The sequence below is a fragment of the Actinomadura sp. NPDC000600 genome (genome assembly GCF_040492135.1).
Taxonomy (GTDB): domain Bacteria; phylum Actinomycetota; class Actinomycetes; order Streptosporangiales; family Streptosporangiaceae; genus Spirillospora.
In genome coordinates this window covers 112,120-167,200 of the sequence record NZ_JBEUPD010000010.1, presented here as the reverse complement: position 1 = coordinate 167,200, position 55,081 = coordinate 112,120, and the positions used below count along the sequence as shown (strand labels likewise).

Below are 55,081 nucleotides of genomic sequence, written 5' to 3'. Positions count from 1 at the left end.
ACTTCTGGCCCCTCCGAGTGCTTGACGGACGGCTCCCCCGACACCGCCGGGCCCGGCGTGGCGGTGACGGCCTTCATGACCGCCTTGCGCTCCTTGTCGACGCGGGCGAGGAGTTTCGGCACGTCGGCGACGTCCAGCGCCTCGCCGACGACGCGCGCCTTCGCCTCGTACGGGTAGGAGCCGGGGTTGTCGAGGGCGGCGCGCATCCAGTGCCGCCACAGTTTGCTCGTCACGGTGCAACGCAGAACCAGCGAACGGTTGGCCGGGACCGGTCCCGACCCGGTGCAGGTCCCGAGCGGCTCGCCCTTCGACGAGATCGCCGCCCGCAGCGCCGCGCGCGCGCCGTCCGGCACCGTCGCGGGCTCGGTGAGCGTGGCGGGCATGCTCACCGTGCAGCCGCTGGTGTTCTGGTCGCAGTTGCTGAACGTCAGCGTCCCCGGCGTGAAGCGCAGGCCGGGATCGGACGCCCCGCCGAGCCTGGCCACGCGCGGGCGCAGCTCGGCGAACAGCGTGGCCGGGGCCGCGACGGGCGCGGCGGTGAAGCGCGGCCCCGCCTGCCCGCTCGGCCGCACCGCCAGTAGCCGGTAGGGGGCGGCCGCTGTGAGCACGTACTCCGCGTCGGACGTCTTCACCCTGAAGGCGCGGACGCCGTTCACGTCCTCCGTGGGCGGCTTCGCGGGAGCCTTGGCCAGCGCTTTCGCGATCGCCTTGGGCCCGAGGACGTCCGGGACGTCGAAGCCGGGCACCGACGCGGGCGCCTTGGACCAGCGCCCCGCGTAGTACTCCGGATGCGCGACGCCGCTCGCGTAGGTCTGCCAGAACGACGTCCCTGCCTTGAGGTAGGTGACGCCGCCGACCGCGACGACCTCCGCCGTCAGCACGCCCCCGGTGAGCGTGCCGGTCGCCGCCCCCGCGGGCGTCACGCGCAGGTGCGCCTGGACGGGCTGCCCGTTGACCGTCACGGTGCCGTCGTAGCGCAGGCCCGTCCCGGAGGTGAGGTCGCGGCCCGCCGCGATCGTCCACGCGGGAGGCGCGGCCGACACGGTCGGCTTCGGCTTCTTCTTCGCGGACTCCTCGCCTCCGGTGAGCGCCACGGCCGTCACCGCGCCGACGACGACCACGGCGGCCGCCGCCCCGGCGACGACCACCACTCGCCGCCCCCGAGGCTTGCGCTTCTGGCCAGGCCGGGGAGAGCCCGGCGGGACGGGGCCGCCCTGCGGGAACGCCGCGCCCGGAAAGCCCGAGTCAGGCGGGACGGGGCCGCCCGCACCGGGCGGCGGACCGAAGCCCGGACCGGAGGGCGCCGCGGGCGGGGAGGGGGACGCCGCGCCGGGCTGCATCACGGGGACCATGGGGACCACGCCGGGCGGGAGGGCGGAGTCCGCGCCGGGCGGGACGAGGGTGGGCGTGCCGTGCGGGTCGGTCGGGGTCGCGCCCGGGTCCGAACCGGAGGGAGCCGCGGGGGCCGGCGCCGCCTGTGGCCCCGTGCCCGGATCCGTGGTGGAGGCCGCGCCCGGCGGGGCCTGGCCGCCGGCGACGCGGACGTCTCCGGGGTGGGGCCCCTCCTGGACGGGGCCGCCCTGGTGGGGGCGGGCGTCCGGGCGGGGGGCGGCCGTCCCGGGACCGTCCGGGGACGGGGGTCGGGAAGAGGCCGTCGGTGACGGCTCGTCCTTGTCAACGCTCACTCGGGGCTCACTCTGCTCACTTCCGGGGCCCGGTTTCGGCCCGACCGTCAGACACAAAGCAAGGGGTAGGAGGCGTCCCCCGCTGGGCACCGACGGGCTCGGGAACGTTCCGGGGGATGGGGGCGGCCGCCGGGCCCTGGAGGGGCCGTCCACAAAGAGCATAAGGGTGCCCGGCGGCGCCTCCCCCCGGAAGAGGAGGGCGCCGCCGGGCACCCTTGCGGCCGCGGCTCAGCGCGCGATGCGCCTCACCTGCGGCGTCATTCGCTGTCGAGGCCGTTCTGCAGGGCGGACACCTCGGCCGAGGTGGCGCCGATCACCTTGTACTCGGCGTGCTTGAAGAAGGTGCCGCCGGTGGCCTTGGCCCAGCTCGTCCACGCGCTGCTGACGACCCGGCAGCTCGCCCACTGGGCGAGGGTGCTCGTGATCGTGATGCGGGTGGTGCAGTTGCCGAGGTCGCGGCCGGTCAGCGTGCCGGCCGTGAGCCGGAACCGGACGTCGATGGAGACGGGCTTCTCCGCGTCGTACGGCGGCCGGATCTTGGCCTCGACCGTGCAGCCCGAGTTGCCGTTGCAGCCGCCCTTCTTCCACTCGTCGACCGTGGGCCGGGCCGAGCCGTTGAAGGAGTCCTTCAGCTCGCCCATGCTCGTGCGCATGTCCGAGATGATGGACGAGGCGTCGCTGGAGTCCTTCGGGGTGACGTCGACCGCCACGCGCGGCGTGGTCGCCTCGTAGCGCAGCAGCTTCGCGTCGTCCTCGTCGGTGATGTAGAGGGTGGAGGAGAAGGTGCTGAACTTGAGGGCCTTCTTGCCCATCCACGTCGTCTCGATCGGCTTGACCCGCGACAGCCGGGCCGAGCGGATCTTGCTCGCCAGCGCCGTCGGGGACAGCTGCTCCTTGAAGTCGAGGTCGAGCTCGTCCGCGCTCAGGCGGCCCCACTGCTCACCCGAGGTGAGGTAGTACGGGTCGTCGGTGGAGGAGATCTGCCGCGTCCAGTACGACTTGTCGCCCTTCACGAACAGCTTGCCGTCGGCCGACAGCACGGTGACCTGGTCGCTGTTCCAGGTGACGGGCCCCATCGCGCGGCCGCCCTTGGTGACGTTCAGCTCGCCGCGCAGCGTCTCGCTGCCCCCGAACGTGCCCTTCAGCGCGACCGCGCGGGCGGAGTCCATGTCGGAGGCGGCCGCGGTCAGCTTCTCCTCGGGGGACTTGCCGCCGCCCTTGGCCACCACGAACACCACGATCGCGATGATCACCAGCAGGGCGACGCCGCCGCCGACGAGGCCGATCACCAGGCCGCCGCCACCGCCGCGCCTCGGCGGCGGCATCGGGGGGCCCATCGGGGCGCCGGGGGGCGGCGGGAAGAAGGGAGGCGGGGTTCCGGGACCACCGAAGCCGCCGGGCGGCGGAGCCCCGCCCGGGCCGCCAGGCCCGCCGGGACCGGGCCCGCCCGGGCCCGCTGGCGGCGGCGGAGGCGGCCAGGAGGCCCCGCCCGGGGATTCCCAGCCCGGGGGAGGAGGGGGGTTGCTCATCCGGTCACGTCCTTCCAGGTCAAACTGACCCATGCGAACCTAGTGTGCAGCAAGACCATGACATTGTGATCCCCCTGGTGTGGAGGTACGACGTCACATAGCTCGATGCTGCTCCGCGAGATACTGGCTGCTCCGCGAGATACTTGATGTGACGCACGCGAGGAGGATCTGGTGCATAACTATTTCGACACATATGTCGTCGTGGTCGTGCTGCTCCTCGTGGGCGCCGGGATCGTCGGGGGAGCGCTCGCGGCGAACCGGCTGCTGCGTCCCCATCGTCCCACGGTCGAGAAGCTGACCACGTACGAGTGCGGCGTCGATCCGGTCGGTGAGGGCTGGGCCCACTCCTACGTGCGCTATTACGTCTTCGGCTACCTGTACGTGGTGTTCGCGGTGGACGCGGTCTTCCTGTTCCCCTGGGCGACCGTCTTCTCGGACCCCGGCTACGGCGCGACGACGCTCGGCGAGATGTTCGTCTTCCTGGCGTTCCTCGCCACGGGGCTCGCATACGCGGGCAAGAAGGGCGTCCTGTCCTGGGTCTGACCGCCGGGCGCTGTAACAATGGCGGTGTGGGCACCATCGATCTACCCCCGCCGAGCGTCGGGCCGCTGTCGCGGCTCGCGCCCAAGCCGATCAGGTTCGTGCTCAACTGGGGCCGCCGCTACTCGCTCTGGGTGTTCAACTTCGGGCTGGCCTGCTGCGCCATCGAGTTCATCGCGACGTCGATGAGCCGGCACGACTTCATCCGGCTCGGCGTCATCCCGTTCGCCCCCGGCCCGCGGCAGGCCGACCTGATGGTCGTCTCCGGGACCGTCAGCGACAAGATGGCCCCGGCCGTGCGCCGCCTCTACGAGCAGATGCCCGAACCCAAGTACGTCATCTCCTTCGGCGCCTGCTCCAACTGCGGCGGCCCGTACTGGGACTCCTACTGCGTGACCAAGGGCGTCGACCAGATCATCCCCGTGGACGTCTACGTGCCCGGCTGCCCGCCCCGCCCGGAGGCGCTGCTGCACGGCATCGTCCACCTCCAGGAGAAGATCGCGGCCGAGTCGCTCGGCGACCGCTACGGCGGGGACGGCGCCGACCGCGAGCCCGTGGCCCCGCCGCCCGCGCCGCGCCCGCTCACGGCGACCGTCCTGCGCCGCCCGCTCCAGCCGCCGCCCCCGCCCGACCAGCACGAGACCTTCGAGCACTGGAACAGCGCACCGGAGGAGGGGGCGGAGGACGAGGCGGTGCAGCCGGAAGCGGTGGGGCACGAGGCCGCGGAGAACGAGACGCTGCCCGTCCCGCATCTGGGCGAGGTCGAACCTCCGGCCGAGCCGGAGCCGCAGGCGCCGGCCGCCCGGCCGACGGACACGACCCAGCCCGTCCGGCACCTCGACGATGCCGAGGCCCCGGGGAGGCCCGAGCCCCAGGCGCCGCCCGTCGAACCGACCGACGTCACCCAGCCGGTCGGACATCTCGGCGATGCGGAGCCGCCCGCGGAACCCGAGCCGGAGGCCGTCGGGCCGGCCGACGTCACGCAGCCCGTCCGGAACCTGGGCGAGACCGAGACCGAGCCCGAGCCCGAGACGCCGCCCGTCCTGCCGACGGACACGACGCAGCCCGTCCACATGCCCGAGGACGAGCACGCCACCGCGCCCGAGGGCGGGGGCGTGAACCCGGAGCACGATCCTTCGATCATCCCCGGCCTGGTCGACGACGAGCACGACGACCAGATCGGACGTGACCGATGAGCTCCGAATCCCTCGCGGCGGAACTCATGGACGCCTGGACGGCCCGCTTCGGCGACGAGATCACCAGCGAGGAGACGCACGGCGGCCTGGCCGTCGGGGTGCCGCCCGAGCACTGGATCGACGCGCTCACATTCGCGCGCGACGAGCTGTCCTGCGGGTTCTTCGACTGGCTGACCGGCGTGGACGAGATGGAGGACGGCTTCGCGGTCGTCGTCCACGTCTACTCGCTGGAGCGCCGCCACCATCTGCTGATCCGCACGCGCGTCTCCAAGCGCGCGCCCGTGCTGGCGACCGCGACGGGCGTCTACCGGGGCGCCGCGTGGCACGAGCGGGAGACGTCGGAGATGTTCGGCATCCTCTTCGAGGGCCACCCGAACCTCGTCCCGCTGCTGCTGCCGGAGGGCTTCGAGGGCCATCCGCTCCGCAAGGACTTCGTGCTCGCCGCCCGCGTCGCCAAGCCGTGGCCGGGTGCGAAGGAACCGGGCGAGTCGGGGCACGGCGCGCCGAGCCGCCGCCGCGTCCGCCCGCCCGGCGTCCCGGAGGGCTGGGGTCCGAATGCTTGAGGTCGTGGTCAAGCTGGTGCTGGTCGCGGGCGCGTTCGCGGTGCTCCCGCTGCTGGTGGGGCAGGCCGAGCACAAGGTGATGGCGCACATGCAGGGCCGCCTCGGCCCGATGTACGCGGGCGGCTTCCACGGCTGGGCGCAGCTCGTCGCCGACGGGGTCAAGTTCGCGCAGAAGGAGGACGTGGTCCCGCGCGACGCCGACCGGTGGGTGTTCAAGCTGGCGCCGGGCGTCGCGATCGTGCCGTACCTGCTCGTGCTGCTCGTGGTCCCGGTCGGGCCGGGCGGGCAGGTCGCGCTCGACCTCGGTCCCGGGGTGTTCTTCGCCCTCGCCGTGATGGGCGTCGGCGTGATCGGCGCGATCATGGCGGGCTGGGCGAGCGCGAACAAGTACTCGCTGCTCGGCGGGATGCGGGTCGCCGCGCAGCTGATGTCCTACGAGCTGCCGATGGTGTTCGCGGCGTCGTCGGTGGCGATGGTGGCGGGGACGCTGTCGCTGCAGGGCGTCGTGGAGGAGTGGCGCTGGTGGTGGCTGCCGTGGCAGGCGGTCGGCGGCGTGGTGTTCTTCGTCGCGGGCCTGGCGGAGCTGCGGCGGCCGCCGTTCGACATGCCGGTGGCCGACTCGGAGATCATCTTCGGCCCGTACACGGAGTACGGCGGGCTGCGGTTCGCGCTGTTCATCCTGGCCGAGTACGCCGGGATCGTCGTGCTGTGCGCGCTGACGACCGTGCTGTTCCTCGGCGGCTGGAAGGGCCCGTTCCTGAACACCGAGCTGGGCTGGCTCTGGACGCTGCTGAAGGCCGGCGTGCTGGCGTTCTGCGTGATCTGGCTGCGGGTCAGCTACCCGCGCATGCGCGAGGACCAGTTGCAGAAGCTCGCTTGGGCGTGGCTCGTCCCGCTGTCGCTCGCCCAGCTCGCGCTGACCGGCGTCCTCAAGGTCGCCCTCTGAGCGCCGTCGGCCCCGGTGGCCCTGGCAGCCCTCGCAGCCTCGTCGGCCCCGGCGTCACCTGAGGAAGATCGTGAAGTCGGCCATCAGCGGGAGGACGTCCGGCGGGACGTCGGCGTCGACGGCCATCTCCTCGGCCGAGACGAACCCGCCCGTCTGCTCGCGGCGGCGGACGATCCGGTCTGCGATCTCCGGGGTCGCGCCGGGCAGCGCCTCGATGATCTCGCGGGACGCGTGGTTGACGTCCACGAGGCCGCCGTCGTCGTAGGTGCGCGGCATGTCCGGGCGGCCGATGCGCAGCTCGCGGGCGAGCGCCGGGTCCTCGGCGGCGAGTGCGCGGGCCTCCTCCCGCAGCGACCGGCGGTACTTGGCGACCTCGACCGCGTGCTCGTTGAGCCGGTGGCGGGGGACCTCCCGGGGGAAGACGGACGTCCGGAGGGCGATCGCGTGCCCCGTACCGGCGATCCACAGCAGGATCGCCGCGAACACGCCGAGTGCGGTGAGGAACAGCTGGCCGGACTGGAGCATCATCAGTACGGCGGCCGACCCGGCGCCGTACCCGGCGGCGGTGACCGCGAGCCCCGGCGACCGACGCCGGACGGCCGCGTACAGGAACGAGACCGGCGTCCCGTAGCCGAGAGTGAGGAAGGGCACGCAGGCCCAAACGAAACCTCGGGCCGTCTCCGGGGTCGGTGCCGGAATTGGCGGCGGATAGGGCGGCTGCGGAGGCACCGGCGGCCCGGGGTACGGGGGACTCCAGCCGGGTGGGGTGCGCGGCTTCTGCCGAGGCCGCGGCGGGTGCCGGTGCGCGGGACGGGCGCGGTCGGACGCCGGACCGGGGCGGTGACCGGGCTCCGGGTCGTGCGGGCGGTCCGCGTGATGACTCACATGCCCTCCCCGGCCGCAAACCAGCTCATCAGCACACGACCTATACCTCGTTGGACGAACGCGGAACCCGCCGCGTTCCCCCCGCGCCGATCGTGCGCAATCATGGGGCGCGTGGGACGGCTACCAGGAGGCGGGCTGGCCAAGGGGCTGGCGGTCACGTTGCGGACGATGACGCGGCGGTCCATAACGCGCCAGTACCCCGAAGTGCAACCGGACCTGCCGCCGCGCAGCAGGGGCGTCATCGCGCTGTTCGAGGAGAACTGCACGGTGTGCATGCTCTGCGCCCGCGAGTGCCCCGACTGGTGCATCTACATCGATTCGCACAAGGAGACGCTCCCGGCCGAGGGCGGCGGGCGTCCCCGGACGCGCAACGTCCTCGACCGGTTCGCGATCGACTTCGCGCTGTGCATGTACTGCGGCATCTGCATCGAGGTGTGCCCGTTCGACGCGCTGTTCTGGTCGCCGGAGTTCGAGTACGCCGAGTACGACATCGCCGAGCTGACCCACGAGAAGGAGCGCCTGCGGGAGTGGATGTGGACCGTCCCGCCGCCGCAGGCCCACGACCCGGCCGCCGAGCCGCCGAAGGAAGTGGCCGCGGCGGAGAAGGCCGCCGCGCGGGCCGCCCGCCGGCCCCCGCCCGGGGCGCGCGCATGAGCGGCCAGGAGATCGTGTTCGCGCTGCTCGGCGTGGTGGCGGTCGGGTCCGCGGTCCTCGTGGTGACGACGCGGCAACTCGTTCACGCGGCGCTGTGGCTGGTGGTGTCGTTCGGCGCGCTCGCCGGCGGCTACCTCGTCCTCACCGCGGAGTTCGTCGCCTGGGTGCAGGTCCTCATCTACGTCGGCGCCATCGTGGTGCTGCTGCTGTTCGGGATCATGCTGACGCGCGCGCCGATCGGGGAGTCCGCCGACCTCGACTCCGGGAACCGGTGGGCCGCGCTGGCCGTCGCCGCCGGCACCGCCGCCGTCCTGGTCGCGGTGATGGTCATGGGGTTCGGCGACGCGCGGATGCCGCTGCGCGCGGGCGGCGGATCGGCGGACGAGCTCGGCGGCGCGGTGTTCCGGACGTGGGTGCTGCCGTTCGAGGTCCTGTCGGTGCTGCTGCTGGCCTCACTGGTCGGCGCGATCGTCCTCTCGCGGTCGGACATCCGGGCCCGTCCCGCCGCCGGCGGGAAGCCCCGCGCGAAGCGGAAGGCGAAGCCCGGCGCGGAATCCGGGGCGGAATCCGGCGCGAAGCCCGGTGCGGAGCCCGCGGCGACGCCGGACGGGAAGGGCGGCGCCTGATGCATCTCGCCTACCCGACGGTCGTCGCCGCCCTGCTGTTCTCCGTCGGCGTGTACGGGGTGCTGGCGCGCCGCAACGCGATCCTCGTCCTGATGTCGGTCGAGCTGATGCTGAACGCGGTGAACCTCAACCTCGTCACGTTCGACGTCTGGTACCGCGACCGCCTGCACGGCGGCCAGGTCCTCACGCTGTTCACCATCGTGATCGCCGCGGCCGAGGTCGGGCTCGGCCTCGCGATCGTGCTGCTGGTGTTCCGCAACCGCCAGATGATCGACGTAGACCGGCTGCGCACCCTCTCCGAGAACCCCGAGGAGCCCGCGGATTCCGCGAGCCCTGCGCCGGCCCGACGCGGAGCCGCCGGAGGCGCGGTCGCCGGACGAGGGGACGAACCCGGACCGCAACCCGAGCGCGAGGAGGCGTCGCCGTGATCTGGCTCGCGTCGCTCGTCGCGCTGCTGCCCTTCCTCGCCGCCTTCGCCGGGATGCTGTTCGGCCCGTCCCTGACCCGGGTGCTGCGCGGCACCCCCGCGGGCTCGCCGCTGCGCAACGGCCCGGCGCTGATCGCCTGCGCGCCGGTCGCGGTGTCGCTCGTCCTGTCGGCGATCGTCGCGTTCGTCGTCTGGCGGGACCCGGGCGAGCGCACCGGCGCGCTCGCGCTGGTCGACACCGGCTCGGTGCCGATCAGCGTCGGGCTCCAGGTGGACGGCCTCGCCGCGGTCGTCGGGCTCATGGTCTGCTGCGTGGCGCTGGCCGTCCAGGTGTACTCGGTCGCGTACATGTCGGGGGACCGGCGGTACTCGTCCTACGCCGCGTTCATCTCGCTGTTCACGTCCGCGATGCTGCTGGTCGTCTACTCCGGCGACCTCCTCGTCCTGTACGTCGGCTGGGAGGTCATGGGCATCTGCTCGTACTTCCTGATCGGCCACCACTGGGAGGACCGGGCCAACTCGCGGGCGGCGGTCAAGGCGTTCCTCGTCACGCGGCTCGGCGACGTCGGCTTCCTCATCGGCGTGATCGTCCTCGGCGTGGGCGCCGGGACGTTCCAGATCGACCGGATCGTCCGGACGGCGGGCGAACTCCCGCAGACGACGGCGACGGCGGCCGCGCTGCTGCTGCTCGCCGGGGTCGCGGGCAAGAGCGCCCAGTTCCCGCTGCACACCTGGCTCCCCGACGCGATGGCGGGCCCCACGCCGATCAGCGCCCTCATCCATGCGGCGACGATGGTCGCGGCCGGGATCTACGTCGTGGCGCGCCTGTACGGGGTGTTCCTCGTGGCCCCGTCCGCGCTCGCCGTGCTGGGCGTCATCGCCGTGGTCTCCATGGTCGGCTCGGCGTGCGCGGCCCTCGCGCAGGACGACCTGAAGCGCGTCCTGGCGTACTCGACCATCAGCCAACTCGCCGTCATGGCCGCCGGGCTCGCGGTGGGCGCGCGGTCGGCGGCGGTCTTCCACCTGCTGACGCACGCGGCGTTCAAGGCGCTGCTGTTCCTCGCCGCCGGCTGCGTGATCGTGACCGCCGGGTCGAACCTGCTCGCCCAGTACGGCGGGCTCCGGCGCGGCATGCCCCTCACGTTCTGGTCGATGACCGTGGGTTTCGCCGCCCTCGCGGGCGTCCCGCCGTTCAGCGGATGGTTCAGCAAGGACGCCGTCATCGAGGCCGCCCAGCACGCGGCCCTGCACGGCGGCGAGATCGAGACGGCCGGCTGGTTCTCCTACGCGCCCCTCTCACAGGCCCCTGGCGCAGGGCCCAACTCGATCAGTGTGTCGGGCGGGATCGCGTGGCTGGTCTACCTGGGGTTGCTCGTCACGGTCGTCCTGACGGCCGCCTATGCGATGCGCGCGTGGTTGATGACGTTCTTCGGTGAACGTCGCGGACCGTACGAGGTGCGCGACCCGTCGCGCTTCATGTCGTGGACCGTGGCGGCGCTGGCCGTCCCCGCCGCGATTCTCGGGTTCTTCGGGCTCGGGGCGTCGGAGCTGCGTCCCCAGTTCGGGGCCTCGGTGCTCAGCATCCTGCTCCTCGCCGCCGGCGCCGGAGGCGCGTTCCTCGTGTGGAACCGCGACCCGGCTCTGGACCCCGCGCGGGCGCTCGGCCCGGTCCGCACCGTCTTCGCGCGGGCCTTCTTCGTGGACGAGCTCTACACGGCGGTCATCGTCCGGCCCGTCCAGACGCTGGCGCGGCACGTCGTCATCTTCGACCAGAGACGCGTGGACGGGGCCGTCGTCGGCACCGGAAGGGCCACGAGCAGGCTCGGCGGCCTGGTCAGGTTCGTCCAGAACGGAAACCCCCAGACCTACCTCACCGGCCTGCTCGCCGGTGTCGCCGTCATCGCGGCCGCGGTGGTGATCTTCCAGTGATCTTCGTGCTGATGATGGCGATCCCGCTGCTCGGGGCGCTCGCCATGCTCGTCCCGGCGGACCGCTTCCTGCGCACCGGATTCGCCGTCCGCGCGTTCGGGACGGCCGTGTCCGCCGCGACCCTCCTCGTCGCGGTGTCGGCGGCGACGGCGTTCGACTTCGGCGACACGTCCCGCATGCAGCTGGAGGTCGACCGGCCGTGGGCGCCCGCCATCGGCCTGCGGTTCCACCTCGGCGTGGACGGGATCTCCCTGCCGCTCGTCGTGCTGACCGCCCTGCTGACGTTCCTGTGCTTCCTCTACACGCTGCGGCACCCGCCGGAAGGCGGCCGGATCCGGCTGCTGACCGCGCTGCTGCTCGTCCTGGAGGTCGGGATGCTCGGCACGTTCGTCGCGCTCGACCTCGTGCTGTTCTTCGTCTTCTTCGAGACCGTCCTCGTCCCCATGTACGTGGTGATCATGCTGTGGGGCGGGACGGGACGCCGCGCCGCCGCCACCAAGTTCATCCTCTACACGCTGCTCGGCTCCGGGCTCCTGCTCGCCGGGATGCTGCTCGTCGGCGCCGAGGCCGGCACGCTCGACATGACCGACCTGGCCGCCCGGCACGGGTCCGGCCTGTCGCACGGCCTCCAGGTCACCGCGTTCGCCCTGATGGGGATCGGGTTCGCGGTCAAGGCGCCGATGTGGCCGCTGCACACCTGGCTGCCGGACGCGCACACCGAGGCCCCGACGGTCGGGTCCGTCCTGCTGGCCGGCGTGCTGCTGAAGATGGGCACCTACGGCCTGGTCCGCGTCGCGCTGCCGCTCGCCCCGGACGGCGCGCAGGTCTGGGCGCCGTGGCTCGGTCTCCTCGCCGTCATCGGGATCGTCTACGGCGCCCTCGCCTGCCTCGCCCAGCGCGACCTCAAACGGATGATCGCCTACTCGTCCGTCGGGCACATGGGGTTCGTCCTGCTCGGCATCGCGACCCTCACCCCCGTCGGCGTCAACGCCGCCCTGTTCGGCAACATCGCGCACGGCCTCATCACCGGCCTGCTGTTCTTCCTCGCGGGCTCGGTCAAGGAGCGCTGGGGCACCGGCGACATGAACGCCATCGGCGGCGGCATGCTCAGCACGTCCCCGCGGCTGGCCTCGATCCTGACCTTCGCGTCCGTCGCGTCCCTCGGGCTGCCCGGGCTGGCCGGGTTCTGGGGCGAGGTGCTCGCGCTGATCGGCGCGTACCGCCCGCACGCATCCCTGCCCCGCGAGACGTTCGTGACGTTCATGGCCGTCGCCGCGCTCGGCACGGTCCTGACCGCCGCCTACTTCCTGCGGATGCTCGCCAAGCTCACCCACGGGCCGTCCGACGGCGTCGCCGTGCCGCGCGGTCCGGTCGCGCCGGTCTCCCTCCAGGAGTACGCCGCCTGGGTGCCGCTGATCGCGCTGACGCTGCTGGTCGGCCTCTGGCCGAAGACCCTGCTGGACGTGACCACGGGTCCGGTCCGCGCGCTGTTCGGAGGCGGCTGATGATCCAGAGCATCGACTACGCGGCGATCGCGCCGCCGCTGGTCCTCGCCGTCGCCGCGATCGGGCTGCTGCTCGCCGACGCCTTCGACGCGCCCCGCCGCGTCCTGACCCTGCTGTCCGGCGGGTCCCTCGCCGCAGCGCTGGCCGCCGTGGTCGCGCTGGCCGCCGGGGACCGCCGCGCCACCTTCTGCCTGCCGGACGGCCTGCGCTCCGGCGGCCCCGCCTCCTGCTCCTACGTCGCGGACGACTTCACCCTGCTCTTCCAGGGGATCATCCTCGGCGCCGCCGCGATCGTCGTGCTGCTGTCCCTCCAGGAGATCACCGACTCGAAGATCCCGGTCGGGGAGTACCACTTCCTCCTCCTCTCGGCCGTCATAGGAGCCCTCTCCCTGGTCGCCGCCCGCGACCTCGTCCTCCTGCTCGTCGCGCTGGAGACCCTCTCCCTCCCGGTGTTCGCGCTGGCCGCGCTGCGCCGCTACGACGGGACGGCGTCCGAGGCCGCGCTCAAGCTCTTCCTCGTCTCCGTCGTCTCCACCGCGGTCATGCTGTTCGGGATCAGCCTCGTGTACGGCGCGACCGGCGCCATGCACCTGGACCGGATCGCCCCCGCCCTGTCCCGGCTGCCCGCCGACCTCGACCCCGTCGCCGGGCTCGGCTCGGTGCTCGTCCTCGCCGGGTTCGCGTTCAAGGTCGCCGCCGTCCCGTTCCACTTCTGGGCCCCGGACGTCTACCAGGGCTCCCCGCTGCCCGTCGCCGCCTTCCTCGCCGTGGTGTCCAAGGCCGCCGGGTTCGCCGGGCTCGCGATCGTCCTCGCCCTGGGCCTGCCCGCCTACGGCCACGTGTGGGGGCCCGTCATCGCCGTCCTCGCAGCGCTCACCATGACGCTCGGGAACCTCGCCGCGCTCCGCCAGCGGACCGCGATCCGCCTGCTCGCCTGGTCGTCCGTCGCCCAGTCCGGCTACATGCTCGCCCCGCTCGCGGTCGGCTCGCACCGCCTCCCCGAGGCCGTCGCCGCCACCACCGCCTACGTCGCCCTCTACGCCGTCATGAACATCGGCGCGTTCGCCGTCGTGATCGGCTTCTCCCGCCGCGGCACCGCCACCGGACGCCGGGACACCCTCGACGACTACCGCGGCCTCGCCCGCCGCAGCCCCGCCGTCGCCACCGCCCTCGCCTTCTTCCTCATCTGCCTCGCCGGCCTGCCCCCCGGCGTCATGGGGCTGTTCGCGAAGGTCGTGGTGTTCCGCGCCACCCTCGCCGGCGGCGTCACCTGGCTCGCCGTCGTCATGGCGATCAACACGGTGATCGGGCTGTACTACTACCTCGCCTGGGCGGTCCGCCTGTTCACCCCGTCCGCCACCGGCGAGGACTACGACGCCGCCCCCGGCCCCGCCGTCCGCGTCGCGATCACCGCCGCGGCGGCCGGCGCCGTCGTGCTGTCGGTCGCGCCGCAGATCGTCCTGCAGACGGTCGGACAGGCCACGTAACCCGTCCACGTTTGGGAACGTTCGCCCTGGTCAAACCGTTGATGTTCATGGCAGGACCGACGGGGAGGCGACGCAGGTGCGGTTCAACGGCGTCAAGACGGCAGCACTGATCGCCGCACTGTCGGCGTTGATGCTGGTCGCCGGCTGGACGTTCGGCGGCAGCACCGGCCTGGCGATCGCGCTGGTCATAGCCCTCGGAACCAACGGCGTCGCGTACTTCTTCAGCGACCGCATCGCGCTGCGCTCGATGCTGGCCCACCCGGTCGGCGAGGTCGAGGCGCCGATGCTCTACCGGCTCGTCCGGGAGCTGTCGACCTCCGCCCGCCAGCCCATGCCGCGCCTGTACGTCTCGGAGACCCGCCAGCCCAACGCCTTCGCCACCGGCCGCAACCCGCGCAACGCCGCCGTCTGCTGCACCCGCGGCATCCTCCAGATGCTGGACGAGCGGGAACTGCGCGCCGTCCTCGGACACGAGCTGTCCCACGTCTACAACCGGGACATCCTCATCTCCTCCGTGGCCGCCGCCATCGCCACGGTCATCACGTACCTGTCCCACCTGGCGATCTTCCTGCCGATCGGGCGCTCCGAGGACGACGACGGCCCCGGCATCCTGGGCGCGCTCCTGATGCTCGTCCTCGGCCCGGTCGCCGCCGCCGTCGTCCAGATGGCGATCAGCCGCACCCGCGAGTACTCCGCCGACGCCGCCGGCGCCCGCCTCACCGGCGACCCGCTGGCCCTCGCCTCGGCCCTCCGCAAGATCGACGCGGGCACCCGCGCCCTGCCGCTCCCGCAGGACCCCGAGCTCGCCACCACCAGCTCCCTGATGATCGCCAACCCCTTCCAGGGCGCCGGCATCGGCAAGCTCTTCTCCACCCACCCCCCGACCGCCGACCGCATCGCCCGCCTGGAACGCATGGCCGGCCGCCGCTGATTCGACCGAACCACTCGGGACGCGGCCGCGTCATAAGACACAAGAGCGCGCCGGCCACTTCTGCGGGGGATGGGGCCGGCGCGCTCCCCTTCGTCCTACCGGTAGTTCACGAACTGCAGGGCGACATCCAGTTCCTTGCCCTTCAACAGGGAGATGACCTGCTGGAGGTCGTCCCTCTTCTTCGAGGTGACCCGCAGCTCGTCCCCCTGGACCTGGGCCTTCACGCCCTTCGGCCCCTCTTCCCGGATGATCTTCCCGATCTTCTTGGCGTCCTCCTGGGCGATGCCCTCCTTCAGCCCCACGCCCAGCTTGTACACCTTGCCGGACAGCTTCGGCTCACCCGGATCGATCGCCTTCAGCGAGATCCCCCGCTTGACGAGCTTGTCCTTCAGCACGTCCAACACGGCGTTCGCCCGCTCCTCGGTGTTCGCCTGGATCTCGATCGTCTCCCCGGACCACTTGATCCCCGCGTCCACGTTCCGGAAGTCGAACCGGTTCGCCACCTCCTTGGCGGCCTGGTTCAACGCGTTGTCGACCTCCTGCCGGTCGAGCTTCGACACGATGTCAAACGACGAGTCGGCCATCGCCCACACATCCCCTCAGCAGCATCATTGATCCACAGAGCGTATCGACTCCCCACCCCCGCACGCCCCGCCTCGATGTCACACCCACCCCGATGGTCCGCTATCCTTTCCAGCGAAACACCACGGCGGGTTGCCCGAGTGGCCAATGGGAGCGGACTGTAAATCCGTCGGCTTAGCCTACGCAGGTTCGAACCCTGCACCCGCCACACCTCACAGAACAGCCCCTGACCAGGCGTAACCCGGTCGGGGGCTGTTCTCGTAGTGTCTGGCTGTCTCTGATCGTTAACGGCCTTCTACGGGTGGCTGTGCCGAATACGTGCCGAAGTTCTAAGGGCTCTTTGGCCTGGTCGCCTCACTGATTCGACGCATGGCGTCCTCCTGCTGCCCGGCCCCTCGGCCACCTGAGCCGGAGGCACACGAGCGCCCAGCCATGTCGAGTCGGCCGCATGCCCCAGGGCGTACGGAGTCTCAGCGAGCGGCGAGCCAGCCTGACATCGCCAAGCGCAGCGGCTCTTTGCCTTGAGCTAGACCTAAGGCACGCCCGGCCAGTGAGGTGAACTGCCTGGTCCGGCGTCGGCGAGCGCTCGCCAGTGGCATCCCTGTCCGGCTCAACGCCAGTTGATTTCCGCTCGACATCGCCGATGGAACGGTCCTGGAGGAGGACGGCCCGGTGATCGTCGGCGGCGTCAAGAGTGCGCTTGCCGAACTCGGCTATGCGCAGACCAGGGCGCGTGAGCAGATCATCCCGAGCCGTCTGCCGACCGAGGCCGAGGCGCGCGCGCTGGAGATCAGCCCTGAGCGCACGGTTGTTGAGATCACGCATGTCGGCCTGACGGCCGAGGGCCGCGCGGTCGAGGTGACGGTCTCGGTTGCGCCCGCCCACTACGTGACGGCTCAGTACGAGTTCCCGCTTGCCTGACAACCGGAGAGACGACACCTGATGATCACGCGCCTAGTCCAAGACCACGCCCAGGCCCTTGCCGGCAAGGGCGAGCTACCCGCGTTCGTCTACGACCTCGCCGCACTGCGTGAGCACGCGGCCGAGGTCAAGGCCGCGCTCTCGGCGCCCGGTGCGCCGGAGATCTTCTACGCCGCAAAGGCCAACCCGGACGCCCCGATCCTGCAAGCTCTCGCCCCGTACGTCGATGGCATCGAGGTCGCGTCCGGCGGCGAGCTGGCGCACGTCCGCGAGGCACTGCCGGACGCGCGGTTGGCATTCGGCGGCCCCGGCAAGACCAACGACGAACTACGGCTTGCCCTCGACCTCGGGGTCGAGCGCATCCACGTCGAAAGCCCCTACGAGCTGTCCCGTCTGGCCGAGATCGCCGCCACGTCCGGCCGTGAGGTCGATGTCCTGCTACGGGTCAACCTTGCCAGCGACCGCAGCGGCGTCGCGCTCGCCATGAGCGGTCCGTTCGGCATGGACCCCGACCTCATCGAGTCGTGCACCAACATCCTGAACAACTCTCCGCAGGTGCGCCTCCGCGGCATTCACGCGCACCTGGCGTCCGGCCTGGACGCCACCGTCATGGTCGCCCAGTCCACCGGGATCCTCACGTGGGGCCGCGCGTGGCTCGACAGGATCGGCCACACCGGACCGCGTGAGTTCAACCTCGGCGGCGGCATGGCCGTCGACTACTCCACACCCGAGACCCGATTCGACTGGAAACAGTACGGCGCCGACGTCGCCGCACTCGCCGAGCCAGGCGAAACGCTGCGCATCGAACCGGGCCGCTCCATCAGCATCTACGCCGGGTGGTACCTCACCGAGGTACTGGACGTGAAGAAGGCACACGGCCAGTGGTACGCCGTCCTACGCGGCGGCACCATGCACATCCGCACACCCGTCACCAAGCAACACAACCACCCGTTCGACGTCCTCACCCGCAACGGCGACGGCCCCGCGGTCACCGGCGAGCCCGTAACCCTCGTCGGCCAGCTCTGCACACCAAAGGACGTCTTCGCCCGCGAGGTCCTCACAGACCGCATCGCAGTGGGCGACCTAGTCGCCTTCTCCATGTCCGGCGCCTACGCCTGGAACATCTCCCACCACGACTTCCTCATGCACCCCAAGCCAGCCTTCCGCTACCCTGATTCTTAGCGTGCACTTCCTTCGAAGGGTCTCAGTTTTCTGTAGCTGAGACCCTTCTTCGGTTGGTGCGCCATTTGGCAAATTCTATTGATCACGCGTCAGTTGGTACTGAGACTCAACGCGCGCAACCTTCCAGCCAAATGGAATTATATGCTCAGCAACATCACCTAGCCCAACTCTTGCATATTCAAATTGAGAGGCGGTGAAAAAGTTAACCCTTCCAAATTTGATCAATCCGAAAAACTTTGCAGACTTGAAGTTGGCCAAACCTTGAAATTGAGATCCGTCGAATCCTGCGCGCCCACGAAAAGTCGCTCGAGGAAACCAAGCTTCGCTCGCGAAGGTGCATTGTGTAAAGGTGGCGCTTACCTCAAAGGTTGTTTTAGAGAACGATGCTCTACCTGCAAAAATAGCATCTCCAAAAGCTGCTCTCCCGTCAAATCTGGACCAACTAAAGCGTACAGAATTATCGAAGGATGCGTTGACGAACTCGGCACGGCCGCCGAAACTGACGGACGTGAAAAGAGTTGTCTCTGTAAATAGACTGTGGCCAAAGTCAACGTTGTCCAGCATGGTGGCCCCATGAAAGGAAGTCTCTCTCTCAAAGGATGCAGACCGCCAACTAGCTTTCGCGGCGAAGATTGTTTCGGCAAAATTGGCGATACCTTTAAATTTAACTTTATGGAAATGAGCTGCTCCATCAAAAGAGCTCGATTCAAAGTGGGCGCTACGAGCGAAGAATGAGGATTTGAAGTTTGCTACCTTCTCGAATGCTGTTGAGGCAAAGTTCGCTCGACCGTTGAATGTCGCTTCTCGAAGAGAGACATTCCCTTTAAATGTCGCATTTGCGAAATTCGCAGAACCTTCGAAAATGCTATTTGGGCATGTAAGATTGCCCTGGAATTCGGCATGTCTAAAGTTTGTGACACCTTGGAACTCTGTGCCAAAAAACTGAGTGTCTCCCAAGAATCTTGCTTCCGAAAAATTGGCCCCTTTTAGCCTTCCATGATTGATCTGAAAGTTAATCAGATGAGCGCCATAAAGATTCAATGACATCTCGGACCAGAAGCCAGAGCTATTTGGGTTGAGATGGTGACTGAGAATCTTTTGAGCTGTTCGTCGGACTTCTCGCTCCTGTTCATAGGCATCTTCATGAGATGACCCAGGAGTCCGGGAAAGCGGTCGCAGTGAGGGCATGCGCAGGTAAGCGCAAATCAAGTTTACGATAGTCTGACGATGCTCAGAGTGATCCTGTGCAAGCCGTTCAAGCGAGTAAAGACCAGCCAAACGGACGGCAGCCTTTTCGCTTCCCAGTTGGTCGGCTGCTTTGGCATACAGTTCGGTAACCCGGCGCTCTGTCGCGTCATGCTGGTTGAGTTTAGCTACCTCGCGTTCATGCACATGGGCATGTTCTTGCAACCATTGCCGTCGTACTGCCAATAGAAGTGCGTACGCGCCTCCGGCCCCCACGCCGACCGTCAAGCCGGTTCTCACGGCTTCGAGCCTACGACTTGGATCGTTGCCGGCAATCGATAGTAGCCAGCTAGTGAATCCCCAGATCGAAGCGCCTGCAGTCGCGATCCCCACTGCAACCCACCACCATGGCAGAGCGCGGATGCGGACATTGTTGCGAGTTTGGCTTGTGAGGGAGGCTTTGGCTCCAATCCCTGCGATTACTGCGACCGCACCAAATGCAAGTAGACTTTTGCCTATCGACATCTTGTTTAGTAGTTCGAGGAGGTCATTTCTTAGTTCCACAAGACCCAGAGACAAAGATACTGCGCCGCCAACAATCAAAGTGATAATGAATGTTCGCTTAAATTTCTGATGCCAGTCCATCCCAGCAGGATAGCCTAGAGAATGGAGTGTTGTAGCAGAATCGCTGATTTGCATCTCGATAGCGAGTATGCAGTCTACTGCGCTAGGCTCGCGCGCATCTCGGCGACCTTGCATGAACGGTCCGCGTCACTCGCCATAAGGGACGTCTTTACAAGGTAGACGCGCCTACCCCAGAGCCGTGTGTGAGGATGCAGAGCATCCATGGATCAACCCTCGGGACGCTCGCGGAACAGAAGCCCTCGTCATGTCCATGAAGCTCGTCATCTCTGCAGGTCAACGGGATGGGTGCTGTTGTGGACGAGGTCTCTCTGTAAATCCGTCGGCTTAGAGGTCGTAACAGAATCAGCGGACGAGGCGTCGCCAGCAGATGATGGCTGCGGCCAGGGTCATGAATGCTTCGTGGATGTCGTCGCGGATTTCCCAGCGGATGCGCAGGCGGCGGAACCAGTGCAGCAGGCCGATGGTGCGTTCGACGACGTAGCGGTGGACGCCCAGTCCCGATCCGTGCGGGCTGCCGCGGCGGGCAATGACCGGTTTGATGCCCTTGGCCCAGACCAGGCGGCGGTATTTGTCGTGGTCGTAGCCGCGGTCGGCCAGCAGCCGCTCGGGTCTTCGGCGGGGGCGGCCGACCCGGCCTCGGATGGGCGGCACCTTGTCCAGCAGCGGCATCAGCTGGGTGACGTCGTTACGGTTCCCGCCGGTCAACGACACCACGAGCGGGGTGCCACGCCCGTCGGTCAGCACATGGTGTTTCGAGCCCGGCCGGCCGCGGTCGACCGGGCTCGGACCGGTTTTGGGCCGCCCTTGAGCGCGCGGACGTGCGAGCTGTCGATCACCGCCCTGGACCAGTCCAACTGCCCGGCGGCGTGCAGTTCCTCCAGCAGCAGCCGGTGCAACCTGTCCCACACCCCGGCCTGGTGCCACTCGGCAAGGCGGCGCCAGCACGTCATGCCCGACCCGAAGCCCAGCTCCTGAGGCAGGAACTCCCACCGGATCCCGGTGTGCAGCACGAACAAGATGCCGCACAACACCTTGCGGTCGTCCAGCCGCTTACGCCCGGGATGACGCCAGCGACGCTCCACCCTGGGCAGCAGCGGGTCGATGCGCTCCCAGAGGCTGTCGGGCACGATCCACGGGGGTTGCTCACCCTTACGCACCCGCCCACACCACACCCGACCGTCACCACATGTCGCATCACATGCACATTTTGTTATGACCTCTTAGCCTACGCAGGTTCGAACCCTGCACCCGCCACACCAAGCGAAACAGCCTCTGACCAGCATCAACGCGGTCAGGGGCTGTTCTCGTCTCCAAGATCCCCACGCGCGGCAAGGCGCCACCGGGTGTACTCGGATGTCATCGGTCCGGAATATACGCGGAACGACTCCGAGCGCATTCGCGCAGGTCGCCCGGGAACGCCGAGGGGGCTCCGGAGCGAACCGGAGCCCCGTCGTCGAGCGCGTCGCTGATCTGCCCGGTCGGCATGGCGTAGACCCGCATCAGAACCTTGCGCTGTGCCAGGCGCGTTCGGCGACCTCGGTCGCCCGGAACGCCGGAGCCGGTCCGCTCCGTCCGCTCTCCGTGGGAGTGCGCGCCGCCACCCAGGATGTGGGTCTCACGAACCTCAAGCTCGTGACGCCACAATGTGGCCATGGACGCAGGTCTTGCCGCCCTACTCGGTACCGCCGTTGGCTCCCTCGGCACGCTGGGTGCGGCTGTCGTGAACGGCAGGGCGCAAGCACGAACACAACACGTCCAGTGGCGCCGTCAGCATCGACGCGACGCCTATGCCGCCTACCTCAGTGCACTCCATGACCGCGATATCGCCATGGACGCGATCCTCAGCGTTCTGCGGGGGCCTTCTCTCGACCTGCCCGAACTGGACGGGACAGTGCAGCACTTCATCGCTCGGGCCCGTGATGTCCACCGCGCAGCAGAAGTCGTCATCCTTGAAGGCCCTCCCTCCATCGTCGAAGCAACCGACCGAATCGCAAAGGAGTCCAGCGGCCTCTCCGAGGTCATGCAGCGCATGGTGAAGGATGCCCACGCGGGAGACACCGGCGAGAGAGCGCAACACTCCGCCACCGCCGCAGCGCAAGAGCGACGGCTCTACCAGGCAGTCAGTGAGTTCCGTGTCCAGGCCCGCGGCGTCCTTGGCAACGCGGACTGACAGTTCGGCCCAGCCCACTCGGCCACCTGAGCCGGAGGGACCCTAGCTCCGGGCATGTGCGGCGGTCACCGGTCGCCGCGCCGGGATGCGCATCGCGCCGGGATGCGCATCGTGGCGGGTTGCCGGCCTCGTCCCGTCTGCTCGCTGTGGCGGCCCGCCGACCCTCTCAGTCTCCGAAGAACCAGAGTTGGCTGTGTCCGTGCCGGCTGGTGATCTCGCACAGGCGCTTGAGGTCGTCCCGCACGGCGGGGACCAAGGCACTGCTCACAGGCAAGTGGTCAAGCTCAGTGAGCAGTGAGGCTGCCTGGGAGCTGTTGAACATCGTGTCGGCGTATGGCAACAGGTGCCAGAGCATCGGGATCAGGTCGCGATCCAGCTCCCAGATCCATGAGATGTCGATTCCGTGGCCGCCTCGCGCCACGACCTCGTCGAACCGCAGGACACGGTAGGTGATCACAGTCGTCATGCTCCCACGGGGCTCCCACGGAAATCCGGCTGAGCGAGCTTGTAGCTGGGGGCTGCGTCCCACGGGCCCTGCGAGCCGGAGGGGGCTCCCGGGCGAAGGAGATCACGGGCGGGCGGTGCCCCGCCGGAAGCGTCCTGTCAGGCTGGCTGGAGGTTGAGTCGGGTGGGGTGGCGGGGGCGAGGGGGAGTGCGAGGGGAATCGCATCGGGGTTGGTGGGATTGGGAAGGTAGGGCCCGAGGGACGGGGGCCGTTCGGCCTGATGAGAGGAGGCTGTGATGGGGATCGTTTCGCCCGGGTTCCATGGGCGGCGGCGGGATTCTAAGGTCCAGTTGCCGCCGGGGCAGTACCTGACCGAGGATTTTCCCGTGCTGTCGGCCGGTCCGACCCCACGGATCCCGGCTGAGGAGTGGCAGCTCACGGTGACCACGGAGACCGGGCAGCAACACCGGTGGACGTGGCGGGAGCTGCTGGACCTGCCGTTCGAGACGCCGAGGGTGGACATCCACTGCGTCACCAAGTGGTCCAAGCTCGGCACGGATTGGCAGGGGGTGTCGCTGGACGTCCTGCTCGACGACGTGGAGACCACGGCCGATTTCGCGCTCGTGTCCTCCTATGGCGGGTACACCACCAACCTGCCGCTCGAGGATCTGCTCGACGGCCAGGCATGGGTCGTCTACCGCTATGACGGCGAGGAGCTGGAGCCGGAGCACGGGGGGCCGGTGCGGCTTCTGGTGCCGCACCTGTACTTCTGGAAGTCGGCCAAGTGGTTGCGGGGCATCGACCTGCTGACCGAGAACGAGCCGGGCTTCTGGGAGACCGCCGGCTATCACGACTATGGGGACCCATGGCGCGAGCAGCGGTACCAGGGCGACTAGCGTGGCGCGTGGCGCGGCTGGCCGAGACGCGCCCTGAGACGAGCACGGCCCGCACGCTGGTCTTCGATGTGCCGGACTGGCCGGGGCATCTGGCAGGTCAGCATGTCGACGTGCGGCTGACCGCCGAGGACGGCTATGCCGCGCAGCGCAGCTACTCGCTCTCCGCGCCTGACCGGGTCGAGCTCACCGTGCAGCGGGTCCCGGACGGTGAGGTCTCTCCGTATCTCATCGACGGGCTTGCAGTCGGGGATCCCGTTGAGATGCGGGGTCCGGTGGGCGGCTGGTTCGTGTGGCGGCCCGAGTCGGGACGGGACGTCCTGCTCATCGCGGGCGGTTCCGGCATCGCGCCGCTGATGGCCATGGTCCGTGCCCGCCGCCTGGCCGGGAGTGGAGCGCGGTTCCGGCTGGTGTACTCCACGCGCACGCCCGAAGACGTGTTCTACGCCGACGAGCTGCGGCGTCCCGAGCCCGGCCTGGACGTCACGCACGTCTACACCCGGGTGGCGCCCGAGGGCTGGGCCCGCCCGCCCGGTCGGCTGATGCCGGCCGATCTCGGCGACGGCCCGCCGGACCATGACTGCTTCGTCTGCGGGCCGACAGGGTTCGTGGAGGCGGCGGCCGACATGCTGCTCGCCCGCGGTCACGACCCGCGGCGGATCAAGACCGAACGGTTCGGCTGAGCGGAGGCTGATCGAGATGAACGCGTCCCATGGAGAACCGGACCGCCGTCCCATGGATCATGTGGACGGCAACGTGCTGGCCGGTCCGCTGGGCGAGCTGTTCGCCGTGGACGTCACGGCGGCCACCTGCCGCTGCGTCAACTGCGGGCGCACCGGCCCGATCGCCGAGCTGCGGGTGTACGACCGGGCGCCCGGCCTGGTCGCCCGGTGTCCCGGATGCGACCACGTCCTCGTGCGCTTCGTCCGGACGCCGGACTCGGCCTGGATCGACCTGACCGGAACCGTCTCCCTGCACGTCCGGCTGCCGGACGCGGGCGAGGGGCGCTCGTGAGCGTCCGGCGATGACGGAGCGACGAGCGGGCCCGCCCTCCGGATCGTTCGCCGACCGGACCGCGTGGGCGCGCAACCTGCAGACCCCGCTGCGGGAGTTCATGCGCACCGAGACGGGCGGCGCCGTGGTCCTGCTGGCCGCGACGCTCGCCGCACTGGTCTGGGCGAACGCGGACGCGTCCTCCTACGCGCGGGTGTGGGAGACGCGGGCGTCCTTCCGGATCGGCGGCGCCGGTCTCTCGCAGGATCTGCGGACGTGGGTCAACAGCGGCCTGATGACGGTGTTCTTCTTCGTGGTCGGACTGGAAGCGCGCCGCGAGTTCGACATGGGAGAGCTCCGCGACCGGCGGCGGTTCGCGCTGCCGCTGGCCGCCGGTGTCGGCGGGATGGTCGTGCCGGTGGCCATCTACCTCGCCTTCAACGCCGGCGGTCCGGCAGCCCACGGCTGGGGCATCGCGATGTCGACCGACACCGCGTTCGCGCTGGGCGTGCTCGCGCTGGTCGGACGGACCTTCCCCGCACGGCTGCGCACCTACCTGCTGACGGCCACCGTCGTGGACGACGTCATCGCGCTCGTGGTGATCGCGGTCGTCTACAGCGGCGAGGTCGCGGCGCCGCCGCTGCTGCTGGCGGTCGGCATCTTCGCGGTGACCGTGCTGGTGCGCGCCCTCGGGGTCCGGCAGGTACCGGTGTACGTCGTGCTGGGCGTCGCCGCGTGGGCGGCGGTCCAGTCCGCCGGGGTGGAGCCGGTGGTCGTCGGCCTGGTCATGGGACTGCTGACGTACGCCCATCCGGCGGCGCGCGACGACCTGGAACGCGCCACGGAGGTCTTCAGGCTGTTCCGGGAGCAGCCCACCCCGGAGTTCGCCCGGTCGGCCCGGACGGGGGTGGCCGCGGCGATCTCCCCCAACGAGCGGCTCCAGCTGCTGATCCACCCGTGGGCGAGCTACGTGGTCGTGCCGCTGTTCGCGCTGGCCAACGCGGGCGTCACGATCACCGCCGGGTTCCTCGGCCGCGCCTTCACCTCGCCGGTGACGCTCGGCATCGTGGTCGGCTACGTGGCCGGGAAGCCGCTCGGGATCCTCGGGTCCTCATGGCTGGTGACCAAGCTGAGCCGGGGCCGGTTGCGTCCGCCGGTCGGGTGGGCCGCGGTCGGCGGCGGCGGCGCGATCGCCGGTATCGGCTTCACCGTGGCCCTGCTGATCGCGACGCTCTCCTTCACCGGTGCGCGGCTGGAGGAGGCCAAGATCGGTGTGCTGTCCGCGGCGCTGGGCGCCACGGTCGTGACCTGGGGCGTCGTCCGCGCGACCGCGCTGCTGCCGCCGCGCAGGCGGTTGCGCGCGCTGCTCGGGACGGCGGAGAGCATCATCGACCTGGCCGCACCGGTCGAGCCGGAGCGCGACCATGTCCGCGGTCCCGCGAAGGCGCCGGTCACCGTGGTGGAGTACGGCGACTTCGAATGCCCGTACTGCGGGCGGGCGGAGGCCGTCGTCCGGGAACTGCTCGCCGACCATGGCGACGTCCGGTATGTGTGGCGCCACCTGCCGCTCAACGACATCCATCCCCAGGCGCAGCTCGCGGCCGAGGCCGCCGAGGCGGCCGCCGCGCAGGGCCGGTTCTGGGAGATGCACGACCTGCTGCTCGACCGCCAGGACGCGCTGAGACCGCGGGACCTGGTCCGCTACGCCGGCGAGATCGGACTCGACGTCGAGCGCTTCCGTGCCGACCTGCGCCGGCACACCGGTGCCGGACGGATCGCCGAAGACGTCGACTCGGCCGACCTGAGCGGCGTCTCCGGAACCCCGACGTTCTTCGTCAACGGACGGCGCCACGTCGGCGCCTACGACATCGCCACCCTCTCCGCTGCGGTCCGAAGCGCCCGCAAGCGCGCGGCGGTCAACTCCTAGCACCCGCATGAGCAGAGGCGGCTCCGACGGCGGACGAGACGACCCGCAAACGGGATCAGCGCTCCGTGTGCCGCATGGGGATGGTCTGACGGCCGCCTTCCACACCGTAGAACCACCACGTTCCCTCGGGGGCGGGCTGAAGGGTCTCACGGAGGAGCTGCAGCACACCTTGTCCAAGTTCGACCACCGGCGCCGTATCGACCGCGTCGCGCCGCAGCTCGATCATCGAAGCACGTCTTACTCACGAGACCTCCGCGCATTCGGCCACCTGAGCTGCTTGCACCTCGGCCCTGCACCACCTGGACACGGCCAGGTGGTGCAGGGAATCTGAGCCATCGCCGAGTGCTGCGGCCAGCCGGCGGCTACCCCAGCGCGATGCCTGCGGCCAGGCTCGTTTCCGGCCTCGCCAGGCTAGGTGCCCGGGGTCAGGGGCGGTTGCTGTCCGGGATCTTCGGGGCTTCGTCGGTGTATCCGTAGTTGAGCACCAGGGAGTACTCCCCGGAACTGGCCCCTCGGTAGTCGGTCCCCAACGGCGACCCGGTCTTCGGATCGATGATGAGCCTGTAGGTGCCGGGCCCGACGCCCTCGCCGCCCGTGCCCGTCCGGGCCAGCGCCTGGCCCTGCCGCCCCTTCTGGTCGGTGACCGGGCCGAGCGAGCGGACGTCCGGGAGGTCCGCCAGGACCCGGTATGCGGCCGCGCGCACGTTCGGGCGCACGGGGCCGACGGGGGAGGCGATGAGGATGCCGGCGGCCGCCCACAACTGGGCGGAGTCGCCCTCCACCGGGCCGGCGAGGCCGCCTGAGCGGGTCCAGGTCAGGAGCTGGCGCCGCAGGGTGGCCGGGTCGTCGGAGAGCTTGGCGATGTCCAGACCGGCGGGCGGACGCCCCATCATGCCCTCGCCGCCCGACATCCGCGTGGTCGTCTTCGGCCGGGGCCGGACGTCGAACCAGCTGCACCGCTGCCTGACCGGGACCTCTTCGAAGGTGCCGTCGGATCGCCGCTTGCCGGACCTGGATCCGATGATCTTGCCCTCGTCGCACTGCTCCCTGACCCGCTTCGGGCTTCCCGCGGCACGCCATGCCGCGGCGTCCGCCGGAGTCGCGGGCTGGGCGCCCAGATCCTGGGAGGAGACCCAACCGGTGGCGCCGGGCTCCGTGGAGTACCACAGGTCGTCGACGCTGCGGCTCAGCACCCGGTACGGACGTTCCTTCGAGCCGACGGTGTGCGCTTGCGCTTCCTCCTTGGTGAACCGGAAGTAGCGGCCGGTCGCGGGTACCGCCGCGGACCGGGTCGCCGCGGCGAGGAGGATCCTGCGGGCCGAGGGGTCCGCGGGACGGGGAGCCGGCGTCGACGTGCCCCCGGCCACCACGATCGCCGCGGTGGCCGCCGCCGCCACGGGCAGCAGCCCCGCCCCGAGCAGCCAGCGGCCGCGCGGCCGTCCTGGCCGCCGGCGCGGGGCGGGTTCGGCGGCCTTCGCCAGGTCCAGGAGCCGGGCCCGGCCCGCTGCCGCGACGCTCGGGTCGGCCTTCGGCTCGCTGAAAACGCGCTCGATCAGCGTCATCTCGTCCATCAGTCCTCCTCCGTCGAGTTGATTCCGCTGCCCAGAGCGCGTCGAAGCCGCTTTCGGGCACGGTTGAGGCGGGAGCCCACGGTGCCGCTGGGGATGCCGAGGGCTTGGGCGATGTCGTCGTAGCCGAGCCCGCCCAGGACCGACAGGAACACCACGTCCCGGTCGCCTGGCGCGAGGTCCCGCATCGCCCGCACCAGATCCGGCCGGAGGGCTTCGGCCGTGACGCGTGAGGCCACGTGCTCCTCATGGCCGTCGGTGGCGTAATCGGCCTTCACCCTGCCGAGCGCCTTGAGCCGGCGCTGCTCGGTGCGCTTGTGCTGGGACACCAGATTGGTGGCGATCCCGTACAGCCAGGGACGGAGGGCGCCGCCGCGCGAGGCGTCGAAGTCCGTCCTGCGGCGGAAGGCGATGAGGAACGTCTCGGCGGCGAGGTCGTCGGCGTTCTCCCGGCCGAGTCGCGCGGCGAGGTAGCGGTGGATGTCATCGAAGTAGCGGTCGTACAGCAGAGCGAAGCGTTCGGGCTCGCGCACGGACGATGCCACGAGCTCGGCGTCGTCCGGCACGGGTCCTGCCTCCGGAGGAGCTTTCATCGACTTCCTTTCGGGCCGCGGTCACCCTGTTGTTGGCCGACGCCCCGATCATCTTCATGGGACCCCTGAGGGCGGAGCGGTCGCCTGACCGCCCGAGGAGCTTGCGCGATCGTGACCTGGGCCGATGGCGGAAGCGCCTGGCTCTACTCGGAGTCGAGAGAGTCCACGAGGACGGCCAGGCCGGCGATGAGTCCCAGCACCGCGATGACCGCCAGGACACAGACGAAGATCAGCAGCCAGCCCAGCAGGATCCCGAGCAGCGCCGTTCCACGCCCGTCCCCGTCGAGACGGCGGCCGCGGAGGCGGCCGACGTGCCCGAAGGCGATCGCCGCAAGTGCGCACAGCATCGCCAGGGCAACGAAGATCATGGGATTGATCCAGGCGATGCCGGTGGCGAAGTTCGCCAGCGCCGCCAGGCCGGAGCCGGCGAAGAACAGGCTCGCCTTCGCCGGCCGGTTCCTGCTCGGCGTGCTCGGCTGCTCCCCGACGCCGTCCACGATCACCCCTTCTGGGTTCCTGGCAGGCCGGGGCACCACCATGTCAGCCAAGCCCGCCAGAAGGGGCCCTACCTGCGTGCCGACCTTCCCGGGAAGGTGAGTAGGCGCTGGATTGGAGGGTGAAGAGGCGGGCGTATTCGCCGTTCAGGTTCATCAGGGCGTCGTGCGGACCGCGCTCGATGATCTTGCCTTCGGAGAGGACGACGATGAGGTCGGCGTCGCGTACCGCGCCCAGGCGGTGGGAGATGAGGACGCTGGTGCGGCCGTGGCGGTGGCGGCGGAGGGACGCGTGGACGGCCTGCTCCGCGTCCGCGTCCAGACCGGAGCTCGGCTCGTCCAGTAGGAGGAGGTCGCGGTCCTGGCGCAGGAGCGCGCGGGCGAGGGCGAGGCGCTGCCACTGGCCGCCGGACAGGGCGACGCCGGTTCCGTCGCTGCCGAAGATCTTGCTGAGCATGGTGTCGTAGCCGTGCGGCAGCGCCTCGAGCGCCTCGTGGACCCCGGCGCGCCGGGCGGCGTCCACGATCTTTTCGCCGGTGCTGCTCAGGTCGCCCAGCATGATGTTGTCGGACGCGGTCAGGTCGTACTCCATGAAGTCCTGGAATACCGCGCCGATGCGTTCGCGGAGTTCCTCGGGGTCGAGGTCGCGCAGGTCCGCGCCGTCCCAGAGGACGGCGCCCTTGTCCGGGTCGTACAGGCGGCACAGGAGCTTGACCAGCGTGCTCTTGCCCGCCCCGTTCACTCCGACCAGGGCGACGCTCTGGCCGAACGGGATGTGCAGATCGACGCCGCGAAGGATCCAGGGATGCGCTTCGCTGTAGCGGAACCATACGTCCCGCAATTCGATCCCCTGCCGCAGGGGTGGGACGGGACGAGGGCGGGGAGGTGGAGGCGGGTCGGGTTCGGCGTCCACGATCGCGGTGAAGTGGCCGAACAGCAGGAGTGCGTTGTGCGCGTCCGCCCACCGGTCGACGATCGACGTCAACGCGGCCTGGACTCCGGCGACCGCCGCGATGAACATCGTCACGTCGCCCGCGGTGAGGGCGCCGGATGCGGCCGCCAGCACGGCCCATACCAGGCCCCCGCCCGCGACGGCGCTGCCCACCAGTGCCAGCAGCCCCTGACTGCGGAGCGTCTTCAGGTCGATCCGCCGCTCGGCGTCGCCGGTCGAGCGGACCTCGTCGAGCATCCGGGAACGGAAGTGCCCGCCGAGCCCGAACAGGCGCACCTCCTTGGCCGCCTCCGGCCTGGTCAGCAGTTCCCCGTAGAAGACTTCGCGGCGCTTCCCGGGGCTGATGCTCCACATCGTCCGGGCCCGTTCCCGGCTCAGGCCGAGCTGGATCCAGACCGACGGCAGCGCCGCCAGGAAGATCACCAGGACCAGCAGCGGGTTGATCACCAGCAGCGTGCCGACGAATCCGGACATGGTGATGGCCGCCTGGCCGATGGCCAGCGTCCCGAGGATCAGCCGGTCCGGCGCGGTCTGGCTGGACTCGTGCGCCAGCCGCAGCGTGTCCTGGAACGCCGGGTTCTCAAGGCGGCGCAGGCCCGTATGGGCGTTGACCGCGCCGAACAGGCGCTCGACGACGAGGGCGCGCACGGCGCGGCGCAGCTGGGCCTGGGCATAGGTGGACGCGTGCGGCAGCACGATGACGCACAGTCCGCAGGCGGCCAGCCCTGCGGCGAGGCCCGGCAGGACGCTCCGGTCTCCGCCACCGGCGAGTGCGTCCAGGACGAGTTTCGTCAGCCACGCGGTCACGACCGGCGCCAGCCCGGTGAGCACGGCGAGGACCACCGACGCGGCCGTCGCGGTCCGGTGGGCGCGCCATGCCAGGGCGGCGACGACCGCGGTGCGCGCCCCGGGTCGGCTCACGTGCGGGCCGGCAGCGACAGCCCGGCAGGCGTGAGGGTCGAGGACGTCACCACGGCGTCCTGCCCGACGACGTAGAAACTGGGGGACGCCGGGTGCCCGAACGCCGTGTTCACAGGCCCCTTCACCGGCTCGACGACCACGGTGGCGACCGGTGTGAGCGCGGCGGTGAAGGGCTCGGCGTCGTCCCGCTCGCCCTCGATCACCGCCAGCACGCGCCGGGCGTCCAGGCCCCGGACCCGTTCGGTGAACTCGGGCAGCCGTTCGCGGCACGCGGCGCAGGTGGTGGAGAACAGGCCGACGATCGTCGGCTCGGTGAAGAAGGCGCGGGTCACGGCGGTGCCGTCGAGGCCGGGCGCGCTGAACTCGGGCAGCGAGGTGCCCGGGGGCGTGAACGGGACCTGTGCCCGCCCGCCGTCCAGCAGGGCCGCGTGCTCGCGCAGGCGGCGGACGACGGCCAGCGTCAGGACCAGGTCGAACGCGCAGAGGACGCCGACGAAGACGACTCCCGCGGCGAGGTAGGGCAACGGTGCTCCCTCATGATGGTGCCGGGACGCGTCACTGCGTAGAGCGTGCGGACGGCGCGAGCAGCAGGTCGGCGAGTTCGTCGAAGAAGACGAACACCAGGGTCAGGACGCCCGCGCCCGCCATCGCGATGACGGCGCCGGCGGGGTGCACCGGCCCAGGGGCCGCGAGGTGCGAGGCCAGGCCGCCCCAGGCGAGCGCGGTGAGGGCGAGGTTGCGCGCGACGTGCACGCGTCCGGCGGGGGACGGGCGTGCGCCGAAGCAGCGGCAGGCGGCGGTCCGGCCGTCGCGGACCGCCAGGTGGATCGCCGTGGCGAACGCGAGCAGGACGGCGCCGGCCAGCGCGAGGCCGGCCGGCGCCGTCCGTGGGACGGCCAGCAGTATGACAGCGGCGGACTCCGCGGCCACCACGGCGGCGGACGTCGCCGTGGGAGGCAGGCCGGGCGCGAGGCCGGGCACCGACAGCCGGAACTCCCGGAAGGCGTCCCGGCCGCGGACCTTGCCGATCACCGCGACCAGGAAGATCAGCCCCAGGGCGCAGCGCGCGGTCAGCGTGACGTACTGCAAGGCGAGCGGCGGCGGGTGTCAGATGCCGCAGTAGGTCTTGCCGGCGTAGATGCAGCAGCGGACGCCGGTCGACGTCCACCAGCAGGGCTCGGCGCGGGCGGTCGTGTTCGGCAGGACCCGGCCGAGCATCCGGTCGCCCAGGCGGTTGAGTGCACGGATCATGAGGGACTCCTCAAGTCGGGGCCGGATCGTTCCGGCCCGGGGTTCCGAGCGGCGGCGCGTCGCGCCAAGATGATCACGCCCGCCGGTGCCGAAGCTAATGACGTTGATCATTTACGGCAAGGGGGCGGCCGGCCGGCGATGCCGCCTTGTGCACTCTCCGATCAAGATCTGAAGGATCTTGTCGGCATCTGCCACCCGCCCGGCCGTTGACTCGGGTCCGGTGTGACGCTCAGGCGGCGCACCACGACGCCCAGTAGCCGGTCGCCCGAGAACAGGCCCCGGTGGCGGGAGTCGATGCTGTCGGGGTTGTCGCCGAGGACCGCGAGCGCCCCCGGCGGCACCGTGCCCCGCTCCCCGGCGAGGCCCGAGGCGCCGGGTATGCCGGCCGGCAGTTCGTCACCGGGGAGGGCGGCGACGCGCTTGACGTTCCAGATCCGTCCGTCGGGACCCGCGGGGCCGGGCAGGTAGGGCCCGTCCAGGGGAGGTTCGAGCACGACGACGTCCCCGCGCTTGACCTGCCGTAGAGGACGCCGCCTGACCAGCACGCGGTCGCCGTCCCGCATTGTGGGCATCATGCTGGTCCCGTGCACGGTGACCACCACCAGGCTTCTGCGCCCCCACCCGAGTGCCAGCAGCGCACCTGCCGCGGCGACGGCCGCCAAGCCCAGTAGCCGCACTCCCCGCGAAGTCGATATCCGCCCCATGATCGACCGATGGTAGCGACGGCCGCCCGCTCAGCCGCCCTGGGATGAGGCCGCGGCGGGACGTCGCCATGGACGTACCAGGGCCGAGTACGGAAGAGGCTTGGCGGCTGCTACGACGCGGGGTCGATGAGGACGTCGGTTTGCCATGTCATGCCGGACGGGAGTCGGGCTGTGAGGGTGGCGAACCCGAAGTCGTCCACCTGGGACGTGGTGCCCTGGAAGGAGACCGAGGACTGGCCCGCCGGGATGGTCACCTCTGCGGGGAGCTGAACGATCGGCTCGCTGCTTTCGAGCTGGATCGTGATCGGCACGCTCGTGGTCGTGCCCAGGCGGAGCGTGGCCTCGAACGGCTGGCCGCCCGTGATCAGCATGGGCTCGATGTCGAAGCCGATGAGGCCGGGGTGGACGCGGAAGGTGTGGCTCCGGGCGCCCACTCCCTCGATGTTCGCCGTGATGGTGACGTCACCGTCGATGTCGGCGGGTATCGACACCGGCACCTGAAACGTTCCGGTGGTTCCCTCCGCGAATTCTCGCGGCGAAGGGAGACTGTCGAGTTTCGGGTTGTCGGAGCTGAAGGTGACCTTGATGCCGCCGTGCGGGACGGGATTCGGCAGGTCGAGGACCATGGGGTAGGACCCGCCGTATGTCTCGGCCGGCCCGGAGAGGCTCCAGGCGCCGGGATCGTAATTCCACGCGAGAAGCTTGATGACGCCGCTGATGCTCCGCCCGCCGAGGCCGGCCGTCACGGTGACGTCCGCGTCCTCCGGAATGCGCGTGCTCTTCACCAGCGGAGCCGGAACTCCCATCCCGAGAGCACCGCGCGGAATGGTGACGCTCGCGGGGACCTCGAGGGCCGGGTTGTCGCTCTCCAGCGAGATGGTCATCCCGCCGGCGGGCGCCGGGCCGTTCAAACCGACGGTGATCGAGGGCCGATCCCCGCTGACGATCGACGAAACACCACCGAAGTCGATGAATTTCAGCCCTGGCTGCAGCGTCAGCGGCTGGGTCAGTGTCCGGTCCCGCAACTCCGCCGAGAGGAGGATGCCGAGGTCTTCGTAGATGTAGTCCGGCTGGTGCGTCTGGATGGGGAAGCTCGCTTCCGTGGCTCCGGCCGGGACGACGACCTCGTCGGGCACGGTCACCCAGGACGGATCCGCGGACGTCATCGCCACGACGAGGGGAATCGGCGAACTGCAGCTCACCGTCACGGTTCCTTGCGCATTGGCCCCCGAATGAACCTTCCCGTCCGGGAGATCGAGCGCCTTGAGCCACGGACCGCAGGCGCTCGGGGACGCGTCGGCGACGGCCGGCGCAGCGAGCCCGGAGAGCCCGAGAACGACCGCGGCCAGGACGCTGAGGATGGTCCTCCATCCCCCGGTGCGATACATGATCGACGTCCTCCCGATCCGCGCATAAACGACTGCCGACCAAGATCGTAAGTCGGGTGGCCCTGAGAAACACGTCACATCTTGATGAAGATTCAAACACCCGGCTCCGCAGGGAAGAATTGCCGCGACCGAGTGACAGCGAGAAACCGGTTGGATGTCCGTCCGGGCAGACCGTAATTGAGGTTGTAGCGCGCCGACCCTGGACCGGCATTCCGAGCGTGATGACGCCCAGAAACCGATCCAAACGCCTGGCTGCGGGACGGAGAGACACCCATCCGGCGACCGCGCCTAAGGCCGCGAATCCCGCAACGCCAGCAGGTCGGTCGCCGTCGAAAACACGAACTCCAACGGCTCCATCAGCCTCAGGCAGCCCACCCGGTAAAGGGACGCGGCCGCCCCGATTGAGCTGTGGGGCGTAAGCGAAGACCGAGGTTCCACGGGGTCTTCCGGCCGTACGTGGCCAGTTCGGCCTGCTGATTTTGCGATGCGCCCCAATTTCCCTATGGTTGCCGCTACGCGTGCATCCGGTCACTGATAGCGACACTTCTCGGGCGCGTGGGCCACGAAGGTTTCTCGCTGCATCGAGGGTCGTCGCTTCGGCGGCCGCTCACGCCGAAGACGTCGAGAGCCGAGGGGTGAGGACTGTGCAGCAGATGTCCAAGGGCGCCAACGTCGACCTGGCGAGCCTGTCCGAAGCTTCAGGACCGATCACGGTGGTCCTCGGTTGGACCGATCCCAGCGGTGCCGGAGAAGCCGATGTGTCGGTGCTGCTGCTCGACTCCGATGGCAGGGTGCGGAGCGAGGGCGACTTCATCTTCTACAACCAGCCGGCCACGGCTGATCAGTCCGTCCAACTGCTGGGCAAGACACCGACCGGCAGTGGCAGTGAGGACCGCATCCTCGTCGACCTGCGCGCGCTTCCGCCTGAGGTGGAGCGCGTGCTCATCGCGGCCAGCCGCGATGCGCCTGCCACGTTCGGAGACCTGAACGACCTCCGCCTCTCCGTGTCCGACAGCGCGGGGGAGGTCCTGCTGGCCTTCGACATCGACGACGCGACGGTGGAGGCGGCCTTCATCTTCGGCGAGTTGTACCGCAGAGGTGAGGGCTGGAAATTCCGGGCGGTCGGCCAGGGGTACGAAGCGGGTCTGGCGGGCCTGGCCACCGACTTCGGTATCGGCATCGACGAAGACGACGACCAGTCGCAGGCCGAGCCGAAAGCAGACGAGCCGACGGAGGTCGACGGCTCAGCCCCCGCAGAACCGGACGTCCAGCCGACCAAGGTGGAGAACCGCCGCCGTCCCGGCCGGGTCCGGACCGCCAAGAAGAAGGCCACGCTGCCCAAGGCGGCCAAGGTGAACCTCGCCGAGCACGCCTCGTGGCACGACGCGCGCCTGTTCTCGGTCTCCGGTCTGCGCAGCAACCAGGAGCGGGAGGCCCGGGCGACATCCACCCTGCTCGCGGTGATGCCCCAGGTACCGGAGTTCGGGCGGCGCCTCACCGCACGTTTCAACGCCCCTGCCGGAACGATCCAGACCTTCACCGAAGCCTCCTTCAAGCACGGTGATTCCAAGGTCCGTCCCGACGGCATCATTCGTGTCGCCCGCGCCGGCAGGATCTGGACCGCCCTGATCGAGACCAAGACGGGCGGCAACCCGCTCAAGCTAAAGCAGGTCGAGTCCTATCTGGACGTCGCGGCACGGCACGGGTACGAAACCGTCATCACCCTGTCCAACGACCTCGCCCCGGATGGCGAACACCCTCTGCCCGTCGACAAGCGACGCTTGCGCAAGGCCGCCCTGTGTCACCTGTCATGGGCTGAGGTCGCCCATGAAGCCCACATGCTCTGCCATCATCACGGCGTCGCCAATCCGGCCCATGCATGGCTGCTCAACGAACTGCTCTACTACCTGCGCCAGGACAACGCAGGCTGCCAGGGCTTCCAGGACATGGGGCCCGCCTGGGTGCCGGTGCGCAATGCCGTCGCCTCGGGCACGCTGCGGCTGGGCGACAAACGCGCGATGCAGATCGCCGAGAACTGGGAGAAGCTGATCTGGCAGCTGTGCCTGCGGCTCAGCGGGGAGACGGGGTTGACCATCGCTCCCGTGCTGCGCAGGCGGCGGGACGGCGACGCGACCGTGCGGCGCCTCCAGACCGTCACCTCGCTGGTCGAGAACGGGCGCATGAGCGCTGAGGTGCGTGTTCCGAGTGCCGGCGGCCCCGTCCTCATCGAGGCCGATCTGCGGACCGGGCAGATCGAGACCACCGTGGAGATCCCCGCGGCCGAGCGGGCCCGGACCCTCACCCGCGTCCAGTGGCTGCTCCGGCAGCTGGTCGACGCCCCACCGGAGATGCGAGTCGAGGCTCTCAGCCCGCGCCGGACGACCGGGCCCTGCGACCTCCTCAAGAACCTCCAGGCCGAGCCCGGCCTTCTCGTCCCCGAGGGCGGTGCGCAGATCACCTCGTTCCGCCTCACCCTGGCCACCGGCATGGGCACCAAGCGGGGCGCCGAGGAAGCAGGGTTCGTTCGTACCGTCGATACGGCCATGGATCGCTTCCACCAGCAGGTACTTCAGGCGATCAAGGCCGATGCCGCGGCGGAGGGCGGTGGGTAGCCGGTCGGCGGGCCTGCCGTCCGTGTGGCGGGGGTGCCGAGGCGGCGGTGTGCGGTTACAGGCCGAGGGCGGTGGTCGACTGCAGGACTATCAGGGTGCCGATGGTGATGAAGGCGATCGGGACCAGCCAGCGGCCGTGCTGGTCGAGCAGGTCGATGACCTTCTTGTGGGAGCCGAGCCAGGAGGCGGCCAGGCACCACAGGGCGACGCCGGCGGCGAAGACCGCGAGGGTGACCAGGGTGGGCGCCGGGCCGATGGTGCGGAAGACCGGCGTGTAGGCCGAGATGTTGTCGGCGCCGTTGGCGATCGTGACGCCCGCGATCGGGAGCAGGCCCGAGGCCACCGCGGGAGGCGCGTCGTGGTCGCGGGAGCGGACGGCCGCCACGAGGCCGCGGACGCCCAGCGCCAGCGGGACGAGGCCGAGCAGGCCGATCCATTCGTCCGGGACGATCTCCAGGCCCAGGGCGGCGACCACCGAGACGAGGGCCAGGGCGGCGATGCCCAGGTACTGGCCCGCCCAGATCTGCCGGGGCTTCGGGGAGCCCGTCGCGCGGCCGGACAGGAACAGGACCGTCAGGACGATGAGGTCGTCGACGTTCGTCGCCGCGAACAGGCCGCCTGCCGTCGCGACCGTCCCTGCGATGCCGTTCACCGGCCGGAACCTACCGGAGCGGGCGCGTGAAGGCCGGGAGGGGGTCCCCGGCCCTCACGGTCAGCCCTTGCGGGCGGGGAGGATGCGCTTCACCGCGAGGCCCGCGGAGACCAGGGTGAAGAGGGCGAGGCCGAGCCAGAGGGCCTGGAGGCCGAGCCAGGGGGACGCGGCGGCGGCGCCGCCGAAACCGGCGGCCACGCCGCCGATCGGGGGGTTGTTGTACATCTACCATTTCCTTTCTTTGCGCCAGGCGGCCTGCCAGAACGCACGCGCCTGGACGATCTGGAGGAAGACGTCGAAGATCATTTCGACGACGATGGTGGCGGCGATCGCCATCTGGGCCGGGCCGCGCTGGCGGACGGTCACCACGCGCTCCACCATGAAGATCACCGTGATGCCGCCCCACACCGGGCTGAGCTGGATCCCGCCGAGGTAGACCGCCGAGTAGGCGAGCGAGAGCAGGTAGGCGGTGATCACCAGGATGCCGAGCAGGGACAGCAGCTGCCGTCCCCAGTAGGGGCGGGTGATGGGCGTCCAGCCGTAGTCGACGAGGTTCTCCAGCGCGCCGCGCTTCCAGCGCAGCCGCTGCTGGGCCAGCTCCCGCCAGGTCGGCATCACCTCGGTGGTGAGCGTGCACTCCTTCGGGCAGAGGATGCGGAACCCGAGGTGCAGGATCGCGAGGGTGAGCTCGTTGTCCTCGGTCAGCACGCGGACGTCGTAGACGTGCGGCAGCCCGGGGAGGCGTTCTTCCCGGCGGGCGGCGACCACCTCCTGGAGGGTGGCGGCGCGGAAGATCGTCGCGGTCCCGGTGAGGACGAGGGCCTTGCCCTGCAGGCGCCGGACGTCCCGGGCGTAGCGGGCGTACTCGTTGCGCTGGAACATGCCGACCGTGCCGCCGCCCGGCTTGCCGGTGAACGTGCCGCCGACCGCCGCGTACCGGCCGGTGGCCAGGTACCCGACGCCGTGCCGGATGAACCCCGGGTCGAGCGCCGAGTCGGCGTCCATCACCATGACCGCGTCGTCCGGCCCGAAGATCGGCAGCAGCCGGTCGAGGACCTGGTTCAGCGCGCCCGCCTTCTTGTGCTCGTTGCCGCGGGTGCCGACGATCTCGACGCCGCACAGCTGGGCGAACGCGGCGGTGGCGTCGGTGCAGTTGTCGGCGATCACGATGATGTGGTCCGGGGGCCGCTCCTGGCGGCGGAGCGAGGCGATCGTCTCGGTGATCTGCTTCGCCTCGTTGTGCGCCGGGATCAGGACGGTCACGCGCATCGCGTCGGCGCGCACCGGCGGCTGGTCGCGCTTGCCGTCCCGCTTCTTCTGCTTCGGCCGCTTCTCCTGCTGCTGCCGCTTCTCCTGGCGTGGCGGACCGGGCACCGGACGCGGCCGAGGGCCGGTCGGGCGGGGCGGCGCGACCGGGTGCCGCCGCACCGGCGGCGGCATGAGCGCGGCCGCCATCCGGTCGGGCACGGTGGTGGTCGGTGAGGGGGCGCGGTGGGACGCGGACGGGCCTCCCCAGGCCGTCGGGGACGCAAGGTGTCCCGAACCAGACGTCCGTCGGACCTGGGACGTGCCGCCGGGCGGCGCCGGGCTGGTGAACCGGTGGCGTCCGGGCCGCGGACGGGACCCTTCGGGCGCTTCGTGGGCGGGACGCATGTCAGCGGGCCTCCGCGGAGCGCACGAGGTGGCCGAAGGCGATGACGTTGTCGACGTAGTGGCCGGTGGCGCGGTCGAAGCGTCCGCCGCAGGTGATCAGGCGGATCGCCGGGTAGCCGGGGTCGGAGTAGACGCGGCGGGTGGGGAAGCGGTTTTTGCCGAACCGCTCGACGGAGTCGATCCGGAAGACGGCGGTGCGGCCGTCGGCGCGCAGCACGCTCGCCTTGTCGCCGGGGCGCAGCTCTCCCAGCCGGTAGAAGACGGCCGGGCCGCGGGTCGAGTCCACATGCCCGATGACCACCGCCGCGCCCCGGCTGCCGGGGGCGGCGCCGAGCCGGTACCAGCCGGCCTCCTGGGCGCGGCTCAGCGGCGGCGTCTCGACGGTCTGGTCCGGGTTCTTGGCCAGCTTCATCAGCGGTGTCCGGACGTCGATCCGCGGCACTTCGAGGCGGAGCGGCGCCGCGGGCGGCAGTGCCGCCGCGGTCGCGGGCTCGGCCGGTCGGGACGCGTCGGGAGACGGCATCGGCGGAGCGTCGGCGACCGGGTCCTCCCGCCATGCGTGGAAGGCCATGAAGGCGGCCACGAGCAGGGCGGCCGCTCCCACGGCGACGGCGGCGAACACGCGCGCGCGTTGGCCACGATGCGTCACGGGCCGCTCTCTCCTTCACCGTCAGGGGTCGGGGGTTTCGCCGGGGAGCGCGGCGACGATCGAACGGTAATGGGTCAGAGTTAACGTTTCGGTCTATTGGGGGATGAAGCTGCAGGTGAACGGTATGTGACGGTTGAGGTGGTCTGGTCGCACGGGAGTCATTGGACCTGTCAGATGCGCGGTCGGACTGCCGGGCTTGCGGACCACGAACATCCCTGGACGATTCTCGATTTCGGCGCATGACCTGGGAAAACGTGGCGCGGACGAAGGTGGGGCGCTCCTGCGGGGCGGCGTGGGTCGGTCGATGCAGACGCCGTCGCCCCGACCGATGGATACAAAGATCACTGTCCGAAAGCGGCCCCCTGGCTCGCCGAAAGATGATCTTCCCAGGTCAGCGGCATGATGGCGTGGTCCTGCCGCCGCGACCGAAATCCAGGCCCGGAGTGGACCACGCTCCCTGGCGGGCCGGACTTGGCCCCCGCGCCATGTCAACGCTCTGTAGTGAAGACGCTCGTGCCGCGTCCCCCTCGCGTCCCCCATGTCCCTCCGGCGTCCCCCTGCGGCGCCCTGCGGCGCCGACGGGGAGGCGCGCGGACGAGGCGGTTCTTCGCCGACCACCCCGAAACGGTCACGCCAGCGGAAGGGCGGGCGACCACATCAGGTCAGGCGCGGGAACCGGGGGTGAGGGAATTGGTCTAGCGGCCCGTTGCGGGCGGGTCAGCGGGTAGACCTGCATCCGTGCAGGTGAGTTATGTGAGTGAGGCGACGCCGGGACGGGAGAACGAGGACTTCGTGGCGGCAGGCCCCGGATGGGTGGTCCTGCTGGACGGGGCGACGGCGCCGAACGGGGTGGACAGCGGATGCCGGCACGACCCCGCGTGGCTGGTGCGCAGGCTCGGCGGGCGCATCGCGGCGCTGCTGGCGCTGGAGGACGGCAAGCCGCTGCCCGACCTGGTCGCCGAGGCGATCAAGGTGACCGGGGAGGCGCACACGGACACGTGCGACCTGGAGAATCCGGACAGCCCGTCCGCGACCGTGTCGCTGCTGCGGCGCCGCGGCGGGGCCGTGGAGTGGTACGTCCTCGCCGACTCCCCGATCGTTGTGGACGTCGGAGAGATCAGGGTCTTCCGGGACGACCGGGTCGACCATCTGCCGAGCTACACGCTGGAGGGGGTGCGGCGGTCGCGCAACAGCCCCGGCGGCTTCTGGGTGGCGAGCACCAGACCGGAGGCCGCCTACGAGGGGCTGACCGGTGAGGTGCCGGTCGAGGGGCTGCGGCGGGCGGCGGTGCTGAGCGACGGCGCGTCCAGGCTCGTGGAGCGCTTCGGCCAGATGGAGTGGGACGACCTGCTCCGCCTCCTGGACGAGCAGGGGCCGCGGGAACTGGTCAGGAGGACCAGGGCCGCGGAAGCATCGGCGCCCGCGGCCCGCGGTAAGCGATACGACGACGCCACCGCCGTCTTCGTGCGCTTCGACTCCTGACCGAAGCACCGGCCCCCGCGCGAGCCCCGTCCTCAGCGCGTCGGGGCCGCTCTACCTCAGCGCGTCGGGGCCGCGATGTGGGGCCACCAGGCGTCGAGGTCCTCCGGCAGGTGCATGCCGTCCACGCGGAGGGTGGCGGGCATGAGCGGGAAGCGCCGCCCGGCCGGGAACGTGCGCTCGTAGGGCGGCGGATCGATCACGACGACGCGGGTGCCGTTCACCACCGGGATGTCGGCCGGGACGCCCTCGTTCCAGATCCACTCGCCGTGCGCGTCGACGAGGTTCCACGGGCTGGAGATGATCGGCCGCCCGGGCGGGACGTCGGCGTTCAGGAAGCAGGCGATGATCTCGGGAGCGGGGCGGTCGCCGGTCAGCCCGCCGGGCCGCCCGATGAGCGCGCCCGCCAGCAGGACGTGCAGCTGGAAGTTGTCGCCGATCCCGCCGATGGTGACCGTCCAGCCCTTGCGGCTCGCGCGGTCCAGGATGAGGAGGCGCTCGCCGTCCAGGACGCGCAGCAGCGCCTGGTAGTGCTCCATCTGCCCGAGGTACTGGGCGGCCTGCCCGGCGGCGAAGGCGCAGAAGTCGCGCTCGGCGATGCCCGCCCGCACCGAGGGCCCCATCTGCAGGACCGTGCAGCCCGCCATCGCGAACTGCGGCAGCGCGAACCACGACATCATCGCGGTCACGGCGCCGTCCCCGAGGTGCGGCTCGACGGTGTCGAAGACCTGCTGGGACGGCTGCTCCTCCTGCATGTCCGGCGGCGGCTTTCCGCCGGCGGCCTGGTCCCACGCGTTCGCGAACGCCAGCGCGGCGGCGGTGACCTCCGAGATGCGGTGGACGAGCGGCGCCCCGACGGGGCCCGGGTCGGCGCCGTTCTCGATCCAGGCGCCGGTGACGACGGCGAGCCAGCCGCCGAGGTTCGGGGGCGCCTCGGCGACGCCCTCGGCCAGTCGGGGCAGGGCGGCGGTCATCTCGGCGGGGGAGGCCGACTGGGACGCCTGCATGAGCTGCGGCAGGAGGTCGCCGAAGGCGCGGTCCTCGACCACCGCGGCCCGGACGATCCGGTCGACGAGAGGCTGAAGCGACATGATCGTTAAGCCTGGCACATCGGGCGGGACGAGAGAGAACCCGAGCACCATCTTGGAATCTGATTCTAGAATGGCGCGCATGGAGCCACAGGATTTCGCCGACGTGCTCAAGGCCGTCCGCAGCTTCGTCCGCGAGCAGGTCGTCCCGCGCGAGGAGGAGATCGAGGAGACCGACGCGATCCCGGAGTCGCTGCGGCGCACGTCCCGCGACATGGGCCTGTTCGGGTACGCGCTCCCCGAGGAGTACGGCGGGCTCGGCCTGTCGCTGAGCGAGGAGGTGCGGCTGGTCTTCGAGCTCGGCTACGCCAGCCCCGCGTTCCGCTCCATGTTCGGCACCAGCAACGGCATCGCCGGTCAGGTCCTGGTGAACTCCGGGACGCCGGAGCAGAAGGACGCCTGGCTGCCCAGGCTCGCGTCCGGCGAGGTCATCGGGGCGTTCGCGCTGACCGAGTCCGAGGCCGGGTCCGACCCCAGCACGCTGATCACGACCGCGGTCCGCGACGGCGACGGTTATGTCATCGACGGCGCCAAGCGGTTCATCACCAACGCGCCCGAGGCCGACGTCTTCATGGTCTTCGCCAGGACGGGCGGCGCCGGCTCGCGCGGCATCTCCACCTTCCTCGTCGAGAAGGGCGCGGACGGGCTGCGGATCGGCCCGGCCGACCAGAAGATGGGCCAGCGCGGCGCCCACACGGCCGAGGTGTTCTTCGACGGCGTGCGCGTCCCCGCCGACGCCATGGTCGGGACGGAGGGGACGGGCTTCCGCACCGCGATGGCATCCCTCGCCCACGGGCGGCTCAGCATCGCCGCCGTCTGCGTGGGCCTCGCCCAAAGGATCCTGGACGAGACCGTCGCGTACGCGAAAGAACGCAGCCAGGGCGGCAGGACGATCGGTGAGTACCAGCTCGTCCAGGGGCTCATCGCCGACTCGCAGACCGAGCTCTACGCGGGACGCTCGATGGTCCTGGAGGCGGCCCGCGCCTACGACGCCGGAGAGGACACCAAGCTCGGCCCGTCCTGCGCCAAGTACTACTGCTCGGAGATGGTCGGACGGGTCGCCGACCGCGCCGTCCAGGTCTACGGCGGCATGGGCTACATGCGCGGCGTCGCCGTCGAGCGCTTCTACCGCGACGTCCGGCTCTTCCGCATCTACGAGGGGACGAGCCAGATCCAGCAGCTCGTGATCGCCCGCAACCTGCTGCGCTGACCAGCGCCGACACCGGTGAGGGAATCCGGTTCGCACCACGCGCCCGGGCCGTGTATGGTTTCACTGCGCGAACGACGCAGGCCCCTTTAGCTCAGTCGGCAGAGCGTCTCCATGGTAAGGAGAAGGTCTACGGTTCGATTCCGTAAAGGGGCTCACGGCATCCCGGCCGCCATCCGCACTCCGGACGGCGGCCTTCGTCGTTTCCGGGGCAGGGCTGTGTTTCACAGCGCAGGGCTGTTTCCGGGGCAGGGCCGTTTCACAGGGCAGGCTCTTTCACAGGGCAGGGCCGTCGCATGGCGCAGGGCCCTTTCAAGGGGCACGGCCGGTTCAGGGGAGCAGGGGCAGGGCTGTCACTGTCCGGGCGCAGGCCGTCCTGATTCGCTCCCTACCTGGGCTTGTGGTACCGTCCCACCGGTTCCAGCAGGACGTTTCGCAGATCGTCGGCTCACCCGGTAACCTGGGAGGCGGTCCCGCGGAGCCCGCGGAACCGATTCCCCGATCCTCACCCGGGTTTTCGTGTTTCCAGGGCTCGGTGCGCATCCGGTATCCTGTCAATCCGGTCCACACCGACCATCACGGCGGGGTAGCTCAGTCAGGCAGAGCAAGCGGCTCATAATCGCTGTGTCGCCGGTTCAAGTCCGGCCCTCGCTACTACCCAGGTCTCTCACCCCCACCCCGGGGGTGAGCAGGCTGGGTCGAATCGCCGGCCGCCCCCTGGGACGGCCGAGGTCCGAAAGTCCATGTCCCTAGCTCAGAAAGGCACTCCATCGTGGCTGCCACCGACGTCCGGCCGAAGATCACGCTGGCCTGCCAGGAGTGCAAGCACCGCAACTACATCACGCGGAAGAACCGGCGCAACGACCCGGACCGCCTGGAGATCAAGAAGTACTGCCCCAACTGCAGGACGCACCGTCCGCACAAGGAGACGCGCTAACCGAGGTCCGGACGGAGAAGTACTGCCCGCTGTGCTTCAACACGGGGCCAGGACGCACCGTCCGCACAAGGAGACGCGCTAACCGAGGTCCGGACGGAGAAGTACCGCCCGCTGTGCTTCAACACGGGGCCAGGACGCACCGTCCGCACAAGGAGACCCGCTAACCGAGGTCCCGGACGGAGAAGTACTGCCCGCTGAAAGCAGGGCCAGGACCCGCCGTCCGCACTGGGACACCCGGTGGCACGGACTCGCAGTCCGCACCGGGAGACCCGTCCACGGCGCGAGTCCGCCCCCGCAGACTTCTTCGCATGCTTGCCCTGACATGATCAGCCCGTTCTCGCAGTGAGACCCGCGAGGACGGGCTGAACGTCGTTCTGTTACCGTCCGTCCGAAGAGACGGAACCAGCGCGCTCAGAGGGCGCCCGGGCACCGCGGACGGCGGGAAGTGCGGCCGGCGGCGGCTCCGGAGCCCTGGTCCACCTGGAGGGACGGACTGCATGGCACTCAACCGTGATTTCATCGGGCGGACCTTCCCGCCCAGCGACCCCTACGAGGTCAGCCGGGTGAAGATCCGCGAGTTCGCGGACGCGATCGGCGACCGCAACCCGCTCTACCGCGACCAGGAGGCGGCGAAGGCGGCCGGATACCCCGACGTCATCGCGCCGCCCACCTTCCCGATCGTGGTGTCCCTCGGCAACCCGGGCCTCGCCGACCCCGACCTCGGCCTCAACTACGCGATGGTCGTGCACGGCGAGCAGCGCTTCGAGTACACCCGCCCGCTGCGCGCCGGCGACGTCATCACCTGCACCTCGACCATCACCGAGATCCGCTCGATCGGCAACAACGAGAAGATGGTCGTCGAGACCGAGGTCGCCACCGTCGAAGGCGAACTGGTCTGCAAGTCCTACAACACGATCGTGGAGCGGGGTGCCTGATGACCGCCAAGGTGAACTACGCCGACGTCGAGGTCGGAACCGAGATCCCCGCGCAGACCTACGCCGTCGACCGCGCGAACCTCGTCATGTACGCGGGCGCGTCCGGCGACTTCAACCCCATCCACTGGCGCGAGTCCGTCGCCAAGGCCGTCGGCCTCCCGGACGTGATCGCGCACGGCATGTACACGATGGCGCAGGGCGGCCGGTACGTCACCGACTGGGTCGGCGATCCGGGCGCCGTCGTCGACTACGGGGTACGGTTCTCCTCTCCGGTCGTCGTCCCCGACCAGGGCGGCGCGACGCTGGAGATCAGCGGCAAGGTGGAGGAGAAGCTCGACGACAACAAGGTCGTCGTGGCGCTCACCGCCAGGTCCAACGACCAGAAGGTCCTCACGCGCGCCAAGGCGGTCGTCAGGCTCGCCTGAGCGCGGCGGCACACCGGCCGGGGCCGCCCCGGCCGGTGCGCAGGCCACCGGACGAGGGCGGGCCGCCCGGCGGCGCGGGGGCGGCAGGAGGGGGAGACGACGTGGCGGTGTTCGCCGAAGACGTGAACCTGGCCGGATACACCACGCTGCGGCTGGGCGGGCCCGCGCGGCGCTTCGTCGAGGCGACGACCGAGGCCGAGCTGGTCGCCGCCGTCCGCAAGGCCGACGACGAGGGCGAGCCGGTCCTCGTGCTCGGCGGCGGCAGCAACCTCGTGGTGTCCGACGACGGGTTCCCCGGCACCGTCGTGCACGTCGGGACCCGCGGCACCGAGCGCGTCGCCGCCGAGGGCGGCAAGGTCCTGCTCCGCGTCCAGGCCGGCGAGGACTGGGACCCGTTCGTCGCCCGCTGCGTCGCCGACGGGCTCGCCGGCGTCGAGTGCCTGTCCGGCATCCCCGGCCGCGTCGGCGCCACGCCGATCCAGAACGTCGGCGCCTACGGGCAGGACGTCAGCGAGACGATCGTCGAGGTCCGCGCCTACGACCGGGAGGCGCGCGCCTGCGTCGTCCTCGACCGCGACGCCTGCCGGTTCACCTACCGGCACAGCGTCTTCAAGGGCAACGACCGGTACGTCGTCCTGGACGTGACATACGCGCTGGACGAGGCCGAGGAATCGCAGCCCATCGCCTATGCCGAACTCGCCCGGAAGCTGGACGTCCGGCCGGGGGACCGGGTCACGCTGAAAGAAGCCCGTGACGCCGTCCTCGAACTGCGGCGAGGCAAAGGCATGGTGCTGGACGCGACCGACCCCGACACCCGCAGCGCCGGATCGTTCTTCACCAACCCGATCCTCGACCCGGACCGGCTCGCCGAACTCGAACGCCGCGTGGCCGAACGCCTCGGCCCGGACGCGACGTTCCCGCGCTACCCCGAGGCCGACGGCCGGGTGAAGACGTCCGCCGCCTGGCTGATCGACCGCGCCGGATTCACCAAGGGCCACGCGCGCGGCCCCGCCAGGATCTCCACCAAGCACACCCTCGCCCTCACCAACCCGGGCGGCGCCGGCACGGCCGACCTGCTCGCCCTGGCCCGCGAGGTCCGCGACGGCGTCCGCGACGCCTTCGGCGTCGAACTGGTCAACGAGCCCGTCCTGGTAGGCGTGACCCTCTAACCCCAGCCCCGCCCACGCAGCCGCGAGTGCGGCGTCGGGCGGGGTTGGTAGGGTGGGCGGCGTCGAGGGGGAGTAGTCCCAATCGCGTGGTCGACATGCTGGCGCCGCCGACGGCGCCCGGTCACGCGGGCCCGATCCACATCGCGGCGGACGAGACCTTCGGCCTGGCAGTCATGCCGGGCCGAGGTCGCGCGCGCGAGCCCCCGCCCTTCGCCCGGCAGCACGAGCGAAAGGGATCAGGTGTCCGCCTTCCTCATCAGCCTGGCCGTGATCTTCGTGGCCGAGCTGGGCGACAAGAGCCAGCTCATGGCCATGACGTTCGCCACGCGCTTCCGCGCGCTCCCGGTGCTGATCGGCATCACGGCCGCGACCGCGATCGTCCACCTGGCGAGCGTCGCGCTCGGCGCGGCCCTCGGCGCCGCGCTCCCCACCGGCCCGATCTCGATCATCGCCGGCATCGCGTTCCTCGGCTTCGCGCTGTGGACGCTGCGCGGCGACGAGCTCGACGACGACGAGCGCGACAAGGCGCGGCGCGCCACGGGATCGGCGATCCTCGCCGTCGGCGGGGCGTTCTTCCTCGCCGAGCTGGGCGACAAGACGATGCTCGCCACCGTCACCCTCGCCGCCGACCACGGCGGCCTCGCCGGACTGACCGGCGTTTGGCTCGGCTCCACGGTCGGTATGGTCGCCGCCGACGCGCTCGCCATCGTCGTCGGCCAGATGCTCGGCCGCAGGCTGCCCGAGCGCGTCATCAAGTACGGCGCCGCCGCCGGGTTCGCCGTCTTCGGCGTCCTGCTGCTGATCGAGGGCATCACCGCGTGACCCGGCGGGAACAATCCCTCCAGGGCCCTTGAGGAACCGCGGGGCGCGCCGCGGCAGGGCCCGGACTGGAGTACGACCGTGGTCCTTCCCGCTCCCCTCCCCCCTCCCCGGCAGGCGCTCGGCACGCGGCTCCAGCTGAGCGACGAGGCCGCCGCCCGCATCCGCGAATTGATCATGGACGGGCGGCTGCGGCCCGGCGAGCACCTGCGGCTGGAACGCCTCGCCATGGAGTTCGGGATCAGCGTCACACCCGTCAGGGAGGCGCTGAAATCGCTGCGCAGCGAGGGCTTCGTCGTCCTGGAGCCGAGGCGCGGGTTCGTCGTCGCGCCGCTGTCGAAACGCGACGTCCAGGACCTGTTCTGGGTTCAGGCGGGCATCGCCGCGGAACTCACCATGCGCGCCGCACCCCGCATCGGCCCCGACACCCTGCGGCGCTTGGACGGCCTCCAGCACGCTCTGGCACGCGACAAGGCCGCGCACCGTCCCGACCTCATGGAGGAGCGCAACCATCTCTTCCACCGGGAGATCAACCTGGCGGCCGAGTCGCCGAAGCTCGCCTGGTCGCTCGGCACGGCCGCCCGCTACGTCCCGCGCGGCCTGTACGGGCGGCTCGCCGACTGGCCCGGCGTCGCCGTACGCGACCACGGCCGGATCCTGGCGGCGCTCCGGGACGCCGACGCCCGCACGGCCGGCGAGGAGATGCGCGCCCACATCGTCCGGGCCGGAGAACTGCTGGTCGCCCACCTCGAACGGCGGGGCCTGTGGCGCCCGCCCCCATGATCGTCGCGAGTCACTACCGTGGACGGCATGAGCCCGAGGATGAGCGCCGGTGCGCGCCGCGAGCTGGCGGTCCGGGCAGCGATGGCCGAGTTCGCCCACGGCGGCTACGACGGCACGTCCACCTGGACGATCGCCCGCCGCATCGGCGTCTCCCAGCCCTACATGTTCCGGCTCTTCCCGTCCAAGCACGCGCTCTTCCTCGCCGCCGCCGAACGCTGCTTCGACGACATCGAGCACCGCCTCGCGGAGGCCGCGCGAGGCCTGCGCGGCAGGGACGCCATGGCCGCGATGGAACGGGCGTACCTCCGGCTGCCGCGTGAGGAGCCCGCCCTGCCGCGCCTCCAGTTGGGGATCCACGCGGTCGCCGTCCGGGATGAGGAGATCGCCGCGCTCGGCCGGATCCGCTGGGCCCGCCTCTGGCGCCTCGTCGGCGACCTGTCGGGGGAGGGACCCGACGCGGTCGCCCGGTTCATGGCGGACGGCCTGCTGGTGAACGTCATGACCGCATTCGGCGCCCCACTCGGCCCCGACCTGCCCCGCGCGATGGCGGCCTGGTCGGAAGGCCTCCGCGGCGGAGACCCCGACCGCCCGCCCACCTGACCCCGGCCCCTCGCGTCGGCCCGCCTCGATCACTGCGAGCCCTCATCACTACGAGCCCTCGGTCCTGCGCGGCTCTGATCGGCCACGATGTGGCAGGCAGGTGAAGTGGGCCGGGACTTCGAGACGCAGGCTAGGCGGCGAGCCAGGCGTCGATGCCTGCCAGGAGGCGGGTTCGGACGTCGTCCGGGGCCGCCGAGGCGCGGATCGACTGCCGGGCCAGCTCCGCCAGTTCGGCGTCGCTGAACGCGTGCGCGGTGCGGGCCAGCTCGTACTGGCGCGCCAGCCGGGAGCCGAACAGCAGCGGGTCGTCGGCGCCGAGCGCGATCGACGCGCCCGCCTCGAACAGCCGCCGCAGCGGGACGTCCGACGCGGTCGCCGCCACCCCGAGGCCCACGTTCGACGCCGGGCAGACCTCCAGCGTCACGCCGCGGTCCACGATCCGCTCCAGCAGCCGCGGGTCCTCCACGGCGCGGACCCCGTGCCCGATCCGGTCGGCCTCCAGCGTCTCCAGGCACTCCCGGACGCTCGCCGGACCGAGCAGCTCGCCGCCGTGCGGGGTCGACAGCAGCCCGCCGCGCTTGGCGATCCTGAACGCGCCCTCGAAGTCGTAGGCGCGGCCCCGCCGCTCGTCGTTGGACAGCCCGAACCCGACTACCCCCTTGCCCGTGTACTGGACGGCGAGGCGCGCGAGGGTCTTGGCGTCCAGCGGGTGCCGGGTCCGGTTCGCCGCGATCACCACGCCGATGCCGACGCCGGTCGCCTCCGACGCCTGGCGCGCCGTGTCGAGCACCAGCTCCACGGTCGGCGTCAGCCCGCCGAACCGCGCCGCGTACCCGCTCGGGTCGACCTGGATCTCCAGCCAGCCCGACCCCTCCGCGGCCTCGTCCTCGGCCGTCTCGCGCAGCAGCCGCCGCAGGTCGTCCGGCGTCTGCAGGACCGAGCGCGCGATGTCGTACAGGCGCTGGAACCGGAACCAGCCGCGCTCGTCGGTCGCCTGCAACCGGGGCGGCCAGTCCTCGACGAGGGCGTCCGGCAGGTGGACGCCGTGCAGGGCGGCGAGCTCCACGAGCGTGGAGTGCCGCATCGAGCCGGTGAAGTGAAGGTGCAGGTGCGCCTTGGGCAGCAGGGCCACGTCCGGGCGGGCGGGACCGCGCGCGGGCGCGGGCTCCCGGCGGTCCGTGATGGAACGGTCCGGCGTGGAACGGTCCTCGGCCGGACGGGCTGAAACGGTACGGGCCTCCATGACCCAATGTTGCCGGATCATCGTCCTCCCCGAACGCCCGCCCCCGCAGGATCACCACACCGGACTACCTCGCATGACACGCGGCGGCCATCACGCCCATGGGCATCCCCGAAAAAACTTTGGAATCGCGTGCAACCCCCTCCGGGCACCGTGCGTATACGAGGGGCGCCAGAGAGAGACAGGCACCCCTGAGCAAGACCCCCCGAGCAAGACCCCCGTGCAGAAAGGGATTCACGATGATCACGCTGAAGGCCGCCTTGATCGCAGCGTCCGCCATCGGGACCGTGGCCGTGGGCGGCGGCGCGACGTGGGCCATGACCGGCACCCACCACGAGGCCGGCCTCCAGTCGCACGGCTCCAAGGCCCCCGCCGTCGAGCGCAAGCTCCAGGACGCCGCGCCCAAGACCGCCCCGACGTGCCTCCCGGCGAAGTCCGATCTGCCGAAGGTCCCGGCCGACGGTGTGAAGAAGCAGGTCGAGCAGCACCTCAAGCAGCACCCGGTCACCAAGGACCTGCCGCAGGGCCAGCTGCCGAAGACGGGCCTGCCGAAGACGGAGCTGCCGAAGGCGGGCGTCCCGAACACCGAGGTCCCCGGCGTGAAGGCCCCGGAGGGCAAGAACCTGCCCGGCGTCCCGGCCAAGCCCGGCGTCCCGGCCGTGCCCGGTGTGCCCGCCAAGCCCGGCGTCCCGGCGGACCTGCCCACCTGCGCCCCGTCCACCGGCGACCTGCCCGCCGGCACCAAGGCCAAGCCGAACACGCAGGTGCCCGGCGCGCCCGCCAAGCCCGCCCTGCCCGCGCTGCCGAAGCTCGACTGCAGCACCCTGAAGCCCGTCGTGAAGGTCGGCGGCACGGTCGAGAAGACCGTCATCGCGTCGAAGGGCCTGCGCTACGTGTCGGCCGTCCCCGGCTCCGCGGAGCTGCGCAAGCAGCAGGTCTGCGCCGTCACGCAGAAGTGGACCGGCAAGGCCGGCCAGTGGCTCACCGTCGAGACGCTGAAGACCCGCGCCGGCATGACGCAGGAGCAGCTGCGGCAGGCGCTCGGCCTGCCCGAGGGCGGCACCCCGCTGACCGTCGCCGGCGTGGCCGCCTGGCAGAGCCCGAACGGCAACGGCGTGCTGCTGTTCGACCCGAACGGCTCCTCGCTGTTCGTCAACGGCAGCCCGGTCGTGGCCGGCGGGCTGAAGGACGTGGCCGCCGCCCTGCGCAAGACCGGCTGACACCCGCAGGGAAGCCGTGACGCCGGTAACGATGCGGAGACCATTAGTGACAAAGCGTAGAAACCGGTAACACAAGGCGACAACGTCAACACAGCAAGGCCATCAACACAGCAAGACCATCAACAGCAGCACCAGAACACAACACAGGCGAGGGATGGGCGGCCCAGGCGCGGAGGCCGCCCATCCCCGACCAGACAAACTGCCGGAACCGCTCTAGCCGGGACGGAGCACTGTGGGGCGTCGAGACGACGAGTCGTTCGTGGAGTTCGTGGCGGCACGCGGCGATGCCCTGCTGCGCACCGCCGCACTGATGTGCGGGGCCCGGCAGGACGCCGAGGACATCCTGCAGACCGCGCTTGAAAAGGCCTACCGCCACTGGGGACGGCTGGAACCCGACAGCGATCCCGAGCCCTACGTCCGCCGGATCCTGGTCAACCTGGTGATCAGCCGGTCCCGGCGGTGGAAGGTGCTCCGGGAGATCCACATGGCGAGGCTCCCGGAGACGCCGACCGTCTCGCCCAACCACTCCGTCGAGCTGAGAGGGACCCTGATGGACGAGTTGCGCAAGCTCGGCCCGCGGCAGCGGGCGGTGCTCGTCCTGCGCTTCTGGGAGGACCTGTCGGAAGCGGAGACGGCACAGGCTCTCGGCTGTTCGGTCGGAACGGTCAAGAGCCAGGCGTCCCGGGGGCTCGCCAGGCTCCGGGAACGCCTCGACCGGAACCTGGCGCCACTGGGGAGATGAGCGATGGATCTGGAGAGTGAACTGCGGAAGGCCATGGCCGAGCAGGTGGCCGGGGCGACCGCGTCACAGTCGCTCGTCGCCGACGTCAAGCGCCGCCACCGCCGCCGCAAGGCCCGCGTCCACGCGGCCGCCGGCGTAGCGGCCGCCTCGGTCGCGGCCCTGGCCCTCGTGCCCACCTATCAGTCGTTCCGGGCCACACCGGCCGGCGACTCCGAGACGACCCGTCCCAGCAACACCGTCTCGGCGTTGCAGCTGCCGGAGCGACCTCCCGCCTCGGGCGTCCCCGGGTCCCCGTCCCCTAAGGGGACGTCCGAGGCGGGAGCCTCCCAGAAGCCGCAGGAGCACGGCTCGTCCGGCGGCGGGCACGCCCCCTCCAAGCCGGGGGTGCCCGGCGCCGTCGGCAAGCTGCCGCAGTGGATCACCTATCTGCCGGCCGGCCTGGCCTCCACCGGCCCGTGCGATGTCGCCCGCAGCGCCGGCCGTGAGACCACGACGTGCACGTGGCGCGGCAGCGGCGGCTGGGTGGAGATCGCGCTCGTGAAGGGCGACGGGCTGACCGGACCGCAGGACCTGATGCGCGCTCCGGGCGTCCCCGGCCACACGTCCGTCCACGGGATGCCCGCGCTGACCGGGGACCGCCCCGACTCGGCGCGGCAGATCTCCTGGGTGGCGCGGTCCGGCGTCGGCGTCACCGTGACCGCCGCCGGAACGGCGAAGGACCGGCTCATGCGCATCGCCGAGGGCGTGCGCCCCTGAACTCCGTCCGGCGGGGCGTCCCACGGCGGAGAGGGGCCGTGCGTGAGACGTCCGCCGGACATCCTGGTGACGGGCCCGGCGGAGGTCCCGTCCCACGCGAAACCGGCCCCGGGATTTGTGCACCCGGGGCCGGTTTCGTGTAATGCCAGCTCGTGTTCGGACGGGTCGTCCGCGCAGGTCTCGCGCGGGAAGGTCAGCTCGCCTCGGACAGCAGCTTCGCGACGCGCGAGACGCCCTCGACGAGGTCGTCGTCGCCCAGCGCGTACGACAGGCGGAAGTACCCGGGGGTGCCGAACGCCTCGCCCGGTACCAGCGCGACCTCGGCCTCCTCCAGGATCAGCGACGCCAGCTCCACCGACGTCTCCGGGCGCTTGCCGCGCAGCTGCTTGCCGAGCAGCGCCTTGACCGACGGGTAGGCGTAGAACGCGCCCTCCGGCTCGGGGCACACCACGCCCGGGATCTCGTTCAGCATCCGCACGATCGTGTGCCGGCGCCGGTCGAACGCCTTGCGCATCTCCGCGACCGCCGACAGGTCGCCGGTCACCGCGGCGAGCGCGGCGGCCTGGGAGACGTTCGCCACGTTGGACGTCGCGTGCGACTGCAGGTTCTGCGCGGCCTTCACCACGTCCGCCGGGCCGATCAGCCAGCCGACCCGCCAGCCGGTCATCGCGTAGGTCTTCGCCACCCCGTTCAGGACGAGCGTCCGGTCGGCCAGCTCCGGCACCACCACGGGCATCGAGTGGAACTCGGCGTCGCCGTACACGAGGTGCTCGTAGATCTCGTCGGTGACGACCCACAGGCCGTGCCCGTCGGCCCAGCGCCCGATCGCCTCGATCTCGTCCCGGCTGTAGACCGCGCCCGTCGGGTTGGACGGCGACACGAACAGCAGCACCTTCGTCCGGTCGGTGCGGGCCGCCTCAAGCTGCTCGACGCTCACCTTGTAGCCGGTGGTCTCGTCGGCGACGACGTCCACCGGCACCCCGCCCGCCAGCTTGATCGACTCGGGGTAGGTCGTCCAGTACGGCGTCGGGACGATGACCTCGTCGCCCGGGTCGAGCAGCGCCGCGAACGCCTCGTACACCGCCTGCTTGCCGCCGTTGGTCACGAGCACCTGCGACGCCTCGACCCGGTACCCGGAGTCGCGCTCGGTCTTCTCGGCGATCGCGGCGCGCAGCTCGGGCAGCCCGCCCGCGGGCGTGTACTTGTGGAAGCGCGGCACCCGGCACGCGGTCACCGCGGCCTCGACGATGTAGTCGGGCGTCGGGAAGTCGGGCTCGCCCGCGCCGAACCCGATGACCGGGCGGCCCGCCGCCTTCAGCGCCTTGGCCTTGGCGTCGACGGCCAGCGTGGCGGACTCGGATATCGCGGCGATGCGCTTGGAGATGCGAGGACGGTCGATGCTCATACCCCTATCGTTACAGACGGCGCACCAGGACCCGCAGCCATATATCCGAGCCGGTCGGACGGGTCGTCGCCGCGACGTCGCCGCGGCGTTCCGGGATCTCCGGGATATCCGGTTCGACGCGGGCCCCTCCGGCACGTAGACTCCTCCTCCAAGTGACGTGTCACCGGTATACGAGCCTGTCCGCACGCGGGCACCGATGAGGCCGTAAGCTGGGACCCGGCACCGCCCGATCCCATGGTCGGGTTTTCTCCTTAGCCGGAGAAGTGAAGGGCAGTGGCTCAATTGGTAGAGCTCCGGTCTCCAAAACCGGCGGTTGGGGGTTCGAGTCCCTCCTGCCCTGCGAGGTGCGGTGCGCGCACCCGTGCCGGCCGCGCCATGGCGGCGCAATGGCCCTCCGTGGCACTCCGCGGCACGGGACCGCGCGGCAACCACAGGGTGGTTGGATCACGACCTATGAGGTGAACGGCGGCAAATGGCGACTGAGACTCGCGACGAGCCCGAGGCCAAGGACGAGGGCAAGGGCAAGAAGAAGTCCCCCTCCAGGAGGACCTCGCCCGCGCTCTTCGTGCGCCAGGTCATCGCCGAGCTGCGCAAGGTCATCTGGCCGACGCGGCGCGAGCTGATCACCTACACGACCGTCTCGCTGGTGTTCGTGCTGGTCATGGTCGCGCTCGTCTCCGGCATCGACTACGGGCTGCAGAAGGGCGTCTACGAGCTCTTCGGCTGACGCCGCACGACCCGGGCCGGGTGCCGAGCCCCGCCGTACCTTCGCAAGTCCATCACCGCAGACCGAGAGAAGAGTCCACCGTGTCCGAGCCCTCACAGCCCTACGACGAGGCCGTTGAAGAGGCCCAGTCTGCTGCGGCTGCTGCGGCAGACCAGGCGGGTCCCGCCGAGGAGACGGCCGAGGCGGTCGTCTCCGCCGGCGACGCCGAGCCGGCGGACACGAAGCTCGAAGGCGAGGAGGGCCCCGCGCCGGATGCGGCCGAGGGC

Annotated in this window: 56 protein-coding genes, 4 tRNA genes and 1 pseudogene (2 of these 61 running past the window's edge); 37 read left to right on the top strand and 24 right to left on the bottom strand. The window is 70.6% G+C overall.

All coding sequences use genetic code 11. The features are described from left to right. Positions 1–1,685 carry the 5' portion of a hypothetical protein gene (locus ABWI07_RS17255; RefSeq protein WP_353819114.1) on the bottom strand. The gene continues 31 nt to the left of window position 1, outside the view, so the window shows 1,685 of its 1,716 coding nt (coding positions 1–1,685); its start codon is at positions 1,683–1,685; its stop codon lies beyond the left edge, outside the window. A 257-nt stretch (positions 1,686–1,942) separates the two neighbouring features. Then, positions 1,943–3,010, bottom strand: coding sequence for a hypothetical protein (locus ABWI07_RS17250; RefSeq protein ID WP_235036829.1), 1,068 nt, complete (start codon positions 3,008–3,010; stop codon positions 1,943–1,945). Between the two features lie 375 nt (positions 3,011–3,385). Here ABWI07_RS17250 and ABWI07_RS17245 point away from each other — a divergent pair, with 375 nt between their 5' ends. From ABWI07_RS17245 to ABWI07_RS17230, 4 genes are read left to right on the top strand one after another with little or no spacing between them, the layout of a single operon-like run. Beyond that, positions 3,386–3,757, top strand: coding sequence for an NADH-quinone oxidoreductase subunit A (locus ABWI07_RS17245; RefSeq protein ID WP_149259666.1), 372 nt, complete (start codon positions 3,386–3,388; stop codon positions 3,755–3,757). A gap of 26 nt (positions 3,758–3,783) precedes the next feature. Beyond that, positions 3,784–4,950, top strand: a complete 1,167-nt coding sequence (locus tag ABWI07_RS44485; RefSeq protein ID WP_502912828.1) for an NADH-quinone oxidoreductase subunit B — start codon at positions 3,784–3,786, stop codon at positions 4,948–4,950. After that, complete coding sequence (locus ABWI07_RS17235) at positions 4,947–5,513, top strand: NADH-quinone oxidoreductase subunit C (RefSeq protein ID WP_235036828.1); 567 nt, start codon at positions 4,947–4,949, stop codon at positions 5,511–5,513. The genes ABWI07_RS44485 and ABWI07_RS17235 overlap by 4 nt, the downstream gene beginning before the upstream one ends. Then, a complete protein-coding gene (locus ABWI07_RS17230; RefSeq protein ID WP_353819113.1) occupies positions 5,506–6,459 on the top strand; it encodes a complex I subunit 1/NuoH family protein in 954 nt (317 codons plus the stop codon). Before ABWI07_RS17235 ends, ABWI07_RS17230 begins: the two co-directional genes overlap by 8 nt. A gap of 54 nt (positions 6,460–6,513) precedes the next feature. Here ABWI07_RS17230 and ABWI07_RS17225 read toward each other — a convergent pair whose 3' ends face one another. Further along, the gene (locus tag ABWI07_RS17225; protein ID WP_235036889.1) at positions 6,514–7,110 is read right to left on the bottom strand and encodes a ComEA family DNA-binding protein; all 597 of its coding nucleotides are present in this window, start codon (positions 7,108–7,110) and stop codon (positions 6,514–6,516) included. 345 nt (positions 7,111–7,455) lie between these two features. Between ABWI07_RS17225 and ABWI07_RS17220 the strand changes: the two genes are divergently transcribed. The 7 genes and pseudogenes from ABWI07_RS17220 to htpX all read left to right on the top strand — a co-directional run bounded on the left by ABWI07_RS17220 (position 7,456) and on the right by htpX (position 14,903). Then, complete coding sequence (locus tag ABWI07_RS17220; RefSeq protein WP_235036827.1) at positions 7,456–7,998, top strand: NuoI/complex I 23 kDa subunit family protein; 543 nt, start codon at positions 7,456–7,458, stop codon at positions 7,996–7,998. Continuing rightward, positions 7,995–8,624: an NADH-quinone oxidoreductase subunit J family protein gene (locus ABWI07_RS17215; protein WP_353819112.1), complete on the top strand. Its 630-nt coding sequence runs from the start codon at positions 7,995–7,997 to the stop codon at positions 8,622–8,624. Before ABWI07_RS17220 ends, ABWI07_RS17215 begins: the two co-directional genes overlap by 4 nt. Then, positions 8,624–8,905, top strand: a pseudogene (nuoK, locus tag ABWI07_RS17210) (NADH-quinone oxidoreductase subunit NuoK); the annotation flags it as partial. The gene ABWI07_RS17215 and the pseudogene nuoK, both read left to right, overlap by 1 nt. 143 nt (positions 8,906–9,048) lie before the next feature. Then, complete coding sequence (locus tag ABWI07_RS17205; protein WP_149259660.1) at positions 9,049–10,980, top strand: NADH-quinone oxidoreductase subunit 5 family protein; 1,932 nt, start codon at positions 9,049–9,051, stop codon at positions 10,978–10,980. Next, a complete protein-coding gene (locus ABWI07_RS17200) occupies positions 10,977–12,485 on the top strand; it encodes a complex I subunit 4 family protein (RefSeq protein WP_308800795.1) in 1,509 nt (502 codons plus the stop codon). Before ABWI07_RS17205 ends, ABWI07_RS17200 begins: the two co-directional genes overlap by 4 nt. Then, complete coding sequence (locus ABWI07_RS17195) at positions 12,485–13,972, top strand: NADH-quinone oxidoreductase subunit N (protein ID WP_353819110.1); 1,488 nt, start codon at positions 12,485–12,487, stop codon at positions 13,970–13,972. Before ABWI07_RS17200 ends, ABWI07_RS17195 begins: the two co-directional genes overlap by 1 nt. Positions 13,973–14,048: 76 nt before the next feature. Then, the gene (gene htpX, locus ABWI07_RS17190) at positions 14,049–14,903 is read left to right on the top strand and encodes a zinc metalloprotease HtpX (RefSeq protein ID WP_353819109.1); all 855 of its coding nucleotides are present in this window, start codon (positions 14,049–14,051) and stop codon (positions 14,901–14,903) included. Positions 14,904–14,998: 95 nt separating this feature from the next. Here the strand turns inward: htpX and ABWI07_RS17185 are convergent, their stop codons facing one another. Beyond that, the gene (locus ABWI07_RS17185; protein WP_149259657.1) at positions 14,999–15,487 is read right to left on the bottom strand and encodes a YajQ family cyclic di-GMP-binding protein; all 489 of its coding nucleotides are present in this window, start codon (positions 15,485–15,487) and stop codon (positions 14,999–15,001) included. A gap of 124 nt (positions 15,488–15,611) precedes the next feature. On the opposite strand from ABWI07_RS17185, the gene ABWI07_RS17180 reads away from it, so the two are divergent. The 3 genes from ABWI07_RS17180 (at position 15,612) to ABWI07_RS17170 (ending at position 17,588) form a co-directional block, all read left to right on the top strand. Next, positions 15,612–15,693, top strand: a tRNA-Tyr gene (locus ABWI07_RS17180). Between the two features lie 464 nt (positions 15,694–16,157). Then, on the top strand, positions 16,158–16,406 hold the full coding sequence (locus tag ABWI07_RS17175) for a UTRA domain-containing protein (RefSeq protein WP_353819108.1): 249 nt from the start codon (positions 16,158–16,160) through the stop codon (positions 16,404–16,406). 21 nt (positions 16,407–16,427) lie between these two features. After that, a complete protein-coding gene (locus ABWI07_RS17170; protein WP_353819107.1) occupies positions 16,428–17,588 on the top strand; it encodes a type III PLP-dependent enzyme in 1,161 nt (386 codons plus the stop codon). A 75-nt stretch (positions 17,589–17,663) separates the two neighbouring features. On the opposite strand, the gene ABWI07_RS17165 is transcribed toward ABWI07_RS17170, so the two are convergent. Beyond that, a complete protein-coding gene (locus ABWI07_RS17165; protein WP_353819106.1) occupies positions 17,664–19,418 on the bottom strand; it encodes a pentapeptide repeat-containing protein in 1,755 nt (584 codons plus the stop codon). A 342-nt stretch (positions 19,419–19,760) separates the two neighbouring features. Beyond that, positions 19,761–20,548 (bottom strand): IS5 family transposase gene (locus ABWI07_RS17160; RefSeq protein WP_353819148.1). Its coding sequence is split into 2 segments (ribosomal slippage): positions 19,761–20,215 and positions 20,215–20,548, totalling 789 coding nucleotides; the frame shifts between segments, so codons are not numbered across the junction. A 521-nt stretch (positions 20,549–21,069) separates the two neighbouring features. Here ABWI07_RS17160 and ABWI07_RS17155 point away from each other — a divergent pair. Further along, the gene (locus tag ABWI07_RS17155) at positions 21,070–21,588 is read left to right on the top strand and encodes a hypothetical protein (protein ID WP_353819105.1); all 519 of its coding nucleotides are present in this window, start codon (positions 21,070–21,072) and stop codon (positions 21,586–21,588) included. A 166-nt stretch (positions 21,589–21,754) separates the two neighbouring features. On the opposite strand, the gene ABWI07_RS17150 is transcribed toward ABWI07_RS17155, so the two are convergent. Further along, positions 21,755–22,054 carry a hypothetical protein gene (locus ABWI07_RS17150; protein ID WP_353819104.1) on the bottom strand — a complete coding sequence of 100 codons (300 nt, stop codon included), beginning with the start codon at positions 22,052–22,054 and terminating at the stop codon, positions 21,755–21,757. A 275-nt stretch (positions 22,055–22,329) separates the two neighbouring features. Here ABWI07_RS17150 and ABWI07_RS17145 point away from each other — a divergent pair, with 275 nt between their 5' ends. From ABWI07_RS17145 to nhaA, 4 genes are read left to right on the top strand one after another with little or no spacing between them, the layout of a single operon-like run. Continuing rightward, the gene (locus ABWI07_RS17145) at positions 22,330–22,929 is read left to right on the top strand and encodes a molybdopterin-dependent oxidoreductase (RefSeq protein WP_353819103.1); all 600 of its coding nucleotides are present in this window, start codon (positions 22,330–22,332) and stop codon (positions 22,927–22,929) included. 8 nt (positions 22,930–22,937) lie between these two features. Next, positions 22,938–23,609 carry a ferredoxin reductase gene (locus ABWI07_RS17140; protein ID WP_235036825.1) on the top strand — a complete coding sequence of 224 codons (672 nt, stop codon included), beginning with the start codon at positions 22,938–22,940 and terminating at the stop codon, positions 23,607–23,609. A gap of 52 nt (positions 23,610–23,661) precedes the next feature. After that, positions 23,662–23,940, top strand: a complete 279-nt coding sequence (locus tag ABWI07_RS17135) for a DUF6510 family protein (protein ID WP_353819102.1) — start codon at positions 23,662–23,664, stop codon at positions 23,938–23,940. 10 nt (positions 23,941–23,950) lie between these two features. Then, entirely contained in the window at positions 23,951–25,846 is a 1,896-nt protein-coding gene (gene nhaA / locus ABWI07_RS17130) for a Na+/H+ antiporter NhaA (RefSeq protein ID WP_353819101.1), read from the top strand. A 55-nt stretch (positions 25,847–25,901) separates the two neighbouring features. Here the strand turns inward: nhaA and ABWI07_RS17125 are convergent, their stop codons facing one another. The 10 genes from ABWI07_RS17125 to ABWI07_RS17080 all read right to left on the bottom strand — a co-directional run bounded on the left by ABWI07_RS17125 (position 25,902) and on the right by ABWI07_RS17080 (position 33,813). Beyond that, entirely contained in the window at positions 25,902–26,072 is a 171-nt protein-coding gene (locus ABWI07_RS17125; RefSeq protein ID WP_353819100.1) for a hypothetical protein, read from the bottom strand. A 199-nt stretch (positions 26,073–26,271) separates the two neighbouring features. Next, complete coding sequence (locus ABWI07_RS17120) at positions 26,272–27,417, bottom strand: CU044_5270 family protein (RefSeq protein ID WP_353819099.1); 1,146 nt, start codon at positions 27,415–27,417, stop codon at positions 26,272–26,274. After that, the gene (locus ABWI07_RS17115; protein ID WP_149259650.1) at positions 27,417–28,007 is read right to left on the bottom strand and encodes an RNA polymerase sigma factor; all 591 of its coding nucleotides are present in this window, start codon (positions 28,005–28,007) and stop codon (positions 27,417–27,419) included. Before ABWI07_RS17115 ends, ABWI07_RS17120 begins: the two co-directional genes overlap by 1 nt. A 143-nt stretch (positions 28,008–28,150) precedes the next feature. Beyond that, entirely contained in the window at positions 28,151–28,504 is a 354-nt protein-coding gene (locus ABWI07_RS17110) for a DUF4190 domain-containing protein (protein ID WP_149259649.1), read from the bottom strand. Positions 28,505–28,547: 43 nt separating this feature from the next. Beyond that, the gene (locus ABWI07_RS17105; RefSeq protein ID WP_353819098.1) at positions 28,548–30,374 is read right to left on the bottom strand and encodes an ABC transporter ATP-binding protein; all 1,827 of its coding nucleotides are present in this window, start codon (positions 30,372–30,374) and stop codon (positions 28,548–28,550) included. Next, positions 30,371–30,898 (bottom strand): TlpA family protein disulfide reductase, encoded by a 528-nt coding sequence (locus ABWI07_RS17100; protein ID WP_353819097.1) that lies wholly within the window; start codon positions 30,896–30,898, stop codon positions 30,371–30,373. Before ABWI07_RS17100 ends, ABWI07_RS17105 begins: the two co-directional genes overlap by 4 nt. Positions 30,899–30,929: 31 nt before the next feature. Next, positions 30,930–31,463, bottom strand: a complete 534-nt coding sequence (locus tag ABWI07_RS17095; RefSeq protein ID WP_353819096.1) for a MauE/DoxX family redox-associated membrane protein — start codon at positions 31,461–31,463, stop codon at positions 30,930–30,932. A gap of 18 nt (positions 31,464–31,481) precedes the next feature. After that, the gene (locus ABWI07_RS17090) at positions 31,482–31,625 is read right to left on the bottom strand and encodes a hypothetical protein (protein WP_200841904.1); all 144 of its coding nucleotides are present in this window, start codon (positions 31,623–31,625) and stop codon (positions 31,482–31,484) included. A gap of 161 nt (positions 31,626–31,786) precedes the next feature. Then, positions 31,787–32,329, bottom strand: coding sequence for a S26 family signal peptidase (locus ABWI07_RS17085; RefSeq protein ID WP_149259645.1), 543 nt, complete (start codon positions 32,327–32,329; stop codon positions 31,787–31,789). Between the two features lie 110 nt (positions 32,330–32,439). After that, positions 32,440–33,813 (bottom strand): hypothetical protein, encoded by a 1,374-nt coding sequence (locus ABWI07_RS17080; protein ID WP_353819095.1) that lies wholly within the window; start codon positions 33,811–33,813, stop codon positions 32,440–32,442. Positions 33,814–34,370: 557 nt separating this feature from the next. On the opposite strand from ABWI07_RS17080, the gene ABWI07_RS17075 reads away from it, so the two are divergent. Next, entirely contained in the window at positions 34,371–36,329 is a 1,959-nt protein-coding gene (locus ABWI07_RS17075; protein WP_353819147.1) for a TerD family protein, read from the top strand. A gap of 55 nt (positions 36,330–36,384) precedes the next feature. Here ABWI07_RS17075 and ABWI07_RS17070 read toward each other — a convergent pair whose 3' ends face one another. The 4 genes from ABWI07_RS17070 to ABWI07_RS17055 all read right to left on the bottom strand — a co-directional run bounded on the left by ABWI07_RS17070 (position 36,385) and on the right by ABWI07_RS17055 (position 39,283). Continuing rightward, a complete protein-coding gene (locus ABWI07_RS17070) occupies positions 36,385–36,981 on the bottom strand; it encodes a cadmium resistance transporter (protein ID WP_353819094.1) in 597 nt (198 codons plus the stop codon). A 60-nt stretch (positions 36,982–37,041) separates the two neighbouring features. Beyond that, complete coding sequence (locus ABWI07_RS17065; protein ID WP_160160924.1) at positions 37,042–37,206, bottom strand: hypothetical protein; 165 nt, start codon at positions 37,204–37,206, stop codon at positions 37,042–37,044. After that, positions 37,207–38,448, bottom strand: coding sequence for a glycosyltransferase family 2 protein (locus tag ABWI07_RS17060; protein ID WP_353819093.1), 1,242 nt, complete (start codon positions 38,446–38,448; stop codon positions 37,207–37,209). A gap of 187 nt (positions 38,449–38,635) precedes the next feature. After that, positions 38,636–39,283: a class F sortase gene (locus tag ABWI07_RS17055; protein ID WP_353819092.1), complete on the bottom strand. Its 648-nt coding sequence runs from the start codon at positions 39,281–39,283 to the stop codon at positions 38,636–38,638. Between the two features lie 753 nt (positions 39,284–40,036). Between ABWI07_RS17055 and ABWI07_RS17050 the strand changes: the two genes are divergently transcribed. Continuing rightward, positions 40,037–40,765, top strand: a complete 729-nt coding sequence (locus tag ABWI07_RS17050) for a PP2C family serine/threonine-protein phosphatase (RefSeq protein ID WP_235036822.1) — start codon at positions 40,037–40,039, stop codon at positions 40,763–40,765. A 56-nt stretch (positions 40,766–40,821) separates the two neighbouring features. On the opposite strand, the gene ABWI07_RS17045 is transcribed toward ABWI07_RS17050, so the two are convergent. Next, positions 40,822–41,853, bottom strand: coding sequence for a hypothetical protein (locus ABWI07_RS17045; protein ID WP_149259640.1), 1,032 nt, complete (start codon positions 41,851–41,853; stop codon positions 40,822–40,824). Positions 41,854–41,932: 79 nt separating this feature from the next. Here ABWI07_RS17045 and ABWI07_RS17040 point away from each other — a divergent pair, with 79 nt between their 5' ends. From ABWI07_RS17040 to ABWI07_RS16995, 10 genes are all read left to right on the top strand, one after another. Next, positions 41,933–43,060 carry an acyl-CoA dehydrogenase family protein gene (locus ABWI07_RS17040; protein ID WP_353819091.1) on the top strand — a complete coding sequence of 376 codons (1,128 nt, stop codon included), beginning with the start codon at positions 41,933–41,935 and terminating at the stop codon, positions 43,058–43,060. 80 nt (positions 43,061–43,140) lie between these two features. Continuing rightward, positions 43,141–43,213: transfer RNA gene (locus ABWI07_RS17035), tRNA-Thr, on the top strand. A gap of 424 nt (positions 43,214–43,637) precedes the next feature. Beyond that, a tRNA-Met gene (locus ABWI07_RS17030) sits at positions 43,638–43,711 on the top strand. A gap of 118 nt (positions 43,712–43,829) precedes the next feature. Further along, on the top strand, positions 43,830–43,994 hold the full coding sequence (gene rpmG / locus ABWI07_RS17025) for a 50S ribosomal protein L33 (RefSeq protein ID WP_067466611.1): 165 nt from the start codon (positions 43,830–43,832) through the stop codon (positions 43,992–43,994). Positions 43,995–44,491: 497 nt separating this feature from the next. Further along, positions 44,492–44,929, top strand: a complete 438-nt coding sequence (locus tag ABWI07_RS17020; RefSeq protein ID WP_149259638.1) for a MaoC family dehydratase N-terminal domain-containing protein — start codon at positions 44,492–44,494, stop codon at positions 44,927–44,929. Further along, complete coding sequence (locus tag ABWI07_RS17015) at positions 44,929–45,354, top strand: MaoC family dehydratase (protein ID WP_149259637.1); 426 nt, start codon at positions 44,929–44,931, stop codon at positions 45,352–45,354. Before ABWI07_RS17020 ends, ABWI07_RS17015 begins: the two co-directional genes overlap by 1 nt. A gap of 101 nt (positions 45,355–45,455) precedes the next feature. Beyond that, positions 45,456–46,523 (top strand): UDP-N-acetylmuramate dehydrogenase, encoded by a 1,068-nt coding sequence (locus tag ABWI07_RS17010; protein ID WP_149259636.1) that lies wholly within the window; start codon positions 45,456–45,458, stop codon positions 46,521–46,523. 240 nt (positions 46,524–46,763) lie between these two features. Further along, the gene (locus ABWI07_RS17005) at positions 46,764–47,345 is read left to right on the top strand and encodes a TMEM165/GDT1 family protein (RefSeq protein ID WP_149259635.1); all 582 of its coding nucleotides are present in this window, start codon (positions 46,764–46,766) and stop codon (positions 47,343–47,345) included. A gap of 78 nt (positions 47,346–47,423) precedes the next feature. Then, positions 47,424–48,125 carry a GntR family transcriptional regulator gene (locus tag ABWI07_RS17000; protein WP_200841902.1) on the top strand — a complete coding sequence of 234 codons (702 nt, stop codon included), beginning with the start codon at positions 47,424–47,426 and terminating at the stop codon, positions 48,123–48,125. A 27-nt stretch (positions 48,126–48,152) separates the two neighbouring features. Then, entirely contained in the window at positions 48,153–48,725 is a 573-nt protein-coding gene (locus tag ABWI07_RS16995; RefSeq protein WP_353819090.1) for a TetR/AcrR family transcriptional regulator, read from the top strand. A gap of 130 nt (positions 48,726–48,855) precedes the next feature. Here ABWI07_RS16995 and ABWI07_RS16990 read toward each other — a convergent pair whose 3' ends face one another. Then, a complete protein-coding gene (locus ABWI07_RS16990; RefSeq protein ID WP_149259633.1) occupies positions 48,856–49,968 on the bottom strand; it encodes an adenosine deaminase in 1,113 nt (370 codons plus the stop codon). A 236-nt stretch (positions 49,969–50,204) separates the two neighbouring features. Between ABWI07_RS16990 and ABWI07_RS16985 the strand changes: the two genes are divergently transcribed. From ABWI07_RS16985 to ABWI07_RS16975, 3 genes are all read left to right on the top strand, one after another. Continuing rightward, on the top strand, positions 50,205–51,185 hold the full coding sequence (locus ABWI07_RS16985; RefSeq protein WP_160160923.1) for a hypothetical protein: 981 nt from the start codon (positions 50,205–50,207) through the stop codon (positions 51,183–51,185). 232 nt (positions 51,186–51,417) lie between these two features. Next, positions 51,418–51,927 (top strand): SigE family RNA polymerase sigma factor, encoded by a 510-nt coding sequence (locus ABWI07_RS16980; protein ID WP_149259631.1) that lies wholly within the window; start codon positions 51,418–51,420, stop codon positions 51,925–51,927. Positions 51,928–51,930: 3 nt separating this feature from the next. Continuing rightward, positions 51,931–52,683, top strand: a complete 753-nt coding sequence (locus ABWI07_RS16975) for a hypothetical protein (RefSeq protein WP_149259630.1) — start codon at positions 51,931–51,933, stop codon at positions 52,681–52,683. A 193-nt stretch (positions 52,684–52,876) separates the two neighbouring features. Here the strand turns inward: ABWI07_RS16975 and ABWI07_RS16970 are convergent, their stop codons facing one another. Then, entirely contained in the window at positions 52,877–54,088 is a 1,212-nt protein-coding gene (locus ABWI07_RS16970) for a pyridoxal phosphate-dependent aminotransferase (RefSeq protein WP_149259629.1), read from the bottom strand. A 267-nt stretch (positions 54,089–54,355) separates the two neighbouring features. Here ABWI07_RS16970 and ABWI07_RS16965 point away from each other — a divergent pair. The 3 genes from ABWI07_RS16965 to nusG all read left to right on the top strand — a co-directional run. Beyond that, positions 54,356–54,428, top strand: a tRNA-Trp gene (locus ABWI07_RS16965). Positions 54,429–54,560: 132 nt separating this feature from the next. Next, positions 54,561–54,815, top strand: coding sequence for a preprotein translocase subunit SecE (gene secE / locus ABWI07_RS16960; protein ID WP_149259628.1), 255 nt, complete (start codon positions 54,561–54,563; stop codon positions 54,813–54,815). A gap of 80 nt (positions 54,816–54,895) precedes the next feature. Next, positions 54,896–55,081 carry the 5' portion of a transcription termination/antitermination protein NusG gene (gene nusG, locus ABWI07_RS16955; RefSeq protein WP_353819089.1) on the top strand. It continues 678 nt past the right edge of the window, so the window shows 186 of its 864 coding nt (coding positions 1–186); it begins with the start codon at positions 54,896–54,898; the stop codon falls past the right edge of the window.

What these genes read in the sequence shown, in the direction of transcription:
- ABWI07_RS17045 (WP_149259640.1), bottom strand. Translation starts at nt 41,853, where the DNA reads ATGTCGCTTCAGCCTCTCGTCGACCGGATCGTCCGGGCCGCGGTGGTC.
- ABWI07_RS17120 (WP_353819099.1), bottom strand. Translation starts at nt 27,417, where the DNA reads ATGGACGAGATGACGCTGATCGAGCGCGTTTTCAGCGAGCCGAAGGCC.
- ABWI07_RS17195 (WP_353819110.1), top strand. Translation starts at nt 12,485, where the DNA reads ATGATCCAGAGCATCGACTACGCGGCGATCGCGCCGCCGCTGGTCCTC.
- ABWI07_RS16985 (WP_160160923.1), top strand. Translation starts at nt 50,205, where the DNA reads ATGATCACGCTGAAGGCCGCCTTGATCGCAGCGTCCGCCATCGGGACC.
- ABWI07_RS16990 (WP_149259633.1), bottom strand. Translation starts at nt 49,968, where the DNA reads ATGGAGGCCCGTACCGTTTCAGCCCGTCCGGCCGAGGACCGTTCCACG.
- ABWI07_RS16995 (WP_353819090.1), top strand. Translation starts at nt 48,153, where the DNA reads ATGAGCCCGAGGATGAGCGCCGGTGCGCGCCGCGAGCTGGCGGTCCGG.
- ABWI07_RS17085 (WP_149259645.1), bottom strand. Translation starts at nt 32,329, where the DNA reads ATGGGGCGGATATCGACTTCGCGGGGAGTGCGGCTACTGGGCTTGGCG.
- ABWI07_RS17065 (WP_160160924.1), bottom strand. Translation starts at nt 37,206, where the DNA reads ATGTACAACAACCCCCCGATCGGCGGCGTGGCCGCCGGTTTCGGCGGC.
- ABWI07_RS17075 (WP_353819147.1), top strand. Translation starts at nt 34,371, where the DNA reads ATGTCCAAGGGCGCCAACGTCGACCTGGCGAGCCTGTCCGAAGCTTCA.
- ABWI07_RS17170 (WP_353819107.1), top strand. Translation starts at nt 16,428, where the DNA reads ATGATCACGCGCCTAGTCCAAGACCACGCCCAGGCCCTTGCCGGCAAG.
- ABWI07_RS17165 (WP_353819106.1), bottom strand. Translation starts at nt 19,418, where the DNA reads ATGGACTGGCATCAGAAATTTAAGCGAACATTCATTATCACTTTGATT.
- ABWI07_RS17235 (WP_235036828.1), top strand. Translation starts at nt 4,947, where the DNA reads ATGAGCTCCGAATCCCTCGCGGCGGAACTCATGGACGCCTGGACGGCC.
- ABWI07_RS17145 (WP_353819103.1), top strand. Translation starts at nt 22,330, where the DNA reads ATGGGGATCGTTTCGCCCGGGTTCCATGGGCGGCGGCGGGATTCTAAG.
- ABWI07_RS16975 (WP_149259630.1), top strand. Translation starts at nt 51,931, where the DNA reads ATGGATCTGGAGAGTGAACTGCGGAAGGCCATGGCCGAGCAGGTGGCC.
- ABWI07_RS17155 (WP_353819105.1), top strand. Translation starts at nt 21,070, where the DNA reads ATGGACGCAGGTCTTGCCGCCCTACTCGGTACCGCCGTTGGCTCCCTC.
- ABWI07_RS17135 (WP_353819102.1), top strand. Translation starts at nt 23,662, where the DNA reads ATGGATCATGTGGACGGCAACGTGCTGGCCGGTCCGCTGGGCGAGCTG.
- ABWI07_RS17015 (WP_149259637.1), top strand. Translation starts at nt 44,929, where the DNA reads ATGACCGCCAAGGTGAACTACGCCGACGTCGAGGTCGGAACCGAGATC.
- ABWI07_RS16970 (WP_149259629.1), bottom strand. Translation starts at nt 54,088, where the DNA reads ATGAGCATCGACCGTCCTCGCATCTCCAAGCGCATCGCCGCGATATCC.
- nhaA (WP_353819101.1), top strand. Translation starts at nt 23,951, where the DNA reads ATGACGGAGCGACGAGCGGGCCCGCCCTCCGGATCGTTCGCCGACCGG.
- ABWI07_RS17215 (WP_353819112.1), top strand. Translation starts at nt 7,995, where the DNA reads ATGAGCGGCCAGGAGATCGTGTTCGCGCTGCTCGGCGTGGTGGCGGTC.
- ABWI07_RS17115 (WP_149259650.1), bottom strand. Translation starts at nt 28,007, where the DNA reads ATGAAAGCTCCTCCGGAGGCAGGACCCGTGCCGGACGACGCCGAGCTC.
- ABWI07_RS17090 (WP_200841904.1), bottom strand. Translation starts at nt 31,625, where the DNA reads ATGATCCGTGCACTCAACCGCCTGGGCGACCGGATGCTCGGCCGGGTC.
- ABWI07_RS17150 (WP_353819104.1), bottom strand. Translation starts at nt 22,054, where the DNA reads ATGACGACTGTGATCACCTACCGTGTCCTGCGGTTCGACGAGGTCGTG.
- ABWI07_RS17250 (WP_235036829.1), bottom strand. Translation starts at nt 3,010, where the DNA reads ATGCCGCCGCCGAGGCGCGGCGGTGGCGGCGGCCTGGTGATCGGCCTC.
- ABWI07_RS17185 (WP_149259657.1), bottom strand. Translation starts at nt 15,487, where the DNA reads ATGGCCGACTCGTCGTTTGACATCGTGTCGAAGCTCGACCGGCAGGAG.
- ABWI07_RS17040 (WP_353819091.1), top strand. Translation starts at nt 41,933, where the DNA reads ATGGAGCCACAGGATTTCGCCGACGTGCTCAAGGCCGTCCGCAGCTTC.
- ABWI07_RS17020 (WP_149259638.1), top strand. Translation starts at nt 44,492, where the DNA reads ATGGCACTCAACCGTGATTTCATCGGGCGGACCTTCCCGCCCAGCGAC.
- ABWI07_RS17125 (WP_353819100.1), bottom strand. Translation starts at nt 26,072, where the DNA reads ATGATCGAGCTGCGGCGCGACGCGGTCGATACGGCGCCGGTGGTCGAA.
- ABWI07_RS17230 (WP_353819113.1), top strand. Translation starts at nt 5,506, where the DNA reads ATGCTTGAGGTCGTGGTCAAGCTGGTGCTGGTCGCGGGCGCGTTCGCG.
- secE (WP_149259628.1), top strand. Translation starts at nt 54,561, where the DNA reads ATGGCGACTGAGACTCGCGACGAGCCCGAGGCCAAGGACGAGGGCAAG.